Origin of the sequence: Actinoplanes sp. NPDC051411 (assembly GCF_040682075.1) — a bacterium.
Taxonomy (GTDB): Bacteria; Actinomycetota; Actinomycetes; order Mycobacteriales; family Micromonosporaceae; genus Actinoplanes.
On record NZ_JBFBAD010000046.1, the window covers coordinates 1 to 56,620 of the forward strand.

Below are 56,620 nucleotides of genomic sequence, written 5' to 3' on the forward strand. Positions count from 1 at the left end.
TCGTCATACGACGGCGCGGACTCGGCAGGCACGAATAGTCAACGCTTTCAGAGCCCTCCGCGGCACTGAAAGATCAACGACACCTATCCAGTTACCCGCCGGCATGGCCGCCCGCTCGAACTGGTCACTCACGAACACCGGCGAGAATCCGGCCGCGACCGCCGCCGCGGCGGCCCGGGCGTGGAGATAGCGGCGCCGGTGCGGGGTGAGATCGGCATAGAGGGCGTCCCTGATCAGGGCGTGCCGGAAGTCGTAGCGAACCCGGTCGGGCCGCGGCTGCACGAAGAACCGCTCGGTCAGTTCGCGCAGCCCGTCGTCGACCGCGGCCGGCCCCTCCCCGGTGATCGCGGTCAGCAGGTCGAGGTCGAACGAGCGCCCCAGCACCGACGCCACCCCGGCCAGGCTCCGCGCCTCCCGGCTGAGCTGTTCGGCCCGGCTGAGCACGGCGTCGGCCAGCGTGTCCGGCATGCCGCCGACCGCGGCCACGAACTCCTCGACGTGCAGCGGGATGCCGTCGCTGCGGGCGTAGACCTCCTCGGCGACCGTGCCGGGCAGCGCCGAGCCGGTGATCGCCGCGCTCAGCGCCGCGGTGTCCGCCCGGCTCAGCCGGCCGAGCCGCGCCTCCTCGGCCTGCCGCTGGGTGAGCAGCCGGGTGCGCCACGCCCGCATCGGCACGCGAGGATAGAGTTCGTCGCTGCGATAGGTGCCGACCACCAGCAGTTTCAGCGTCCCGGCCCGCCGGCCGAGCCGCCCGAGCACGTCGAGCGTGACGTCGTCGGCCCAGTGCAGGTCTTCCAGCGCGATCAGCGTCCGGTCCGCGCCGAGCGACTCCAGCAGATCTGAAACGTCGCCCACCAGAAGGCGCCGCTGCCGGTCGGAATCGCCGTCGTCGCCCCCGCCCGCGGCCAGCCGCGCGGCGATCCGCGAGCCGACCCCGGCGGTCCCGGGCTCCCGGCCCAACTCGCCCGCGAGATCCCCCAACAGGCCCGCCGCGATCTCCGCATCCCCCGGGGAGGCGGCCGCAGTGACCACCGTGAACCCCAACTCCCGCGCCCGGCGCACGACCTCCCCCAGCAGCCGGGTCTTGCCGATCCCCGCCTCACCGGCCAGGAACAGCAACTCGCCGCCGCCCTCCGCGGCCGCCGCGAGCCGGCGCGAGGCCAGCGCGAGCAGATCATCCCGGCCGACCAGCACCGGGCTGCTCAGCGCGACGTTCATGGCGCGACTTTAGGTCACCCGCGGACGCGTTCCTAGGTGCAATGACCGATGTCCGACTGCGGTTCTCCGGGCACGCTGCTCCATATCAGTCAATTCGACAGGAGCATTCCGATGGCCAAGTTCATGGACGTACACAGCGGATTCCACGGCGTCACCCCGGAACAACTGGCCGACGCTCACGAGGCCGACCTCAAAGTCGAGGGCGAGGAGGGCGTCCATTTCGAGCGCGCCTGGCTCGATCCCGAGTCGGGCAAGGCCTTCTGCCTGAGCACCGGCCCGAGCAAAGAAGCGGTCATGCGCATCCACGAACGCACCGGCCACCCCACGAGCGAGGTTTACGAATTGACCGCCGAAGTCTGAAAAATCAAATTCAGGCGGTCGTAGCGGGGTGGGGGGTTGCCGACCGTCGCTCACGCCGAGGGCCCGGCCGGGCCGAGCAGGGCGCTGGCGCGCCCAGAACGCCCACCCCGCCCGGGCGACCTGAGTGAGTGGTTGCGCCCAAACCCAGATCCGGGCGGGTTCTGGCGGGAACCCGCCCTCAGGACCGTTTCGCGCTGGCCGTTTCCCGCCGGCCGCCGATGTAGCGGACCAGGACTGCGCGCCGCCGACCGCGTCGGCCTCGGCCGCCCGTCCTTCGAGCGGGCAGTGCGCGTGGCAGTCGTCGCGGTAGCGTCCGGGGGATGCGGATCCTGCATCTGTCCGACACCCACATCACCGCCGCGCCCGGCCCGAACCGTGACGGCATCGACCCCCGCGAGTCGCTTCGCCAGATGCTGCACGACTGTGCCGAGCTGGCCGACCTCGACGCGGTCGTGGTCAGCGGCGATGTCGCCGATGACGGTTCGGCCGAGGCGTACGCCGACGCACTGGAGATGGTCGGCGCGTTCGCCCGCCGGCGGGGCATCCCGGCGATCTTCAGCACCGGCAACCACGACGAGCGGAAGCCGTTCGCGGCCGTTCTGGGCACCGGCCACACCGACCCGGAGCGCCGCTTCGAGTCGGCCGGCGGTGAATGCGCGGCGGCCACGACGGTCGCCGGCTATCGGATCGTCACGCTCGACTCGCTGGTGCCGGGTACGGCGTACGGCGAGATCAGCCCCGCCCAGTTGGAGTGGCTGCGCGACGTCCTGGCCGAACCCGTCCCGAACGGCACCGTCCTGGTCTTCCACCACCCTCCGGTCGTCCTCCCGGGCGTCGCGGTGCAACAGTCTCTGGGCCTGGTCAACGGCACCGATCTCGCCGGCGCGATCCGCGGGTCCGACGTGCGGCTGATCCTCTGCGGGCACTTTCACCTGCAGCTGTCCGGGATGCTGGACGGCGTGCCGGTGTGGGTCACTCCGGGCGTGGTCAACCGCATCGACCTGACCGCCGCGCCGGGAACCGAGCGGGCGGCCCGGGGTGCGTCGGCCTCCCTGATCGACCTCGGGGGACCCCATTCGCCGGTCTGCCACACCCTGCACGCCCGCGATCCGCACGCCGGCGAGACCGCCCACGAACTCGACGCCGCCCAGCTCGCTGCCGTCATGGCCGACCTCGGGCGACCGTAGGAGGGCGACCGTAGGAGGGCGACCCTAGGAAACGTCCGCCGCCGGGTCGGAGGAGATCAGCACGACGTTGCCGTCCGGGTCGTCGATCATCGCCGCGTACGGTCCGGTGGTCTTCCGGGGCGCCATGCGCCCGTGGTGGCCGGCGGCGGTCAGCCGGTTCCACTGCTCGTCGACGGCGGCGTCGTCGCCGACGAAGAACTCCAGGAACTGCTGGTAGCCGCGGTCCGGCCGCTCCCAGTCCGGGTCGGCGCCGGCGGCGAAGCCCTCCGCGAGGACGAGGCTGACACCGCTCTCCATGCGGAGGAGGGAGACGGGGCGGTCGGGGAACGGGTCGGGCATCGCGAGCCCGAGGAGGCGGTAGAACTCGACCGAGCGCTGGAGGTCGCGTACGTCGAGTCCGATCATGCCGAGCTGAAGTTCCATGGGTTTCTCCCTAACGAGGGTCACGGCCGAGCAGAAGCAGGATTTCGTCGAGCGCCGACGCGCCGGCCGGCACTGTGCGGGCGGGTGCGAAGGCGGCGCCTTCGTCGAGACGGAACGGGCCGTCCGGCACGGCCCGGGCCACCGGCAGGGCCGTGGCCACGACCTCGTCGGGCGGCGTGTACGGCACGCCGATGGTCTGCGCCACGTCCCACCCGTGCACGACGTAGTCGACCAGGTGGAACCCGATCGCGACCCGCCCGGGGAAGCTCGGCTGCCGGGGGATCTCGGGGAGGACGAACTCGCGGTCGAGCACTCCGGGTTCGGCGAAGGCCGAAAGGACCTCGGCGGTCGCGGCGAGGTAGGCGGCGACCGGGTGCTCGAAGGACGAGACCGGCTGCCAGACGTCCGGGTCGCCGCCCCGGCCGGCGGCCGCGGCGGCGAAGCCCCGGTGCTGCACGGTCATGTGCGCGAGCAGGGCACGGAGGTCCCACCGGGCGCAGGGTGTCGGCCGCGCCAGATCGGGCGGCGCGACCTGGGCGACCACGGCGACGCTGCCGCGGGTCGCGGCCTCGTCGGCCTCCAGCAGATTAATCGTACGCATTTGCATACGATCTACTGTCGCTTACGATATGTCAAGCCGTGAAAGGGTGAGAAGCGTGGGAGAGGACGAGCGGGCGGATCTCGCGGCCATGGTGATGCGGCTCGGCCGTCGTCTGATCGCGATGGAGGAGCCGATCCTGGCCCGGCACGAGATCTCGATGTGGGCCTATGTCGCGCTGAGCGCCCTGCGGGGCCGGCCGACGCGCACGCAGGCGGCGCTGGCCGCGGCCATCAACGCCGACAAGACCCGGCTGATCCCGGTGCTCGACGACCTGCAACGGCGGGGACTGATCGAGCGGGAGCCGGATCCGGCCGACCGCCGCGTACGTCTGCTGAGCCTGACCCCCGCCGGCCGCGGCCTGCAACGGGCCGTGCGGGCCGACATCCGCGCGGCGGAGGAGGCCCTGCTGGCCGACCTCCCGAAGGAGGATCGGGCGAGCTTCCTGACCGCGCTCGAGGCGCTGAGCCGGGCGCGATAGGAAGGCCGTGCGTCAGGTGCGGTAGACCTTGACCGTGCCGAGGCCGGTGTCCAGGCGCAGGCGCAGCGTCGGCACGTCCACCTCGGGCGGCAGGTTGCTCTCGGCGATCGTGCGGGTGCCGACCGCGGTGCGGCCCTCGACGATGACCCGCACGCCGCGCGGCACCCAGACCTTGATCGCGCCGACGACCGTGCGCGCGGAGAGCGTGACCTCATGGGCCGCGAGATCGGCGTTGCGCAGGTCGAGCTTCATCGGGCCGATCGCCACGCCGAGCGCGGTCGACGGCTGGATCCGCCAGCGGCCCCGCTTCTTGATCGCCCCGACCATGATCTCCAGGGGAGCCGGCTCGGGAGGAGGGGCCGTCGCCGCCGCGGTGACCGGGCGGCCGGCGGGAAGGTCGCTCACCAGCCGGTCGAGTTCGCCCTGTGTGCGAGCCGCATAGGCCGCCCCGACCCGTTCGGTGAACTCGGACAGCGTCAGCCGCCCCTCCCCGACCGCCACGTTGAGCCGGTCGGCGATCGTCTGCCGTTCGCCGTCGGAAGCCCGCACGGTCGAGCCGTCGGCGGCCGGCGCGGGCAGGGCGTCCGAAGGGTTAGTCATAGTATGACGATAGGCCTACCCGTCCACCCGCGGCTACCCCGCTGCCACCGCCTCCTGCAGGCCCCGCGCGGCCAGCCGGTCGGCCCGCTCGTTCTCCGGATGCCCGGCGTGGCCTTTCACCCAGTGCCACTGCACGTCGTGCTTGCTGACCGCGGCGTCGAGCCGCTGCCACAGATCGACGTTCTTGACCGGCTGCTTGGCCGCCGTCTGCCACCCGTTGGCCTTCCACCGGGGCAGCCACTTCGTGATGCCGTCGCGCACATAGATGCTGTCGGTGTAGAGCATCACCGTCATCGGCGTCCGGTTGAGCGACTCCAGCGCCGAGATCGGGGCCATCAGCTCCATCCGGTTGTTGGTGGTCGGGGCCGCCGTGCCACCGCACATGTCCTTCTCGCGGGTGCCGTAGCGCAGCACCGCACCCCATCCACCGGGCCCGGGGTTGGGCACGCAGGCCCCATCGGTGTAGATCTCGACGACCGTCATGGAGGCACCCTATAAGTGAGCGCCGCCATGCCCGGCCGGTCACCAGCGGACGCTCAGGAATCGCGACGTATGGTGGCCGGGTGATGGACGACGCGGTCGTGGTCGACGAGCTCGTCGTGCGCTATGGCGGCACGACCGCGGTCGACAAGGTCTCGCTGACCGTGCCGCGGGGCCGCGTGTTCGCCCTGCTGGGCAGCAACGGCGCCGGCAAGACGAGCCTGCTTCAGGTGTGCGAGGGGTTCCGGCGCGCCGACGGCGGCCGGGTGCGGGTGCTCGGGCTCGACCCGGTCGACGATCACGACGCGCTGATGCCGCGCCTCGGCATCATGCTGCAGAGCGGCGGTGTCTATCCCTGGGCGACCGCGGGCGAGATTCTCCGGCTGTTCGCCAGCTTCAGCGCCCGTCCTCTGAGCACCGAGATGCTGCTCGACCGGCTGGGCCTGCGCAAGTTCGAGCGCACCCGGTTCCGCCGTCTGTCGGGCGGCGAGCAGCAGCGGCTGTGCCTGGCGGTGGCCCTGGTCGGGCGGCCCGAGCTGGTCTTCCTCGACGAGCCGACCGCGGGCATGGACACCGAGGCCCGCCACACCACCTGGCACCTGATCGAGGAGTTGCGGGCCGACGGCGTCACCGTCCTGCTCACCACGCATCTGCTCGACGAGGCCGAGCGCTTGGCCGACGACGTGGTCATCATGCGTTCGGGCGTGGTCGCGGCCACCGGCACCCCGGCCGAGCTCACCGCCGCGGCCGGCATCGACCTGCTGGAGGTGCGCGCCCGGCCGGGCCTGCGGATGCCGAACCACGAGCTGAAGGTCACCGAGACGAGCCCGGGCGAATACTCGATCGCCGGTGCCCTCGACACGACCACGATCGCCGAGGTGCTGGCCTGGTTCGCCGCGGAGGACGCCCAGGTCACCGCCGTGAATACCCGCCGGCGCACGTTGGAAGACGTCTACCTGGCACTGACCATGCAGGGAACCAAGAGATGAGCACCTTCGCGCCGGCCCCGAGCCGCGCCCCGTTCAAGAGCATCCTCCGGCAGCAGATCAGGATGGAGGTCACGCTGACCGCCCGCCGCGGCGAGGCGGTCGTGCTGGCCATGGGCGTCCCGCTGCTGGTGCTGCTGGGCGCCGGCCTCACCCACGCCACCAACGTGCCGGGCGATGACCGGCTGGGCTTCATCGTTCCGGGCGTGCTCGCGCTGACCGTGATGTCGACCGCGTTCACCGGTCAGGCGATCACGACGGGCTATGAGCGGAGTTACGGCGTACTGAAACGGCTCGGCGCGTCCCCGCTCACCCGGCCCGGTCTGCTCCTCGCCAAGACGGCGGCCGTGCTCGGGCTGATCGTGCTGCAGTTGCTGGTGCTCGCGCTGGTCGGCGTGGCGGTCGGCTGGCGTCCGCACGTGGCCGATCTGCTTCCGGCGGTCGGCGTGACCGTGCTGGCGACCGCCGCCTACACCGGGCTGGCGCTGCTGCTGGCCAGCGTGCTGCGGCCCGAGACGACGACCGCGGCGGCCACCTTCATCTATGTGCTGATGCTCGCGGCGGGCGGCATCATGTTCGCCGCGCCCGATCTGGGGGCCGCGGGCTGGTTCCTGTTGCCGCTGGCCGCGCACGCCGAGGCGCTGCGCGACGCGCTGACCCGCGACACCGAGATCCCGCTGTCGATCTGGCTGAGCCTCACGCTGTGGGCGGCCGTCTTCCTCACCGCGGCGGCGAAGAAGTTCCGCTGGGAATAGCAAGGCCTGTCCACCGATCGGTGGACAACCACTGCCGTCCACACAGTCGTCCCGTTCCCGCCGTGAAACAAGCACGATCAATGGCATGACAGCCATTGAGGTGCAGGGCCTCCGCAAGGTTTACCGGGGGCACGAGGCGGTCGCGGGCATCGATCTCGCGGTCGCCCGTGGCGAGGTCTTCGCGCTGCTCGGCCCGAACGGCGCGGGCAAGACCACGACCGTGGAGATTCTGGAGGGGCACCGCCGCCGCAGCGGGGGCGAGGCCCGCGTGCTCGGCGAGGACCCGGGCACGGCCGGGCGGGCCTGGCGGGCGCGCATCGGCATCGTGCTGCAGGACGCCGACGACGCCGCCGACCTGACCGTGCGCGAGATGGTGCGGCACATCGCCGGCTTCTATCCCGGCCCCCGCCCGGCCGACGAGGTGATCGAGCTCGTGGGCCTGACCGGCAAGCAGCACAACAAGATCCGTTCGCTGTCGGGTGGCCAGCGGCGGCGGGTCGACGTCGCGCTCGGCATCGTGGGGCGGCCCGAGCTGCTCTTCCTCGACGAGCCGACCACCGGCTTCGACCCGCAGGCCCGGCGCCAGTTCTGGGACCTGATCCGGGATCTCGCCGCCGAGGGCACCACGATCGTCCTCACCACCCACTATCTGGAAGAGGCGGAGGCACTGGCCGACCGCCTGGCCGTGCTGGCCGGCGGCCGGATCGTCGCCGAGGGCACCCCGGCCACGCTGGGCGGGCGGGCCGCCGCCGGCGCCAAGGTCAGCTGGAAGGGCCACACCGAGCAGGTGTCCGACCCGACTCCGCTGCTGCATCGCCTGGTCGCCGAAAACGAGGACCTGAGCACGCTCACGATCACCCGCCCGACCCTCGAGGACATCTATCTCAACCTGATCGGAGCGAGCGAATGACCGCGCTGCCTTCCACCTTCGGCAACGGGATCCAAAGGGGCCGGGCCGAACTGCTGATGTTCGTCCGCGACCGCACCGCCCTGATCTTCACGTTCCTCTTCCCGGCGCTGCTCCTGCTGCTGTTCGGCACCATCTTCGGCAAGGACGACGACCAGGCCGGGGTCAGCGCGAGCCAGGTCTACGCGGCCAGCATGATCGCGTACGGGATCCTCAACACCGGGTTCATCACGATGGGCGCGGGGCTGGCGCTCGACCGGGAGGACGGCACGCTCAAGCGGCTCCGGGGCACACCGTTGACCGTCACCGCATATTTGATCGGGAAACTCGCGCTCGTGCTCTTCCTCAGCGTGGCCGAAGCCGTTGTGCTGATCGGCGTCGGGGCGCTGGTCTTCGACCTCAAACTTCCGGACGCGTCGCACTGGCTGACCTTCGCCTGGCTCTTCGTGCTGTCGGTGGTGGCGTGCTCGCTGATCGGCGTGGCGGTCAGCGCGATCGTCCGGCATGCCCGCACGGCCGGCGCGATCCTCAACGTGCCCGTGGTGGCGCTGCAGTTCATCTCCGGCGTCTTCATCCACCCGATCACCCAGCTGCCGACCTGGCTGATCAATGTCGCGTCGATCTTCCCGGTCAAGTGGATGAGCCAGGGCTTCCGCTACGTCTTCCTGCCCGACAGCATGAAGTCGCTGGAGGCGGCCGGCCAGTGGGAGCTCGGCCGCACCGCGATGGTGCTCGGCGCCTGGTGTGTGATCGGATTGGTGCTGTGCCTGGTGACCTTCCGCTGGAGCGAGAGCGACCGGTGAGCCAGGTGGAGGCCCATCGGCTCTACTGGCCGTACTGGGAGGTCTACTTCGCCGTCGTCGCGGTGGCCGTCGCCGCCGCGGTCCTCGCCGCCGACGGTCACGCGCTGTGGCGGCGCGAGCTGGCCGCGGCGGCGATCGCCAGCATGGCCCTGATCCACGTCACGGTCAGCCGGCGGCTCATCAGCAAGGACATCGAGGACCGGCGGAACGTCGTCGCCGCGGTCGGCACGCTGACCCTGTTCGTCGTCGCGGTCGCGGCGGCACCGTTCACGACCTGGCTGCTCTTCGCGCTGATCCCGCTGTTCTTCCAGCTGGTGCCGATGCGGCCGGCGATCGCGCTGGTGGTGCTGGTCAACCTGGTCACCCCGCTGGTCGACCTGATCGAGGAGCCCGGTCTCGTCCCGATGGACCTGGTCATCGGCACGATCTCGGCCGCGGCCGGCGTCTGGCTCGGTTTCTGGAACATCCGGGTGATCGAGCAGAGCATCGAGCGCGGCCGGCTCATCGAGGAGCTCGAGGCGAGCCGGGCCGAGGTCGCGCGGCTCTCCGCCTCGGCCGAGCGCGCTCGTCTCGCGGGCGAGATCCACGACACGCTGGCCCAGGGCTTCACCAGCATCATCACGCTGCTGCAGGCCGCCGATCCGCGGCTGCGGGACGAGCGGATCGCTCTCGCGGTCCGCACGGCTAAGGAAAACCTGGCCGAGGCCCGTGCGTTGGTCTCGGATCTCTCGCCGGCCGCGCTGGCGTCGGGGTCACTGCTTGATTCCGTACGCCGTGCCGCCGACCGTTTCCACGAGGAGTCGGCAGTGCCCGCGACCGTGCGCGTCACCGGTGCCGACCGCCCGCTGCCGACGTCGGTCGAGGTGGTGCTGCTGCGCGCGACCCAGGAGGCGCTGACCAACGTGCGCCGCCACGCCGGTGCCGGCTCGGTCCAGGTGCTCCTGGCCTACTCGGACAAGAAAGTGCTGCTGACCGTGCGCGACGACGGCCGTGGCTTCGCCGCCGACGCGGCCGACGGGTTCGGCCTCAACGGCATGCGGGCCCGCGCCGAACAGGTCAACGGCACCCTGACCGTCATCAGCAAGCCGGACGACGGCACGACGATCGAACTGGAGATCCCCGCATGATCCGGATCCTGCTGGTCGACGACCACCCGGTGGTGCGGATGGGGCTCCGCGGCATGCTCGACGCCGAACCCGACCTGACCGTGGTCGGCGAGGCGTCGTCGGGCGACGAGGGCCTCGCGCTGACGCTGGCCGAGAAGCCCGACATCGTGCTGATGGACCTGCGGATGCCGGGCGGCGACGGGGTGTCGGCGACCGAACGGATCCTGGCCGCCGCCCCGACGACCCGGGTGCTGGTGCTCACGACGTATGAGTCGGACCGCGACATCCTCCGGGCGATCGAGGCCGGGGCCGGGGGTTATCTGCTCAAGGACGCGACGCCGGCCGAACTGGCCGACGCGGTGCGCGCGGCCGCCCGGGGCGAGACGGTGCTCGCGCCGAGTGTCGCTTCCACGCTCGTACGGCAGGTGCGCTCGCCGGCCCCGCCGGCGCTGTCGGCCCGGGAGACCGAGGTTCTGAAACTGGTCGCGGGTGGGCTGACCAACGCCGACATCGGCAAGCGGTTGTTCATCGCCGAGGCGACCGTCAAGACGCACCTGCTGCGCGTCTTCAACAAGCTGGACGTGGCCGACCGCACCGCCGCGGTGACCACGGCGATGCGGCTCGGCCTGCTGTAGGCCCTACTTGTCGGTGAAGCGCCCGACGAACGCGAGCGCGGTGTTGCAGACCTCGAGCCAGCCGTGGTCGATGGTCAGCGAGTGGCCGCGGCCGGGGATCGAGGCGAACTCGGTCACCCCGCTGTTCTTCTGCTGGAGCTTGTAGGCCGCGTTGGAGATCGCCGGCGGCACGGTGTGGTCCCGCTCGCCCGAGATGAGCAGCAGCGGCCCCCGGTACGCGTTCTCGTGGTCGACCTTGACCTCGCTCCACGGGTTGAAGTTGGCCACCGCGGCCTGGAAGAGCGGCGCGCCCGGGGCCGGCACCGCGTACTCCTCGTAGAGCTTCCGCGCCTCGACCTCGTCGACCGCGTTGGCGAACGCGTAGTGGAACTGCTCGAAGGTCAGCGGGATCGCCTTGTGCCGGTTGGCCGGGTTGGACAGCACCGGCGACGCCGAGCGCAGGGCCGAGACCGGCAGCGGGAGTACGCCCTGGAACGGCGCCGCGTCGATCGCGACGGTCACATTGGACAGTCCGCGGCCGGCGACGATCATCGCGAGCAGGCCGCCGAACGAGTGGCCCACCACCGCCGGCTGCTTGTCGAGCAGGCCGATGACCTCGGCGTAGTGGTCGGCGACCTGGCCGACGGTCTTGCCGGCCATCACCTCCGGGTGGGCGGTGGCCTCCGCGACCGTCTCCGGGTCGTCGGGCCAGCCGGGCGAGAGGGGCGCGTAGCCGGCGCCCCGGAACACCTCGGCCCAGCGGTCCCAGCTGCTGGGCAGGAGCCACAGGCCGTGGATGAAGACGACCGGGGTGCGGCCGCTGGCGTTGATCTCGGCAATCTCGTCGCGAAGGTGCTGAGGGATGGTCGACATGCCGTGAAGCTATGAGATCTCCCGCCTCTTGTGAACCGGTCAAGTAGCCGTTTGCGAGTCAAGGGCACAGACGTTCCACAGCCGCGCCACAGGGCAGGCGCGCACTCTCGGTCGAACACGCCCGACTCGCCGTCGGCGCCACTTCGGGAGGTTCCTGACATGCCGCTGATCGAGACGCTCTCCGTCCGCGACGACACCGCGCAATGGCCGGTCTGGGGCACCGTCGCCCGGGTTGTCGTCACCGATCCGGCCGCGATCGACGAGGCCGCCGGGATTGCCCGGGCCGAGCTCGACGCGGTGGACGCCGCGTGCAGCCGCTTCCGCGACGACTCCGAACTCTCGGTCGCCGGCCGCTCCGGCGGCCGACCGGTCATCGTCAGCCCGTTGCTGGCCGACCTGATCTCGGCCGCGCTGATGGTCGCCGAGGTGACCGACGGCGACGTCGACCCGACGGTCGGGGCGGCGCTGTGCGCGCTCGGTTACGACCGCGACTTCGCCGCCATCACCGGCCGGGTGGTGGCGCCCGCGGTCCGCGTCTTTCCCGTGCCCGACTACCGGGCGGTGCGGCTGCGCGGGGAGGAACTGACCGTGCCCGACGGCGTACTCCTCGACCTCGGCGTCACCGCCAAGGCCGCGGCGGCCGACCGCGTCGCTTCGATGATCGCGTTGCGCCTGGGCGTGGGCGCGCTGGTCGCCCTGGGCGGTGACATCGCCACCGCGGGCCCGGCCCCGTCGGGCGACGGCTGGCCGGTGCTGGTTCAGGACCGCCCCGGCGACCCGGCCTGCACCGTGCGACTGCCGGCCGGTGCGGCCCTGGCGACGTCGAGCACGGTCGGCCGCACGTGGGGTCCGGAGCTGCACCACATCGTCGACCCGCGCACCGGCCGCCCGGCCGCCCGCATCTGGCGCACGGTGTCGGTCGCGTCCTCGTCGTGCCTGCAGGCCAACGCCCTGAGCACGGCCGCGATCGTCCGCGGCCGCGGCGCCTACGACCTGCTCGACGGCTTGCCGAGCCGCCTGGTCACCCCCAGCCTCGACGTGCAGCTGTTCGGCGGCTGGCCGGAGTGAACCGCCGGGTCCTCGCCCGGCGTCTGGTCTCCGAACCGAGGTGAGAGGGGCCCGGCGAGCCCGGGCCCCTCTCCGCGCGCGGCCTTCAGCGGAGGCCCGGCGCCCGCTTCATCGTGTCGAACAGGCCGGTCTGGTCGGTCACGCCGAGCACGCGCTGTCTCGACAAACGTCGAGACAGACATGACCAGTCGTGGGCGGCGCCGAGGTGAACGACGGGCAGCGCGGCGGCGAATACGTCAGGTACGGAGACGGATCTCGAAACAGCAGCCGCCGTCGACGTTGCGCGCGCTGACCCGGCCGCCCTGCGCCTCGACCAGCCCGCGCACGATCGCCAATCCGAGGCCGCCACCCTCCGTACGCTCCCGCGACCCTCGGAACGCCACGTCGAACACCCGCGGCAGATCGTCGGCCGGGATGCCGCCGCACGAGTCGGAGACGGTCAGCCACACCGCGTCGCGGTCGTGTCCCGCGGCCACCCGGACGGTCCCGCCGGCGCGCGTGTAGCGCACGGAGTTGACCAGCAGGTTGGCGATCACCCGGCCCAGTTCGGGCTCGCTCGCGGTCACCACCGGCCAGCCCTGTTCGGACGCGTCGATCCGGATGCCCTTGCTCGCGGCCAGCGGCTTCACCGAGGCGATCGCGTCCGACACCGCCTCGGCCAGCGGCACCTCGGTCAGGTGCAGGTGCAACGCGCCGGCGTGGATGCGGGACAGCTCGAACAGGTCGTCGACCAGCCCGCTCATCCGGTCGGTCTCGGCTCCGATGCGCCGGTGGTATTCGGCGACCGCCTCGGGATCGGCCACCACCCCGTCCTCCAAGGCCTCGGACATCGCGCGCAGGCCGGCCAGCGGCGTCCGCAGGTCGTGGGAGACCCAGGCGACCAGCTCGCGACGGTCCCGCTCGGCCTGCCGGGCCCACATCGCGGCCGCCGCCAGCCGTCGCCCGAACGTCACCCCGACCACCAGACTGACCAGTGCGGCCACCCCGACCGTGATCAGCACGACGGTCAGGTCGTGGTCGGAGAGGAACATCGCCTGCGCGACCGCGATCACCCCGGCCGCCACCACCGCCACGGTGATCGTGATCAACGCGACGATGTGCACGATGATCGACCGCCCGCGGAGCAGCCGCAGCACGCCGGCCCCGGCCAGACCGACCAGTGCGCCGGCGCCGAGCGACAGGAGGAGGATGCCGCGGAGGCTATGCATGGGGCTCATAGCGGTAGCCGACCCCCCACACGGTCAGCAGCCGTACCGGGTGGGCCGGGTCGGCCTCGATCTTCTCCCGCAGCCGCCGCACGTGCACGGTGACCGTCGACTGGTCGCCGAAGTCCCAGCCCCACACCTTCTGCAGGAGCTGTTCCCGTGACCACGCCTTGGCCGGGTGGCGGAGGAAGAATTCGAGCAGGTCGAACTCGCGTACGGTCAATTGCAGGAGCTTCCCGCCCAGCTCGGCCGCCCTCTTGCCGGTGTCGGCGACGAGCTCGCCGTCGGCGAGTTTGCCGCCGGCCGGCTCCGGCGCACTGCGCCGCAGCACCGACCGCACCCGCAGCACCAGCTCCCGCGGCGAGAACGGCTTGGTGACGTAGTCGTCGGCGCCGATCTGCAGGCCGAGCACCCGGTCGGACTCCTCGCCGAGCGCGGTCAGCATGATGATCGGCAGATGCGGCCGATCCTGCCGCAGCCGCCGGCACACCTCGAGCCCGTCGATGCCGCCCAGCATGAGATCGAGCACGATCAGGTCGGGCGGTTGCGTCTCGACGGCCCGGAGCGCGGCCGGCCCGTCGCTTTCCAGGCTCACCCGGAAGTCGTCCTGCTCCAGATAGCGCCGGACGACGTCACTGACCACGGGGTCGTCGTCGACCACCAGCACTCGATGTCCCACGCGACTGACGCTACCGGTCTTCTTGAAGATCGCTCGACAGACCGGTCTGATCCGGTCGGTCCCCTGCGGACGGGGCGGGCCGACCGCCGACGGTCCGGTCTATCCGTGCTGCTCAGTGGGCGTCTTAGGTCGATTTACGCCGAATTACGTGATCCGCCGGTAAGACACCGATAGGCCGGTTAGATTACGGAAGGCGCGGCCTCTGGACGGATCTTCACGTCTGGTTCCAGCGCAGGTCACGCCGGTGCCCCAACCGCCCTCAGGTGCGGTACCCGAACAGGCAAACCCGTCGCGAGGCGGGGGCGCAAAGCCAGGGGCCTCCCCGAACGGAGGCAGCCCAGCCGCCGAAGGAGTTAGGAAGAGAATGCGTTATCGACCAATTCAAGCGGCCTCGCGGGAGCGGGCGCCGCTAGCGCTGTGGGCACCGACCAGGGCCCGAACAGTGCTCGCAGCGGTAGCTGCCGCGGCCGCTGCCCTCGTCCCAGCCGTTTTCGTCGCGTCGCCGGCACTGGCGACCAACACCACCTCGGTCTCCGATCTCACGATCAGCACCGGAGCAGCGAACTGGGAGGGCGGGAAGGTCTCGTTCACCCTCACCTACACCGGCGCGTCGGCGGGCACCTACGCCATCTCGACCGGCGTCACCGGCATCGGTATCGGAAACGCCACCTCGGGCGGGGACTTCGATGCCACGCCCAGCCGGACCACGGTCACGTTCCCGGGAACGGCGACCGCCGGTGCCGTCAACACGACGACCGTGACGGTGACAACCATGGCGGACGTGTTCGCCGAGGGCGATGAGACCTTCAACCTCATCGCCACGGACGACCAGACCGTCCCGGGCGCGGGCACGCTGGACGCGGTCGGAACCATCTGGAACGTCGACACGAGCAACGCCTACACCTTGACCGGTCCGGGCATCGTTTCGGAGACGGCCACCACGACCGGCACCGGCACGTCCGCGGTGACGACGCAGGCCACGGCGACGGTCAGCGCCACGATGACCACAGCCCAGCCCCACGACGTGGTCATCCCGGTCCAGACGGTCGACGACACGGCAAGGTCCGACGTCGGTGTCAACCGCGACTACACGGCGCTGCCCACCGGCGCGGCCATCACCGTCCCGGCCGGCCAGCTCAGCGGCTCGATCTCCGTGAGCCTGTGGGACGACAACGTCAACGAGGACCCGGTCCAGAACTTCGACGTCGTGGGCGACCCCGTCGCACTGGGTGCCGTTGCGGCGATGGGTGGCGACTCGGTCACCGTCGGGATCCGGGACGACGACCCGATGCCGTCCGTCCACCTGGGTAACGCGGGTGGGGTGGTCGAGGGCGGCACGCTGGGCTTCCCGGTCATCCTCTCCAACCCGTCCGAGCGCAACGTCACGGTTCATCTCGCGACGTCGGACGGGGACGCGACCGACACGGCCAACCCGGCCTCGTCGCCCTCGGACTACACCTCGTTCGACAGCACGTTCACGATTCCCAACCTCGCCACCACCGCGACGAAGCTGATCCAGACGACCGCGGACCCCGGCCCGGGAACGGTCGAGGGGCCGGAGAACGTCAAGATGACGCTCAGCGCGCCGGTCGGGGCCTCGCTCGGCTCTCCGACGACGGCCACCGGGATCATCCGGGACGCCCAGGGTGCTCCGTCGATCACGGTGGACACGGTCGGCCAGCCGAACACTGTCGGCGGCCCGGGCTCGACCTCCTTCACCGAGGGCGACACCGACGAGGTCTCCACCTACATCAACGTCAACCTGAGCAGCTCGACGACCGTGCCGGTCAAGCTGAACTACAGCTTCGCCGACGGCACCGCGACCAACGGCGTCGACTACCGGGGAGCCCCCGGCAGCATCACCATCGCGGCCGGGGAGACGACCGCGGCCATTCCGGTGACGATCATCGGGGACAAGCTCTACGAGTACCCGGACGAGACGTTCAACGTGAACTTCACGAGCCCGAACAACTCGGTCGACGCGAGCAGCCTGCTCACCCCGCAGACGATCACCATCGCGGACTCCAGCGACACCCAGCCGACCTGGTCGGTCGGGGACGTCCTGCAGGACGAGGGCAACAGCGGCCAGACGATGGCGCGCGTTCCGATCACCCTGAGCGCGCTGTCCAACCAGGACAACACGTTCAACGTCACGCTGACCGACGGCACGGCGAACGAGGCCGGCATCAACACCGGTTCCACCGCGGGCGCCGACGACTACGACTCCCCGGCGAGCCGGGTCGTCACGATCCCGGCGGGTAGCCTCACCGGCTACCTGGACGTGCCGATCAACGGAGACACGGTCTACGAGCGGGACGAGACGATCACCGCCGGCGTCACCCGTACCGGCGGCAACATCTTGGACACGATTCCGGCCGGCATGCAGCACTCGTCGACGATCACCATCAAGAACGACGACGCGGCCCCGACGATGACCTTCAACGAGACCTCGGCCTCCGAGGGCACCTCGGTGCGGGTCAACGGCACCATCGTCGGTTCCTCGCAGCGCCCGTACACGGTCAAGTTCGCGGTGGCCGGCAGCGGCACCGCTCCGGACGCGGCGACGTCGGGCACCGACTTCGACAAGGTGACCATCGCGGACGTGCCCGTCACGCGCGGCCAGACCGGCGCGCTCGCCGGCAACCCGCTCGCGACGATCTTCTTCAATCCGGACAACATCGACGAGCCCACCGAGTCCCTCGCCGTGACGGCCAGCGAGAGCACCCCGTCGCCGATCGGGTTCGCCTCGTCGACCGGCACCTACAAGATCCTCGACGGTGCGGGCGACCTGCCGCCGGCGGCCTCGGTACACGACGAGACCATCAAGGAGGGCGAAGGCTCGGTTGACGTCCAGGTCGACCTGGCGTTCACCGGCGACACCAAGTCGACCACCCAGACCGTGACCGTCCCGTACTTCACTCAGGACGGCTCGGCCAAGGCCGGCCAGGACTACACCGAAACCAAGGGCACGCTCAGCTTCGCGCCCGGTGAGATGTCCAAGACGATCAACGTGCCGATCAAGAAGGACGGCGTCAAGGAGGGCAACGAGGACTTCTACGTGAAGCTCGGCACTCCCGGCCCGGCCGGCGCCGCGATCACCAAGGGTGCCGGCGACGTCATCATCCTGGCGAACGACGGCGGCAGTGGCACCACGCCTCCGCCGAGCAACCCGGGCGCTCCGAGCATCATGGCTCCGGCCTGGGTGACCGGTTCGATCGCCGTGCCGGTCACCGGCAAGGCGGACCCGGGTGCGACCGTCGACCTGTGGGGCGGCCCCTGGAGCCCGGCCATGCCGAAGCTCGTGAAGATCGACTCGGTCACGGCGGACTCCAGCGGCAACTACAAGTTCGCCCGCTGGATCGGCACCGGTTACCGGTTCCAGACCGCGGTCGGCGACAAGATGTCCGATGAGATCAAGGTCGGCATCGACCAGGCTCCGGTCTTCGTGGCGAGCTCGCCGTCGAAGGGCAAGCTGAGCCTGGCCATCCAGGGCAACCCGCGCGGCCCGAAGCAGGTCGTGATCGTTCAGGTCCTGTCCCACGGCAAGTGGGTCAACACCTGGCGCGGCACGACCGTCAGCAACAACCTCTGGAAGGCGACTGTCTCCGAGAAGTCGAAGTCCAGCTGGACGCTGCGGGCCTTCGTGCAGGGCGACATGAACGTGGGCGTCAACGGCGGCTACTCGGCCGCCAAGAAGATCACGATCAAGTAACCCACTGACCGAACAAAGGGAGGGGCGGCCATGTGCCGCCCCTCCCGCTTTGCCGGGGTACGCCGTGGATCAGTCCACTTCGGCCACGGCCTGGGCGAACTGGGCGGAGTAGAGCCGCGCGTACGCTCCGTCCGCCGCGATCAGGTCGTCGTGGGTGCCCTGTTCGACGATGCTGCCGTTCTCCATCACCAGGATCACGTCGGCGTCGCGGATGGTGGAGAGCCGGTGCGCGATGACGAAGCTGGTGCGGCCGCTTCGGAGCGTGTTCATCGCCCGTTGGATCAGCACCTCGGTGCGGGTGTCGACCGAGCTGGTGGCCTCGTCGAGGATCAGGATGCTCGGCTCGGCCAGGAACGCCCGGGCGATCGTGATCAGCTGCTTCTGGCCGGCCGAGACGTTCGAACCCTCCTCGTCGATCACCGTGTCGAAGCCGTCCGGCAGCGTCTTGCAGAACGCGTCGACGTGGGCCGCCTCGGCCGCCCGCTGCACCGCCTCGATGTCGTAGGAGTCGGCGCCGTACGCGATGTTCTCGGCGATCGTCCCGCCGAACAGCCACGTGTCCTGCAGCACCATCCCCATGTGCTCGCGCAGCTCCTCGCGCGGCATGGACGCGATGTCCACCCCGTCGAGGGTGATCCGCCCCGATGACACGTCGTAGAACCGCATCAGCAGGTTGACCAGCGTGGTCTTGCCGGCGCCGGTGGGTCCGACGATCGCCACGGTCTGGCCCGGTTCGGCGGTGAGGGACAGGCCTTCGATCAGCGGCTTGTCGGGCAGGTAGCGGAACGACACGTCCTCGAACGCGATCCGCCCGGCCACCCGGCCCAGGTCGACCGGTTCCGGGTCGGGGCTCTGCTCGGGCGCGTCGAGCAGCTGGAACACCCGCTCGGCCGAGGCGACCCCGGACTGGATCAGATTGGCCATCGACGCCACCTGGGTGAGCGGCTGGCTGAACTGGCGCGAGTATTGGATGAACGCCTGCACGTCGCCCAGCGTCAGCGCCCCCGAGGCCACCCGCAGGCCGCCGACGACCGCGACCAGCACGTAGTTGAGGTTGCCGATGAACATCATCGCCGGCTGGATCATGCCGGAGATGAACTGGGCCCGGAACGCCGAGGCGAACAGCTTCTCGTTGTGCTCGTCGAACGTCTCCATCGCCTCGTTCTGCCGCCCGAAGACGTGGACCAGCGAGTGCCCGGTGAACATCTCCTCGATGTGACCGTTGAGCTTGCCGGTGGTGGCCCACTGGGCGACGAAGTTCGGCTGGGCCCGCTTGCCGACCTGGGTGGTCACCAGGATCGAGATCGGCACCGTGACCAGGGCGATCAGGGCGAGCAGCCAGGAGATCCAGAACATGAAGACGAGCACGCCGATGATCGTCAGCAGCGCGGTCATCAGCTGGGAGAACGTCTGCTGGAGGGTCTGCGCGATGTTGTCGGTGTCGTTGGTCGCCCGGCTGAGCACCTCGCCGCGGGCCTGCTGGTCGAAGTAGGACAACGGCAGCCGGGCCAGCTTGGCCTCGACGCTGCCGCGCAGCCGGGACACCGTGTTCTGCACGACCGTGGCGATCAGCCGGCCCTGGAAGACCCCGAAGACCCAGGCGAAGACGTAGACCAGGGCGACCCAGGCGAGCAGGTGCGCCAGCCGGTCGAAGTCGATGCCGGCGCCGGGCGTGAACGCGACCGCGTTGAGCAGGTCGGCCCGGGTGCCCTGGCCGGCCGCCCGGAGCCCGGCGACCACCTGCTCCTTGCTCGTGCCCGGCGGGACGTGGATCTGCCGGCCGATCCAGCCGGCGAAGATGATGTCGGTGGCCTTGCCGAGCAGCTTGGGCCCGGTCACTGCCAGGCCGACGCTGCCGATGCCGAACAGCACGGCGACCGAGACCAGCGGCCACTGGGGTTTGAGCAGCTTGAGCAGCCGCACCGTGGACCCCTTGAAGTCCTGCAGTTTCTCGGTCGGGCGGCCGCCGCCCATCATCATGCGGGCGGCCGGTGGGCCGCCGACCGGCCGGTTCGGTGGCCCGCCGGCGGGCCGGTTGGGGGCGGTCACGCGGCGGCCTCCTGCTCGGTCAGCTGCGAGAGAACGATCTCGCGGTAGGTGGGGTTGGTGTCCATCAGCTCGGCGTGGGTGCCGGTGCCGGCGACCCGGCCGTCGTCCAGCACGATGATCCGGTCGGCGTCGCGGATGGTGCTGACCCGCTGGGCCACGATCACCACCGTGGCGTCGGCGATGTACGCCGTGAGCGCCGCCCGCAGCGCCGCGTCGGTGGCGTAGTCGAGGGCCGAGAACGAGTCGTCGAACAGGTAGATCTCCGGCTTGTGCACCAGTGCCCGGGCGATCGCCAGCCGCTGCCGCTGCCCGCCGGAGACGTTGGTGCCGCCCTGGGCGATCGGCGCGTCGAGACCGCCTTCCATCCGTTCGACGAAGTCGCGGGCCTGGGCGACCTCGAGCGCCCGCCAGAGGTCGTCGTCGGTCGCGTCCGGGTTGCCGTACCGGAGGTTGGTGGCGATCGTGCCGGTGAACAGGTAGGGCCGCTGGGGCACGAACCCGACGACCCGGGAGAGCTCGACCGGGTCGAGGTCCTTCACGTCGACCCCGTCGACCAGCACCTGGCCGCCGGTCGCGTCGAACAGCCGGGGGACCAGGTTGAGCAGGGTCGTCTTGCCGCTGCCCGTACTCCCGATGATCGCGGTGATCTCGCGTGGCCGCGCGGTGAGGTTGATGTCGTGGAGCACCGGCGCCTCGGCGCCGGGGTAGTGGAAGTCGACGTCGCGCAGTTCCAGATAGCCGTGCCGGCTGAGCGTGGTGACCGGGTTGGCCGCGACCCGCACGGACGACTCGGTGTCGAGGACCTCCTCGATGCGCTCGGAGCTGACCTCGGCCCGCGGGATCATGACGAACATGAAGGTCGCCATCATGATCGACATCAGGATCTGCAGGAGGTAGGTGAGGTACGCGGTGAGCGCCCCGATCTGCATGTGCCCGGCGTCGATGCGGTGGCCGCCGAACCAGAGCACGGCGATGCTGGAGACGTTCACGATCAGCATCACGCTGGGGAACATCAGTGCCATCAGCTTGCCGGTCTTCTTCGACACGTCGGTCAGCTCGTCGTTGGACCGGCCGTAGCGGACCTGCTCGCGCTCGTCGCGGACGAAGGCGCGGATGACCCGGATGCCGGTGATCTGCTCGCGCATGACCCGGTTGACCCGGTCGATGCGCTTCTGCATCGAGCGGAACAGCGGGCGCATGCGGCTCACGATCAGGCTGACCACGCCGATCAGCAGCGGCACGATGACCAGCAGCATGGCCGAGAGCGGCACGTCCTGGTGGAGGGCGAGCACCACGCCGCCGATGCACATGATCGGCGCCGAGACCATCAGCGTGAACGTGAGCAGCACCAGCATCTGGACCTGCTGCACGTCGTTGGTCACGCGGGTGATCAGCGTCGGGGCGCCGAACTGGCCGACCTCGCGGGCCGAGAAGCCCTGCACCGCGCGGAAGATCGAGGCCCGGACGTCGCGGCCGACCGCCATGGCCGTGCGGGCGCCGAAATAGACCGCGACGATCTGGGTCGCGATCTGCAGCACCGTGATGCCGAGCATGCCGGCGCCGATGCGTATGACGTAGCCGGTGTCGCCCTTGACCACGCCGTTGTCGATGATGTCGGCGTTGAGCGTGGGCAGGTAGAGCGTGGCCAGCGTCTGCAGGAACTGGAAGAACACGACCAGCCCGATCGTGGTGCGATAGGGCCGGAGGTGCGTGCGAAGCAGTCGAATCAGCACGTCGACTGAGCCCCCCGAGTGTCGTCTTGCCTGATGAGTAGTCCGTCGAGCAGGAGCGAGACCGCCTCCTGCGAGTCGAAGCCGTCCGGGTCGCCGAACGGGCCGAACGTGCGGGCGCCGCAATAGAGCAGGAGCAGGCGGGCCGTCGAGCCGGGGGAGCGGCGCAGGATCGCGGCGTCCGGCTGGATCAGCTCGGCCAGGGCGGCCTGCGTCCGTTCGCGGTCGTGGGCCATCTTGTGGAAGGGGGTCCCCTGGCCGCCCCCGGTCATGACCAGCTTGCGGACCGCGGTCATGAGCTGGGCGTGCTCGAGAAAGCGCCGCATGAGCAGGTCGGCGGCGATCGTCAGCCGCTCGCGCAGCGGCAGCGCCCGGTCGATCGCGGCGAACGCGTCGATCATCGGCTGCGGGTCGAGTGCCTGGAGCACCGACACCGTGACCAGCTTGTTCTTGTTTTCGAAGACACCGAAGATCGTGCCCTCGGCGACCCCGGCAGCCTCCGCGATCTGCCGCGTGCTGACATCGAGACCGTGCTCGTGCAGCAGCGGGATGGTCGCTTGGATGAGCGCGGCCCGGCGGTCGTCGGGGGCCATCGCCGGCACCCGTCTGCGCCTGTTCTCCACGATTCCGAACCCTAACTGAGTGAGCACTCACTCAGCCACTGACATTTGTCACGGATGTTTGCCTCAGGTGCCAACCGGTTGCGCCGATGTGGCAGCCCGTGCAGGAGCAGCCGACCGACATGGACGACCACGCCGCCGACTACTGGTCGCGTCAGATCCGCATCGGCACGTGGGTCGCGGTGCTGGTCACCTCGATCGGTGGCGTGCGGATCGCCCTGAACTGGCCGCCCGGCCGCCACTTCTGGCTCGTGCCGGTGGTCGCGGTCGTGCTGCTCCAGGCGGCCGCCCTGCGCCTGCCGTGGGCCAGCCTGGTACGCCGGCGCGGCGTACGCAAATGGCTTCTGCTCTGGTGGTTCGGTGAGCTGCCGGTCCTGCTGCTGTTCGGGATGAGCGACGCCCGCGGCCTGATGCTCTATCTGCCCGGGGCCGTCCTGCTGCTGCTCACCGCGGCCGCCCTCTGGTCGCCGTCGGTCGTGGTCGTGCTCGGCACGGCCTCGGTGCTCGGCTACTGCGTGCTCCTGCCGGTGCAGGCGGCGACCGACGTCATCACCACGATCGTGCTGGTCGCCATGATGATCTGCGTGGTCGGCCTGACCGCGGTCAACGCCCAGAGCCGGCGCCGGCTGGACCGCCGCCGGACCGTCGCCGAGCTGCGGACGGCGACCCTGCTCGAGGCCTCGGCCGACGCGGTGCTGGCGATCGGCGAGGGCGGCTACATCCGGTTCGTGAGCTCCTCGGTGCAGCAGCTGCTCGGCTACCGCGGGGAGCAGCTGCTCGGGACCCGCCTCGGCGAGTACGCCGACCACGACCGGATCGACGAGCTCCGGGCCTGGATGTACGAGGTCTGGGACCTCCCGCCGACGGAAACCCGGCGCACCGAGACCAAGCTGCTCGGCGCCGGCGGCGAATGGGTCTACGTCGACGTGATCGGCCGGACCCTCAAGGACGATCCGGAGATGCCGGCGGTCGTGATCAGCCTGCGGGACATCAGCGCCCGCCGCGCGCTCGAGGCCGAGCTCCAGCGCCAGGCCTTCACCGACCCGCTGACCGGCATGCCCAACCGCACCCTGTTCCGCGAGCGGCTCGAACAGGCGGTGCTCGATCTCACCCGATCGGGCGGCGAGGGTCGCCCGGTCACCCTGCTCCTGCTCGACCTCGACGACTTCAAGCTGGTCAACGACAACCTCGGCCACAGCGCGGGCGACGAGTTGCTCACCACGATCGCCGACCGGCTGCGGGCCCAGGTGCGCCCGGGCGACATGCTGGCCCGCCTCGGCGGGGACGAGTTCGCGATCCTCATGGAAGACCTGGCCGCGGCGGACGCGGCCGCGCTGGCCGCGCGGCTGCTCGCGGTCGTACGGGAACCGATCCGCCTGGCCAGCCGGGACGCGATGTGCACGCTCAGCCTCGGCATCGCCACCGCGACCGGGGGCGACGGCCTCACCGCCGAGCAACTGCTGGGCAACGTCGACCTGGCCATGTACGCCGCGAAGCGGGCCGGCCGCAACGCGTACCGGATCTTCGAGCCGACCATGACCATGTCGGTGCTGGAGGAGGCGCAGCAGCGGGCCGACCTCGAGCACGCGCTGGAGCACGAGGAGTTCCTGGTCCTCTACCAGCCGGTGGTCGAGATGCACACCCAGCGGCTGACCGGCGTCGAGGCGCTGGTGCGCTGGCAGCACCCGCGCGACGGCCTGCTCGGTCCCTACCACTTCATCGCGAACGCCGAGGCCAACGGCCTGATCGTCCCGCTCGGCCGCTGGGTGCTGCGGCAGGCCACCCAGCAGCTGGCGCGCTGGCGGGCCGAGTCGCCCGAGGCCGCGGCCGACCTGCGGATGAACGTCAACCTCTCGGCCCGTCAGTTCCAGGACGTGGGCCTGGTCGACGACGTGCGCGCGGCGATCGCCGACGCCGGCATCGACCCGGCCTCGCTGACCCTGGAGATCACCGAGTCGATGCTGATGGCCGACATCGAGAGCGCCAAACAGACCCTGCACTCGCTGCGCCGGCTCGGCGTGCGCCTGGCGATCGACGACTTCGGCACCGGCTACTCGTCGCTGAGCTACCTCAAGCAGCTGCCGGTCGACATCATCAAGATCGACAAGACGTTCGTCGACCAGGTCGACACCGACGCGGACGACGTGGCCCTGGTCGACGCCGTGGTCGGCCTCGGCCAGGCCCTGAAGATGCAGACCGTCGCCGAGGGCATCGAGACCGACGGCCAGTGGGCCATGCTCCGCCGCATCGGCATCGACCACGGTCAGGGCTACCTCTTCGGCCGCCCGGGGGCGCCCGAGGACATCAACGCCCTCATGCTCACCTCGGCCAGGTAAATACTTCGGGATCGCCACCCCTCGCCGAGACCGCGGCCGCCATCCGGCACGTGGCGACCGGAGCCCCCGCGGGTAAGGTCGTCGTGATCGTCACCCAGGGTTGAACCAAACCCGGTCTCCTGCCGTGTACCCCAAGGCAGGTACGCAGCGGTGGTAAAGGAACCCGAGTTGTCATTCTTCACGAAGCCGCGCCGTGTCGGTGGCGCGGTGCTCACCACGCTCGCCGCGTTGTTGGTCCTCTCGGCGCTCATCGTGCCTGATCAGATCACGCGGCTCCCACCCGGAAACCCCATCGGCAACGCCCTCCTCCGGATCCCGATCGAGGGGCTGGTGGCGGCCGCGATTCTGATCGTGCTGCCGCCCCGGCCGCGCAAGATCGTGGCCGGCGTGCTCGGCTTCGTCCTGGGATTACTGACCGTAATCAAGATCGTCGACTTGTGCTTCTACTCGGTGCTGGCGCGCGAGTTCGACCCGGTGCTCGACTGGCCGCTGATCGGCGACGGCTACAGCTTCCTGCAGGACTCGATCGGCAAGACCCGCTCCCTGCTGGTCGCCATCGGGGCGGTCGTCCTGATCGTCGCCATCCTCACCTTCATGACCCTCGCGGTCATACGGCTCAGCCGGCTGTTCGGCGCCCACAAGCGGGCCACCGGCCACACCGTGCTCGCGTTCGCCGCGGCCTGGGTGGTCTGCCTGGTCCTCGGCGTACAGGTCGTCGGCGGCGTGCCGGTGGCCGCCTCCAGCGCCGCCGCCCTGGCCCGCGACACCGCCCTCAAGCTGCCCCAGGACATCAAGGATCAGAAGGCGTTCGAACGCGAGGTGCAGGTCGACGCGTTCAAGAACACCCCAGGCGACCAGCTGCTGACCGGGCTCAAGGGCAAAGACGTGATCGTCGGCTTCGTCGAGAGCTACGGCCGCGACGCGCTGGAGAACCCCGAGTTCAACACCCAGGTGCTCGGCCAGCTCGCCGGCGACCAGGGCAAACTGGCCGAGAAGGGCTTCGCGGCGGAGAGCGGGTTCCTCACCTCGTCGACCGCGGGCGGCGGCAGCTGGCTCGCCCACTCGACGTTCCTGTCCGGCCTCTGGATCGACAACCAGCAGCGCTACCAAAACCTGGTCGGCGGCGACCGGTTCACGCTGACCCGGGCGTTCAAGAAGGCCGGCTACCGCACGGTCGGCGTCGAGCCGGGCGTCACCTACGCCTGGCCGGAAGGCAACTTCTACGGCTACGACCAGGTGTGGGACTCGCACACGCTGGGCTACCACGGCCCGTCGCTGAGCTGGTCGACGATGCCCGACCAGTTCGTCCTCAAGCAGTTCGAAAACCTGGAGTACGCCAAACGCCAGGGCCCGCTGCTCGCCGAGATCACGCTGACCTCGAGCCACACCCCGTGGGCGCCGCTGCCCCAGACCCTCGACTGGAACCAGATCGGCGACGGCTCGGTCTACGGCCCGATGGTCGCCGCGGCCGAGGGCCCGGGCAAGCTGTGGCAGCACAACCACGACATCAAGGAGGCGTACGCGAAGTCGATCGCGTACTCCGTCGACACCCTGATCTCGTTCATCCAGAAATACGGCGACGACAACCTGGTCATGGTCTTCCTCGGCGACCACCAGCCGGCCTCGGTCGTGGTCGGCCAGAACGCCAGCCACGACGTCCCGATCACCATCGTCGCCAAGGACAAGTCGGTCTTCGACAAGATCGCGAGCTGGGGCTGGACCCAGGGCCTGACCCCGGCCCCGAACGCCCCGGTCTGGCCGATGAACCAGTTCCGTGACCGTTTCCTGACCGCCTTCGGCTCCGACGAGGCGGCAAAATAGAGTCGTCCGGCCGCGCCGGCTCCGCCAGGGCCGACGCGGCCGGATTCTCACAGTCGCGGCGTGCCGGCCTGACTTCGACCACGCCCGACTTCGACCACGCCCGGCCTCACCGGCGGGCTCGCGCGGCGAAGAAGATCGGGATTGCGGAGTAGACCGGTTGCTGGCGCGCCAGCAGCGCGCCCGCCGGGGGCTCCTCGATGAGTTCGAGGGTGAAGCCGCAGGCCGGCAGCGCGTTGAGGTAGGTCGCGAGCGTCCGGTGGTGGTTCCCGGCCCGGCGGACCCCCTGAGGCTTGGGCGACCTCCAGAAACGTTCGCCGAGGTAGTCGGTGATGAGCCGGCCGGGCCGCCCCTCCGCGGTCCGGACGGTTTGCGCGCCGGGAGCCAGGAAGCACGGGTGGGCGAGCACGAACACGAACGATCCGCCGGGCCGCAGAACCCGGTGGACCGCGGTGAGCGCGGCGGTCAGATCGGGGATGTCCATCAGGCCGAGCTGGCACGTCACGAGGTCGAACGCCGCGTCCGGCAGCGTACGCAGCGTCGCGGCGTCCTCGACCAGATAGACGATTCCCAGGGGATCGTTCGCCTCGTGGCGGCGGGCGGCCTCGATCATCTCCGGGGCGAGGTCGGCGCCGGTGACCGAACGCGCTCCGGCCCGCGCCAATGCCCGGCTGGCTATCCCCTGGCCGCAGGCGACATCCAGGACGTCCGAGCCGTGCACGGCGGGCGACAGGCGGACGGTGGTCTCGGCGGCGAGCTGATGCGGGCCGCTGCCCGCCTGCAGCAGCTCGTCGTACCACCCGGCGATCCCGGACCACGTCGCCGACTCTGACTCGGTGCTCATCGTTCTCCCCGCCTCGGCCCTGCCCGCCCATCATGCTCGTGCACGGACCGTGGGCCGAACGGCGGTGACGTGCGGGCCCTGGTCTACGTCGACGCGTTCCCCCTGAGCGCCAACACCACTCCGTCGGCGGTCGTGACTGATCGGTCAATGGGCGGCGGTCCCGGTCGTCAGCCCGGTGGCGGGTTCGAGGTCCGGGGCCGCCGCCGGGCGTACCGGCCGGGAGAGGAGCAGGCCGACGGCCGCGGTGGCCAGGCTCAGGGCGGCGGCCAGGGCCCACGCCCAGCGGAAGTCGTCGCTGGAGCCGGCGCCGATCCGGCTGCCGACGATGGTGACCAGCAGGGCGACGCCGATCGAGGCCGAGATCTGGCGGGCCGAGTTGACCAGGGCCGAGCCGGTCGCCGCGCGCGGGCCGGGCAGCGACTGCACGCCGGCCGCGATCAGTGTGCCCATGGCCAGGCCGACGCCGATGCCGCCGAGAATCATGCTGGGCAGCAGGTCGCGTGGGTAGTCGGGCCGCACCGAGAGGAACACGACCCGCCACAGCATGCCGGCCGCGAACAGCAGCCCGCCGACGGTGACGAAGCGGCCGTGGCCGAAGCGGTGAACCGCCTTGGTGGTCAGCACGGTGACGATCGGGACCAGGGCCGGGCCGGGGACGAGCGCGAGCCCGGTGCGCAGCGCGCTCCAGTGCCAGACCTCCTGGCACCAGAGGACGTTCGAGAGCAGCATGATCGCGAACGCCACGTTGAACGTGAGGGTGCCCAGGCCGGCGACGCCGAAGCGGGGGAGCCGCAGCAGGTGCAGTTCGAGCAGCGGGCGCGGGTGCCGCAGGGAGCGGAACCCGAACCACGCGCCGGCCAGCACGGCCAGCGCGGCCAGGCCCAGCGTGCCGGGGGAGACCCAGCCCCAGTCCGGCGCCTCGACCAGCGCGCCGGACAGGGCGGCCACGGCGGCGGTGATCAGCACGGCGCCGAGCGCGTCGGGCAGTCGCCCGGACTCGCGGGCCGCCGGGTGGGGCAGCGAGAGGCCGCCGAAGATCAGCGTGAGCACGCCGATCGGCAGGTTGACCACGAAGACCCAGCGCCAGTCGGCCTGCACCAGCAGGCCACCGAGCACGGGCCCCGAGGCGGCGGCCAGGCCACCGACCGCGGCCCACGAGCGGGTCGCGGTGGTGCGGCGGTCGGCGGGGACGGCGGCGAGCAGCAGCGCCAGCGAGGTCGGCAGCTGGGCGGCGGCGCCGATCGCCTGCACGATGCGGGCGGCGACGAGCAGGCCCAGGTTGGGGGCGAGGGCGCAGCCGAGCGACGCCACGGTGAAGACGGCCACGCCGGCCAGGAAGATCGGGCGCTGCCCGATCCGGTCGCCGAGACGTCCGGCGACGACCAGGAGGGCGGCCAGCGTTATCGCGTACGCGTTGAGCACCCAGCTGAGGTCGCCCAGCGTGGCGTGGAAGTCGCGTCCGAGGGCGGGCAGGGCGACGTTGACGATCCAACAGATCGAGGTTGGTCATGAAGACCGCGAGGGTGACCACGACCGTCGACACGCGGCGGTTTGAAAATCGAACTGGACGGCTCACGCCCGTACGATAACGAGGTTGGTTGGAAAATCAAACCGTGCGTGGCACGCTGAGCGGGTGATAGACCCTGCCTCCCTGCCCGGCCGGCCGTGTGCCGTCGCCGCCGCTCTCGAGCTGGTCGGCGAGCGCTGGGCGCTGCTCGCGGTGCGCGAGATCTCGTTCGGCAACCACCGCTTCAACCAGATCGCCCGTAACACCGGCGCCCCGCGCGACCGCCTGGCGGCCCGGCTGAAGGCGCTGGTCGAGGCCGGAGTTCTGGTCCGGGAGGACGGCTATCACCTGACCCAGGCCGGTCGCGAGCTCAGCCCGGTGCTGTGGGCGCTGCTCGACTGGGGCTCCAAATGGGCGGTGGCGCAGCCGACGATCCGGCTGCGCCACCATCACGATCACGATCTCCGGCCGCGTTCCGTCTGCACGGAGTGCGGCGAGGAGGTCGGGCCCGGCGAGATCACCCCGGTCAGCACGGTCGAGGGGTGGGGCCTGGCCGGGCCCGGCGAAACGAGCTAGCTACCCCAGCGTCCAGCTCTGGTTGGCGGTACCGCCGCAGGTCCAGATCTGCAGCTGGTTGCCGTCGGTCGTGCTCCAGCCGGTGTCGTCGAGGCACTTGCCGGAGCCCGAGTTGACCAGGCTGTTGTTCGCCCCGACGGTCCAGGCCTGGGCCGCGGTGCCGTTGCAGTCGTACAGCTGCACCTTGGCGCCGTTGGCCGTGCCGGCGGCCGCCACGTCGAGGCACTTGCCGAGCGCCTGGAACGTGTTGCCGCTGTGCGCCCACACCTGCGCGTTGGTGCCGTTGCAGGTGTAGAGGTCGACCTTGGTGCCGTTGGCGCTGGACGCCCCGGCGACGTCGACGCACTTGCCGCCGTAACCGTGGATCGCGGTGCCGCCGGCCGGCGGGGGCGGCGGCGTGGTCGTGCCGCCGCCGGTGATCGCCTTGAACATGTTGAGGAACTGGTAGTTGCTCTGCGGGATGCCGCTCTGGCCCGAGTTGTCGCGGCCGAGCGCCCAGAACGTCAGCTCCTGGATGCCGTTGGCGGCGGCGAAGCTCTCCAGTTCCTGACCGTCCTGGATGGTGAACGTCTCGACGCCGCCGTCGTTGACGCCGATCATCGGGCAGTTGCCCTCCATCGCCCAGAGCTGGGCCGACGTCTTGGTCGTCCAGATCTGGCCGAGCTGGCTGTGCAGGGCGTTGGCGGCGCTGATCGCGGCCTGGCCCATGTCCATGGCCGGGCCGTAGTCCATGGTCATGATGTCGACCAGGTTGACGTTCAGGTTGTGGCTCTTGGCGTTCTGCAGGATGCCGACGCCGCGGGAGTCCAGGCCGGTCGGGTCGACCGGGAGCGTGTAGTCGACCTGGAGGTTCTTGCCCTGGGCCGCGTACTGGGTCTGGAGGTTGGCCAGGGCCTGGTTGCGCCGGTCGTTGGCGGCGGTGTTGTCGAGAGTGCTCTCCTCGATGTCGAGGTCGATGCGGGTGAGGTTGAACTGGTCGATGACCTTCTGGTACTGCGCCTGCATCGAGGCGACCGTGGTGCACGAGGCGAGCTCGGAGCCCGACGCGCCGCCGAACGAGGCGATCACGTCGCCGCCGGCCGCCCGCAGGCTGTTGATGGCGTTGTTCCAGCCGGCGTCGGTGACCGGGGTGTCACCGTTGATGCTCGCGTTGCAGGTGCCCTGGCTGATGATGAAGGCCAGCGTGTAGTACTTGTTGCCGGTCGCGTTGTACGCGTTCATCAGGCTGGACGGGTCGTTCCACATCTCGGCGTAGGGCGCGGCGTAGTGCGCGGGGAAGCCGGGCCCGGGGTTGGCGGCGGCCGAGGCCGGACCCGCGGTGGCGGTGAGGATCGCCGCGGCAGCCACCGGAACGGCGGCGAGCAGCGTCTTGATTCGGGACATGGGGGTATCCCTTTCTGTTATGGACCGACCGTGAGGGGCTGCACGTTCGAAGCGGAGCTGACCTTGGCGCCGCTGTTGTTGATGATGTGGTTGATCGTTCCGGTCCCGCCGAGCGAGACGTCGATCATGTCGTGGAAGGTCGTCCCGGTCGCCGGGACCTCGATGCCGCGGTCGGCGACCACGCCCGGGTTGGTGCTGAAGTAGCAGTAGACGCCGGTGCCCCAGGCCTGATGCGAGGTCACCGAGTTGGCGACCTTGTAGGAGGGGTAGCCGAGCTCCCCGCCGCCGGCCGACCAGCTCGCGTTGTTGGGCACGTCGTACGGCATCTCGGACTGATAGAAGTACGTCCGCCCGCCGTTGCCGTTCCACAGTGTCTGGTACTGCTGGTAGTGCTCGACGGCCAGGCCGTACATCGTCACGTTGTTGCCGTTGACCACCAGCCCGTTGGCCGCGGTGTTGGTGTTCCAGCCGAACGTGTTGTTGTTGCCGTGGTCGGCCCGCCAGATCCAGTTGTCGCTGCCGATCGTGTCGGAGCTGTTGACCACCAGCGACTGGCTCGCCTTGCCGGCCACGTCGCCGCCGACTCGGAAGAAGACGTCCTGCAGCGCGATCGGGTTGGACGCGTGCGACGCCGACGAACCGGCCGGGCCGACCTGCATCAGCGTCTGGCTGTTGGTCGTGCCGGCGCTGATCAGCAGGCCGGCGACGTCGATGCCGTCCACGTCGGCGGTGGTGATCGCGGTGACGCCGTTGTCCGGCATGAACGTCGCCAGGCCGAGGCCGAGCACGACCGTGTTGGCCCGGGTGATGTTGATCGGCGCGTTGAGGTGGTAGACGCCCGGGGTGACCAGCAAGTTCTTGCCGGCCGCGAGGGCGGCGTTGATGGTCGCCGCGGTGTCGCCCGCCTTGACCACGTAGAACTGGGTGATCGGGATCGAGGTGCCCGCGGTGCTGCCGCCGGTCCAGGACGGCCCGCTGGCGTTGGTGCGCAGCGCCGGGACCATCACGTTGTAGAGGCCGGTGCTGTCGGTGTAGAGGTACGGCTTCTCGCGGTTGACCGGCGAGGCTCCCGTGTTGGTGCGGCTGGGGAACGACGTGCCGGGCACGCCGCCGGTGTCACCGGTGAAGACCAGGTTCCAGTTCGAGCCGGCGAAGCTGCCCATCTGGGTGTCCTGGAACAGGTACTGCTGCTGCGTACCGGAGTTGATCTGCCCGGAGATGCGGGAGTCGCCGATGTAGCCGCCGGACGACCAGTTGCTCGAGTTGTTGCCCGAGGTGTAGTCGTCGAGCGTCATGTTGCCGTGCACGTCGACCCGGCGGAACGGGTCGGCCTGCGAGACGGCGTATTCGAGCGTCCCCGAGCTCGGGGTGTCGGAGAGGTTCTCGACGTCGCGCCAGAAGTTCTGGGTCGCGTTGCCGCCCGACCAGGCCGCGTCGACGTGGATGCCGGCGCCGGTCAGCGAGACGTCGTCGGGGGAGGCGCCGAGGCCGGCGACCTGGGTGTAGAACCCGACCGGCACGTCCACGTTGTAGCTGCCCGGGGTGAACAGCAGCGCATAGCGGTTGGTGCCGAACTGGTTGCTCTGCTGCGAGCTGTAGACCGAGCTGATCGTTGACTGGATCGACGACTGCGACATCGACGGCGTGAAGATCTTGACGTTCGGGCCGAGGTCGGGGTTGTTCGGGTTGGTGGGCGGGGGCGTCGTGGTCCCGCCGCCGCCGACCGGGTTGAGCGTCCACGACTGGGCGGCGGTGCTGTTGCAGGCGTACTGCTGCAGCTGGACGCCGTCGTTGACCGACGCCGCCGGCACGTCCAGGCAGAGGCCGCTGTAGTGGCTGACGAAGTGGTAGGCGCCGCTGCTCTCCTGCACCGGCTGCCACTCCTGGCTGCTCCAGCCGCCGTTCGACCACAGGTGGATCTTCGCGCCGGAGGCGGTCGAGGGACCGACCACATCGACCGCCGGCTGGGGCGCGTTGTTGTTGACGATCACGTAGTAGCCGGCGTCGGTCGCGGGCAGGAGCTCCCACTGCTGGGCCGTGCTGCCGTTGCACGCGTACTGCTGGACGGCGGTGCCGTTGGCGGTCGAGGCGGCCGCGGCGTCGAGGCACTTGCCGCTGTTACCGCTGACGAAGGTAAAGAAGGTTCCGGTCGGTGGCGCGGCGGAGGCGCTGGTCGCGCTCGCCACGCCGACCAGCCCGGCGGCCAGGAGGCTCGCTCCGCCTATCGCGAGGAGCCTTACGGACTGTTTCATTTGCCCTCTCCACTGCAACGAAGGGGTTTGTTTCTGAAACAACACGCCTGGCGACGTGGCCGGGTGGGTCGGCGTCGGTCGTCACGAAACCGCTGCTGAGCTGCGTAGATGCATATGAAACCACTCTGCAACGCGTGTTTTTGTAAGGAAAGCATTGTGTTTCATCGATGTCAAGAAATCGAGCGCTATGCTCGGCCGATGAAGGGCGCGACCGTACGCCAGCTGGCCGCTCAGCTGGGCCTGTCCCCGGCCACGGTGTCGCGCGCCCTCAACGGGCACAGCCACGTGGCCGAGGCGACGCGGCGGCGGGTGCTCGAAGCCTTCTCCCGGCCGACCCCGAAAAACGGCCTCGTCTTCGTCCGCTGCCCCTACGAGCTGACCGACTACTTCGGACCGATCGTGTCCTCGGTCGGCGAGACGCTGCGGCTGCACGGGCGGGAGATGCTGCTCGACACGGGCGGCGCGAGCTACCACGACGACGTGCTGCGCCGGCTGCCGTCCCGGGGTGAAATCGCCGGGGCCGTCCTGATCCTGCCGCCCGAGGAGACGAGCGAGATCGAGTCCCTGCGCGCGTCCGGCACGCCGTTCGTGGTGATCGATCCGCGCGTCCGCGTGCCGAAGGACGTCCTGTCGGTCTCGGCGGCCAACTTCTCCGGATCCCGGGACGCGGCCGCCCATCTGGCCGCGCTCGGGCATCGCCGGATCGGGGTGATCTCGGCCGGTCCGGTGCTGGCGGCCGGGGAGGCGCGGCTGGCCGGTCACGCGTCGGCGCTGGCCCAGGTGGGCGCGCTGGTCGAGCCGGAACTGGTCCGCTACGGCGAGCCGATCGCGGCGACCGGAAACAAGGAGGGCGGGGAACTGCTCGACCTCGATCCTCGGCCGACCGCGATCGTGTGCTTCAACGACAAGGTCGCGGTGGGCGTACTTCAGGCCGCGGCCGACCGCGGCCTGAAGGTGCCTCAGAATCTTTCGGTGGTCGGTTTCGACGACATCGACCTGAGCCGGGCGACCACGCCGCGGCTCACGACGGTGCGACAACCGTTGCAGGAGATGGGACGGATGGCCGTGACCGCCCTGATGCGGGTGCTCGACGGGCACGAGGCCGAGGCGTTGCACATCGAGCTGGCCACCGAACTGGTGGTCCGGGACAGCACCGGGCCCGCTACTTGAGGAACCGCTTCAGGGCGTCGATGCGCAGGGCCCAGATGCGCCGCGACAGGGCGGCGTCGGTCGCGAACGTCTCCGCCGCGTGATAGCTGCCCGGGTGGATGTGCAGTTCGGTCGGCACGCCGGCCTGCATGAGCCGCTGGGCGAACGCGATGTCCTCGTCGCGGAACATGTCGACCGTACCGACGTCGATGAAAGCCGGCGGCAGGCCGGCCAGATCTTCCGCCCGGGTCGGCGCCGCGTAGTGGTCGGCCGGTTGCCCGCCCAGGTACCACTCCCAGGCCTGGATGTTGCCGGCGCGGTCCCAGATGCCGATGTCGACGATCTCCTGGGTGGAAGCCGTGGTGTTGGTGTCGTCGATCATCGGATAGATCGGCATCATGAACTTCAGGGCCGGGCCGCCGCGGTCCCGGGCCATCAGAGCCACCGCGATCGCGAGGCCGCCGCCCGCACTGCCGCCGTAGACGCCGAGCTTTTCCGGGTCGATGTTCAACGAGGAGGCGTTGGCGGCCATCCAGCGAAGGCCCGCGTAACAGTCCTCGGCCGGAGCCGGGTGCGGGCTCTCGGGGGAGAGGCGGTATTCGACCGAGACGACGACCGCGCCGGCCTCATCGCAGATCTTGGTGGCGACCGGGTCTTCGCCCTCGACGCTGCCGAGGATCATGCCGCCGCCGTGGATGAAATAGATGCCCGGCAGGGTCCCGGTCTTGTCGAGTGGCCGGTAGATGCGGACCGAGATGTCCGGCTCACCGTCCGGGCCGGGAATCGTGCGGTCCTCCTTGGCGACGTTCGGGTTGTCCGGCACCTCGATGCCGGAGAGCATCGCCTCGACGGTCGCCCGCCGCTGCACGATGTCGGGGATGGAGTTGAAGCCACCCGGAAGTGCCTCCAGAAGCTGGTTGAGCGGGACGGCCACCTCGGGGTCGATCAATTCGCGACGGGACATGTCATTCCTTTCAGACGGCGAGGGCGAAGCCCTCGTAACCCTTGGCCGCGACCTCGTCGCACTTCTTGCGGTATTCGCCCACCCCGCCCGCGTACGGCATGAACACGCGCGGCTTACCGGGCACGTTGGCACCCATGTACCAGGAGTTGGCCTTCGGATAGAGCGTGTGACTGGCGATCTCGTTGACGTGGTCGACCCAGGCGTCCTGGGCCTCGGCGGTCGGCTCGATCGTGGTCAGGCCCTGCTCCCGCAGATGCCCGATCGCGTCGGCCACGAAGTCGACGTGCTGCTCGATCGAGACGACCATGTTGGACAGCACCGAGGGGCTGCCCGGACCCGTGATCATGAACAGGTTGGGGAAGCCGGCCGAGCCGATGCCGAGATACGTACGCGGCCCGGCCCGCCAGGTCTCCCGCAGCGAGAGCCCGTCCCGGCCGCGGATGTCGACGTTGGTCAGCGACCCGGTCATCGCGTCGAAGCCGGTCGCGTAGACGATCGCGTCGAACTCGTACTCCCGCTCCGACGTGCGGATGCCCTTCTCGGTCACCTCGACCAGCGGCGTGCGCTGCAGATTGACCAGGTGCACGTTCGCCCGGTTGTAGGTCTCGAAGTAGTTCGTGTCGAGGCACGGCCGCTTGGTGCCGAACGGGTACTCCGGGCAGAGATCGTCGGCGACCGCCTGGTCCTCGACGATTTCGTGGATCTTGCGGTGGATCCAGCGCTTGGCGGTGTCGTTGGCGTCCTGGCTGACCGCGAGGTCGGTGAAGCTCGACAGCAGGTTGACCAGGCTGCCGCTCTCCCAGGCCGCTTCGTAGACGGCGTCGCGCTCGGCGTCGGCGACCTCGAGCGCCGACCGGGTCGGGATCGGCACCGGCACCCCGGCCCCGGATTCCCGCTGCTCCTGTCGGAACTCGGGGTAGCGGGCCTTCATGTCGGTGACCTCGTGCGGCCGCAGCTTGCGGTTGCGGGCGGGCAGCGAATAGGACGGCGTGCGCTGGAAGACGGTCAGGTCGAGGGCCTGCTCGGCGATCACCGGGATCGACTGGACGCCGGACGACCCGGTGCCGATGATGCCGACCCGCTGCCCGGTGAAGTCGACGCCCTCGTGCGGCCAGTGAGCGGTGTGATAGGTCGCGCCCTTGAACGCGGCCAGGCCGGGGATCTCGGGCATCTTCGACGACGAGAGGCAGCCGGTCGCCATGATGAAGTAGCGGGCGGTGACGGCCTCGCCGTACTCGGTGCGGATCAGCCAGTCGCGGGCGTCGTCGTTCCAGGTCGCGGCCGTGACCCGGGTGCGGAAGACGATGTCCTTGCGCAGGTCGAACCGGTCGGCGACGTGGCGGGCGTACCTGAGGATCTCGGGCTGGGTGGGGTAGCGCTCCTTCCACTCGAACTGCTGCTCCAGATCGGACGAGAAGGAGTACGAGTAGGCCAGGCTCTCCACGTCGACCCGGGCGCCGGGGTAGCGGTTCCAGTACCAGGTGCCGCCGACGTCGGTGCCGGCCTCGAAGACGATCGCCTTGAGGCCCATCTCGCGCAGGCGGTGGAGCAGATACATGCCGGAGAAGCCGGCGCCGACGATGACGGCGTCGGCGGTCTGAATGTCGGAGTCGGACATGCTGCCTCCCAGAGGGGGTGGGTACAGCCGGTGAAGAGGGCACCGCTCACCGTGATCAGACTCACAACATAGAATGCATTCTGCATCGAGTCAATTGTTTCTAACCTGTGAAACCGCAGGTAGTGGCGGCGCCCGCGCCACACCGCCTCAAAGGCCGCGCCGCTCTACGCGCTCAGTGGTATGTCAGCTCTCCGGCCTCGATCGGGGCGCTGACCCGGTTCTCCGGCGGCGCGAGCGGGCACAGCCACTCGTCGTCATAGGCGCAGGACGGGTTGTAGAGGTAGTTGAAGTCGAGGCGTACCCGCGACCCGCCGAGCACCTGCAGCCCGCGCCCGTGGGTGCCCTTGACCGTGTCGGTCAGATAGCGCCCGCCGCCGTACGTCCCCCGGCCGCTGGTGCCGTCCCGCACCGGCAGGAACAGGCCGCCGCCGTACGCCTGGATCCACCAGAGCGACAGCTCGCCGTAGGGCGTGTCGAGCACCCCGACCCGCTCGTAGTGCACCACGCCGTCCGGCCCGCCGGTGTCGATGTCGATCTCGCCCGGTTCGGGCCGCAGATCGACCTCGCAGACCGCGCCGTCGTCGGGCTCGAAGTAGCGCAGCCCCGCGAACCCGGCCCGCTCCCCGGCCGGGATCGCCGACTGCGGGTGCGTGCCGAACAGCTCGTCCCGCCGGGCCCGGAAGTCTTTCAGGTCGGTGGCGTCCAGATACATCCGGGCGGTCGCGGCGCGGAAGTCGGTGAGCTCGAGTGCCTCCATACCCCCAGGCTAGTCACGCCGCAGCCGGAAGGCCGTCACCTTGATCACTCCCCGGCCGAGGTGAGGCCGGCCGAGGTGAGGCCGGTTGAGGTCAGGATCGCCCAGCTGTGCCCCGGCACGGTCATCGGGCCGGGCTGATCCTCGCCCGATTCGGCCACTCGGAGATCAGAAGCCTCGATCGGGAACTTGTATTCGTCGTCGCCGACGTTGAGCAGCGCGAGCACCCGCTGGCCGGACCCTTCGGCGCTCAGCGCGACCGCCGTGTTGGTCAGATGCGCCGGAGTCAGCGCGGCCGACGCCAGCCACGGGTGCCGCCGGCGGAAGCCGATCAGCCGCTCGTGCAGGCGGTACGTCGGCCAGCCGTAGGGCGCGAGGTCGGCCGGCGACGCCGGAAACCGCGGGCGGATCGCGTCGTCGCCGCCGGAACGGTCCTCCTTGACGCCGCGGAACGCCTGCTCGTCGCCGTAGTAGACGCTCGGGACGCCGCTGGCCAGGAACAGCACGACCAGCGCGTGGGCCAGATGCCGGGGATCGTCGAGCCGGCTCGCGATGCGCGTCACGTCGTGGTTGCCGACGAAGGTCATCGGAAGGCCGAACGACGCGTGCCGTTCGAGCGCCCACGCCAGCTCGAAGAAGTTGCCGTCGTTGATGCTGCTCCAGATCGCCTTCCACAGCTCGTACTGGGTGATCGCGTCGAGGCCGCTCGCCTCCTGATAGGCGGCATAGTCACCCTGGATCATCTCGCCGACGAACCAGGCGGCCGGGTGCCGCTGACGCACGCGGTCCAGGGCGGCCTTCCAGAAGGCCGGCCTCACCGCGTACGCCGCGTCCAGCCGCCACCCGTCGGCCCCTCGGTCGAGCCAGTGCTCCATCACCTGAACCGTGTAGTCGAGCACCTCCGGCCGCGAGTGGTCGAGCTCCGGCAGCTCGTCGTGCCCCTCGAAGACCGTCCCGCTGAACCAGGAGGCGGGCGCCTGAAAATCGCGGCCCACGTGGTTGAACACGCCGTCCAACAGGATCCGCAGCCCCCTCGAACGGGCCGCCGACACCAGCGCGTCGAAGTCGGCCTCGTCGCCCAGCCGCGGGTCGATCCGGAAGTGGTCGGTCGTGTCGTATCCGTGGGTCGACGACGCGAAGATCGGCCCCAGTTGCAGTCCGTTGGCGCCCAGCTCGACCGCGTAGTCCAGCCAGTCGCGGATCGCGGGCAGCCGGTGCCCCGGCCCGGCCGTCAACGCGCCGGTGAAGCCCAGCGGATAGACGTGCCACCACACGGCGTACGGGACCCACGAATCCACGCAGGTCAACCTACACTCACGGAGGGTCCTCCGATGAGGGCCAGCTCCTGTTCGGCGGTGAAGGGTTCCTCGGCCGGCCCGCCGCGGGCCACATCCCAGGCCAGCACGTCGGCGGCGGTCTCGGCGGGCGGCCGCGTCGTCAGGCCGGCCGCCACGGCCCGGGAGTTGTCGACCAGGTTGGCCGCGGCCCACTCCGGGTCGCCGATCCACAGTGGTACGCCCATCCACGGGTCGACCTTCGCGGCCAGCAGGTCGGGCGTCGAGACCCAGACCAGGTCGGCCGACGGGTCCATCGCCGACAGCAGCTCACCGAAGGGCATGGGCGTCGTGACGACGTTGAAGACGCCGGACGGTGACCGGGACATCAGGAAACGGGCCAGGTCGCGGACGTCGATGAACTGCATCGGATCGTCGGGGGCGCCCGGGGCCAGCACCCGCCCGCCCCGGGCCAGGCGCCGGGGCCAGTAGGGGAAACGCTCGGTCGGATCGTGCGGGCCGACGATCAGGCCCGGGCGGGCGATGACCGCGCGCGGCCCGAAGACCGACAGGACGACCTGTTCGCAGGCGGCCTTGCGGCCGCCGTACGAGTCGTCGTCCAGGACGGCCGCGCCCTCGGCCGCCGGAATCGACTGGTCGGCGTAGACCGAGACCGAGGAGACGAAGACGTAGCGGTCGACCGAGTCGCGGAGCGCCGAGACCGAGAGCGAGACGACGGCGGGTTCGTAGCCGGCACAGTCGATCACCGTGTCGAACTGGCGGCCGGCCAGCGGCGCCAGGGAGACAGTGCGGTCGCCGATCACGGTTTCGACGTCGGGGTAGAGCGAAGGGGCGGTCCGGCCGCGGTTGAACAGCGTGACCGAGTGACCGGCGGCCAGGGCTTCGTCGACGACGGCACGACCGACGAACCGGGTGCCACCCAATACCAGCAAGCGCATGCGGCAGGAGGTTACTCAACGAGGCGCGGCAGTTCCAGATCCATCTCCAGCCAGTCGGCCAGGTCGCGGATCTCGGCGACGACCTCGTCCAGGGGGAGCGGCCCGTCCTGGTGGATCGCCGCGACGCGCAGCACATCAGACTTCCGGTCGGCGGTGGCGTCGACCTTGCCGAGCAGGCGGTCGCCGATGAGGATCGGCAGCGCGTAGTAGCCCCAGCGCCGTTTCGCGGCCGGCTTGTACATCTCCAGCTGGTAGTCGAAGTCGAAGAGGTCGGTCATCCGCTTGCGGTCGAAGATCAGGCGGTCGAGCGGGGACAGCAGCGCGACCCGGGGCGTGAACGGGACGCCGAGCAGGTCGGGGTCGACGCGCCACTGACCGCGTACGCCCGAGATGGTGGCCGGCTCGCCGGCCTCACCGACGCCGCCCGGCTCGACCTGGGTGTCCTGTCCTTTGGAGCGGGCCACGCCGAGCGAGCTCAGCCGCCGCGCGTCGCGCCGCCGCCGGGCCTCCTCCACCGGCACGGCCGCAAGCGCGGGGTAGACCCGGGAGGCCAGGTCGAACAGCTTGTCCGGCCCGCGCCGTCCACTGACCGCGACCTCGCCCCGCGCCACCATGAAGTCGAGCAGCCGGACCACGTTGCGGTCGTTGTTCCAGCCCGACGACTCCCACGGAACGACACAGGTGTCCGGAATGTCGCGCGAGGACAGCGGCCCGTCCGCCGACAGACGGGCCAGGATGTCGCGCCGGCAGGCGTCGTTCTGCTCGACCCACGCGGCCTGGGAGGCGCGCCACGCCGGGCCGTCGGCCGGCCACGCGGCCATCGAGGCCTGATAGAGCGGAAGGTCGGACGCCGGCCGGATCATGCCGCCGAGCTCGATCAACTCGCGGCGCTCCAGCAGGGCGGCCAGCGACGCCGGCTCATAACCCGACCCGAGCCGGCTCCACAACACCAGATCGGCACTCGGCGCGACGGCCGCGGTCTGGTCGTACTGGAGAAGGGTGAGGTCGTGCACGACCTCGACCACCGACGACGGCCGGGGCAGCGAGAGCAACTGGGCGTTGACCGCGATCCGCCGGGCGTCGGCGAGAGTCAACTCAAGCATGCGCGCCGGTACGCGTCGCCCCGGCGAGGAAGTGATCGGCCGCATCCTCGTACCGGAAAAGAGCCCAGCCCGCCTCGGCCAGCGACCGGCGCAGATTGGTCTCGTTGAGCGGCTCGTCCGGCCGCACCGTGCGGCCGTGGCGGGCCGCCAGCGCCGCCCGGCCGGAGGGATGGAAGATGATCAGCCGGCCGCCGGGCCGGGTCACCCGGGCGAGTTCGGCCAGCCCGGCGCCCGGATCGGGCAGGTGCTGCACCAGGCCGGCCGCGAAGACCACGTCGGCCGTCGCGTCGGCGATCGGCAGCCGCCGCGCGTCGCCCAGCACCAGGTCCGCGCACCCGTCGCGGCCCGCGGCGTGCGCCTGGGCCAGCATGTCGGGGGTGATGTCGATCCCGATCACCCGTCCGCCCGGGCCGACCGCCGCGGACAGGGCGGGCAACGCGCGGCCGGTGCCGCAGCCGACATCGAGGGCGAGATCTCCGGGTGCCAGGCCGGCGGCCTCGACCGCTTTCCCGTACGCCGGCAGATCGTCCCCGAACTTGGCGTCCCACCCGGCGGCCCGGGCCCCGAAGAACGCCCGGCTCTCGGTCAGGTACCACCTCTCGGGGTCGGCGAGCCGCGGATGCACGTGGCGGATCACCGGCCACATCGGATCGTGGTGGTCGATCACCACCTGGGCCCGCCGCTCTCCCTCGCCGTCGCCCAGCCGGCCCCGCGGCCCGCTGCGCAGATAGACGATGACCTGGTCGGCCGCGGGTTCGAGCACGTTGAGCGCCGAGTCGAAGGAGCCGCCGGCGGGCCCGGTCAGCCCGAGCACCGCGTCGACGCTCCAGGCCCGGGCCGAGGGCGGGAACGCGGCGGCGAGCCGAGCGGCGAACGCCGCGGCCGCGCCGTGATCCCCTCCGTCGACGATCACGGTGAGCGGGGCCCGCGGCGCGAGCACCTCGGCTAGGAATGCGGTGACCTCGGCGATCCGTTCCGGCACGCCCTCAGCATGCCGCCGAGCTTGTGATCAGTGCAACGGTTCCGCAACTGCGAGGCCCTTGTGCGTGTTGCCCTCGCAGGTGCGGTCCTAGAGTGGTGGTTGTGACGACGTACCGCATCGGCGAGGCGGCCGAACTGCTCGGCGTGAGTGTCGACACCGTGCGGCGCTGGGTGGACGCCGGCCGGCTCACCGCCGGGCGCGACGAGCACGGGCACCGCAGCATCGCCGGTGCCGACCTGGCCGCGTTCGCCCGGGACACGTCCGAGGAGCCCGACCCGGGCATCCGCCGGTCGTCGGCCCGCAACCGGCTGCGGGGCATCGTCACCGCGATCACCCGCGACTCGGTGATGGCGCAGGTCGACATCCAGGCCGGGCCGTTCCGGGTGGTCTCGTTGATGAGCCGGGAGGCCGTCGACGAGCTGGGCCTGGAGGTCGGTTCGACGGCAACCGCTGTGATCAAGTCGACCACGGTGGTCGTGGAGCGAGGGGACGACAGATGAAGTTCCGATTCGTGGCGGTGGCTGCCCTGGCCGCCGTCCTGATGACCTCAGCGTGCGGCGACTCCTCTTCTTCCCAGCCCAGTGGGGCCGGAGCTTCCCAGCCCAGTGGGGCCGGAGCTTCCCAGCCCAGTGGGGCCGGAGCTTCCCAGGCCGGCGGGGCCGGGGCGAGCGGCGGCTCGGCCGGGGTGACCGGCAAGATCACGGTCCTCGCGGCGGCCTCGCTGACCGAGTCGTTCAACCAGATCGGCAAGGACTTCCAGGCGGCCAACCCGGGCGCGACGGTCACCTTCTCGTACGCCGGAAGCTCCCAGCTCGCCCAGCAGATCACCTCGGGGGCCCCGGCCGACGTCTTCGCCTCGGCCAGCCCGGCCACCATGAAGACCGTCACCGACGCCGGCGACAACAACGGCACCCCGACCGTCTTCGTCAAGAACCAGCTGGTCATCGCGGTGCCGAAGGGCGACCCCAAGGGCATCCGGGCGCTGGCCGACCTGACCAGGCCGGGCCTCAAGGTCGCGCTCTGCGCCAAGCAGGTGCCGTGCGGGGCGGCCGCGCACACCGCGCTCGACGCGTCCGGCGTCAAACTCACCCCGGTCACCGAGGAGCAGGACGTCAAGTCGGCGCTGGCCAAGGTGAAGCTGGGCGAGGTCGACGCGGCCCTGGTCTACCGCACCGACGCCCACTCCGACGCCACCGACGTTGACGGCATCGAGTTCCCCGAGTCGGCCAAGGCGATCAACAACTACCCGATCGTCGCGCTCAAGGACGCCCCGAACCCCTCGGGTGCGGCCGCGTTCGTCGCGTTCCTGCAGACCCCGGCCGAACTCAAGGTCCTCTCGGACGTCGGGTTCCAGCAGCCCTGAGCAAGCGACAGTTCTCCCGAGTCCCGCTGGCCCTGGCGATTCCCGCGATCGCCGGGCTGGCGTTCCTCGTGCTGCCCCTGGCCGGGCTGCTGGTGCGGGCGCCCTGGTCGACGCTGCCGTCGCGGCTCGCCGACCCGGCCATCGTGGCCGCGCTCCGGCTCTCGCTCGTCACGGCGACGCTGGCCACCGGCGTGAGCCTGGTCCTCGGCGTACCGCTGGCCTGGGTGCTGGCCCGCACCGACCTGCCCGGCCGGCGGTTCGTGCGGGCGCTGGTCACCGTCCCGCTGGTGCTGCCGCCGGTGGTCGGTGGCGTGGCACTGCTGCTGGTCTTCGGCCGCAAGGGCCTGCTCGGTGCCTGGCTCGACGCGCACTTCGGCATCACGCTGCCGTTCACCACCGCGGGCGTCGTCGTCGCGGAGGCGTTCGTGGCGATGCCGTTCCTGGTGATCAGCGTGGAGGGCGCGCTGCGGGGTGCCGACGCCCGCTACGAGGAGGCCGCGGCGACGCTCGGCGCGAGCCGCTGGACGGCCTTCCGCCGGGTGACGTTGCCGCTGGTCACGCCCGGCATCGCGGCCGGGGCGGTGCTGTGCTGGGCCCGGGCGCTGGGCGAGTTCGGCGCGACGATCACGTTCGCCGGCAACTTCCCGGGCCGCACCCAGACGATGCCGCTCGCGGTCTATCTCGCGCTCGAGCAGGACCTCGACGCGGCGATCGTGCTCAGCCTGGTGCTGCTCGTCGTCTCGGTGGTCGTGCTGGCCTCCCTGCGCGACCGGTGGATCACCCCATGAGCCTTCAGTCGCGCCTCGTCGTGCGCCGCCAGGACTTCACCCTCGACATCTCCCTGTCCGCCGACCCGGGCGAGGTGGTCGCGCTCCTCGGCCCGAACGGCGCCGGCAAGACGACCGCCCTGCGCGCGCTGGCCGGCCTGATCGGCCTCGACGACGGGCACATCACCCTCGACGGCGTCGATCTCGGCCGGCTGCCGACCGAGAAACGCCGCATCGGCGTCGTCTTCCAGGACTACCTGCTCTTTCCGCACCTGTCGGCCCTCGACAACGTCGCCTTCGGACCCCGCTGCCGCCGCGTTCCGCGACGGCTGGCGCGGGAACAGGCTTCCGAGTTGCTCACCCGGGTGGGTCTCGCCGATCACGTACGCAAGAAGCCGCGCCAGTTGTCGGGCGGCCAGGCCCAGCGGGTCGCCCTGGCGCGGGCACTCGCGGCCGAGCCGAGGCTGCTGCTGCTCGACGAGCCGCTGGCCGCCCTCGACGCCCGCACCCGCCTGGAGACCCGGGCCCAGCTGCGCGGCCACCTCGCCTCGTTCCCCGGCGCGACCATCCTGGTCACCCACGACCCGCTCGACGCGCTGATGCTGGCCGACCGCCTCGTGGTGGTCGAGGACGGCCGCGTCGTCCAGACCGGCGACGCCGCCACGATCACCGCCCAGCCCCGCACCGACTACGTGGCCCGGCTGGTCGGCCTCAACCTGTACCGCGGCCGGGCCGACGGCACCGCGGTGGTCGTGGCCGACGACTTCACCCTGGTCACCGCCACCCCGCAGCAGGGCGACGTGTTCGTGGCCTTCCGCCCGGCCGCGGTCGCCCTGTTCCCGACCCGCCCGTCGGGCAGCCCCCGCAACACGTGGCCGGCCACCGTCTCCACGGTCTCCCGCCACGGCGACGCCCTGCGCATCGAACTCTCCGGCCCGATCCAGGTCGCCGCCGACGTCACCCCGGCCGCCGCGGTCCAGCTCGACCTGGCTCCGGGCCGCGAGATCTGGGCCGCGCTCAAGGCGACCGAGGCAACCGCCTACCCGGCCTGACCACGGTTCATCGAGCCGGCGATGCGGGCGCTCGGCGAGAAATGCGCCTGACCTGGGGTACGGCGGGCGCGCCGCGCCTCATGCGGGAGTCACTGGCCGAATGAGCCGAGGTGCTCGATCTCGTCGGTCAACAGGCGGGTGACCCGGTCGTGGCGGTCGCGGCCGATTCCGCGGGACGGGGCCTCGGCGAGCATCAGCACGTAGAGGTGCAGGCGGTAGAGGGCGAGCCGGATGCGGGCCGACCGGTCGAAGTGGGTGAGGCCGTAGCCGCGCAGAAACGGGTGGCCGGGCGTGTCCTCGATGCGGCGGAACAGGGCCGGAGAGACCAGGTCGAGCAGCGGGTCGCCGTAGAGGTAACGCTCGCCGTCGACCAGGCCGGTCAGCTCGCCCGACGGGCCGGCGAGCACGTTGCCGTCCCACAGGTCGAAGTGGAGCAGGGCGGGCCGGGTCACCTCGGCCAGCACGCTCGCGTGCCGCTCGACCACGCCGTCGAGCGGCGGAAGCGGTACGCCCCAGGCCGCCGCGTCAGCCCGCAACGCGGCCACCATCGCGACGAAAGCGGTCGGCCAGTCGGGCCCGCAGGCGCGCTCGCCGGCTGCCTCGGAAGCGGGGGCGCGGTGTGAGCGGGGACCGGGCGGTGCGGCGGGCGCGGATTCGGGGTGGGAGCGGGGGCGGGGCGGTGCGGTGGGCGCGGGTTCGGGGTGTGAGCGGGGGCGGGGCGGTGCGGCGGGCGCGGATTCGGGGTGTGAGCGGGGGCGGGGCGGTGCGGTGGGCGCGGGTTCGGGGTGTGAGCGGGGGCGGGGCGGTGCGGCGGGCGCGGATTCGGGGTGTGAGCGGGGGCCGGGTGGCACGGCCGGGTCGGAGACGTAGCCGAAGTGCGGGCCGGTGACGCGGTGAACGGACGCGACGACGGCGCCCAGCTGCGAGCGGGCCCGGGGCGAGTCGGCTGAGGTCAGGGGGCGTCCGGGCAGGAGCGTGGTCACGATCCAGTCGTCGGAGGCGGCCAGCACCGACGGCACCGGCGCGCGGTCGGCGACCAGACGGAAGTACTCCGCCTCGCGACGGAGCAGGCCACGCTCGTACGAGAGCAGGCGAGCCGTCGGCGGCGGCCCGACCTTGACCACCACCTGGCGGCCGTCGGGGAGCGTAGCTCGCCAGACGGCCGCGAATCCGCCGCCGCTCAGCTCGGCCGCGTCGACAACCGGCGAGCCGAGAATGTCCTGAATGTCGGCTGGGGACAGGGCGCGCTGCGTGGGGCTGCGCATCGGCTAGATGGTCAGCGGGGAGAGGCGCAGCGCGTGGTCGCCGAAGGTGCGATAGCGGCGCAGCGCCAGGAACAGCCAGCCCAGGCTCAGCACGCCCAGGATGATGAAGGCGGCCAGGCCGGCGAACGTGTCCCACGCCGTGTGCAGCACGACCGCGCCGGCGAAGGTGGCCAGCAGCTCCAGGAAACGCTTGCCGGTCGGGGTCGCGATGAACGCCCACAGCGCGCCCGCGGTCAGGCCGGTCCACGCGGTGTGCCCGGCCGGGGAGGTGAGCCCGCGCAGGAACAACGTCTGCTCGACCGCGCCGATGTTGCCCTGCGACTGGATCAGCGCGGTGAACGCGTAACCCATCGTTTCGAGCGCCGCGAAGCCCATGCCCGAGGCGACCCCGATGATCAGGCCGTCGGAGGGGAGCCGGCGCTCGTGGCGGGCCAGAATCGTGAAGAGCAGCGCGATCGGGACGATCAGCTTCGCCGCCTCCTCGATCACCGCGACCAGCACGAGCGGCAGCATGCCCAGGTCGCGGAGCGAGTTGTATTCGAGCGTGCCGGCCACGACGATGCCGATCACGCCGCCGAAGAACGCCGACACCGCCAGCGCCGACGACGGCACCTGCCAGCGGCCGGTGCGGGCCTGGGCGAAGGTCAGGAAGGCCAGCGGGATGACGGTGGCGCCGAGCAGGATGAGGGCCGGCACGAAGTTCGGGTTCTGCGTGTGGACCAGGGTCCGCAGGACCACGACGTAGAGGATCAACCCGATGATCAGGACACCGAGCCAGGCCCAGCGACGGGAGTGATCGCGCATGTCGGGGATCCTCCCATCGCCGGAGCCATTGCTCAATGTGCGGCTACCATCACCCGTTCGTCGGCGGCGAACTCCTCGGCCGGCATCCGGTGGGGGCGCACGACGAGCCAGAGCACCAGGTTGGCCGCGACGGTGCCGGCCAGCACGACGGCGGCCATCGCACCGGCGCCGGAGCCGAGAACGCCGACCAGCGGGGCCGATACCGCCCCGACTCCGAACTGGACCGCGCCGAGCAGCGCCGCCGCGGTGCCGGCCGCCTCGCCGTGCCGCGAGAGGGCGAGCGCGGGCGCGTTCGGCATGGCCAGGCCGACCGCGGTCAGCACCAGCCAGAGCGGCACCAGCACGCCGATCAGCCCGCCGATGCCGGTCGCCGCGAAGAAGACCAGGGCCAGCGCGAACACCAGCGTGCCGATCAGGGAACCGGCGAGGATGCGCTGCGGCGCCCAGCGCCGCAGCAGGCGGAGATTCAGCTGGGTGGCTCCGATCAGGCCGATGGCGCCTGCGGCGAAGACGTACGCGAACTCCTGCTCGCTGAGCCCGAACTGGTTCTCCATCACGAAGCTCGACCCGCTCACATAGGCCAGCAGGGCGGCCAGCGCCAAGCCGTTGACCAGGATCAAACCCACGTATGCCCGGTCGGTGAACAGCCGCCCGTAGTCGCGGACCGTGCCGGACACGCCGCCGTTGCGCCGCCGTGACCGGGGCAGCGTCTCGGGCAGGAACAACGCCGTCCCCGTCATGATGAGCACCCCGATCAGCGTGAGCACCACGAAGACGCCGCGCCACGAGGTCCAGGTGAGCATCGCGCCACCGATGGTCGGGGCGAGGATCGGCGACACCCCGATGACCAGCATCAACCGGGAGAGGATGCGGGCCGCGGCCATGCCCTCGAACAGGTCACGGACGACCGCCATGGCGACCACCGAGGCGGCCGCCGCGCCCAGCCCCTGGAGCACCCGGAGCGTGCCGAGCACGGCCAGGTTGGGGGCGACCACGCAGAACACCGAGGCGAGCACGTGCACGCCGATGCCGATCAGCAGGGGCAGCCGGCGGCCGAACGCGTCGGAGAGCGGGCCGATCAGCAGCTGCCCGAGCCCCAGCCCGACCAGCGTGCCGGTCAGGGTCAGCTGAACGGCCGCGGCCGACGTGTGCAGCTCACCGGTGATCGTGGGCAGCGACGGAAGGTACATATCGATGGTCAGCGGGCCGAGGGCGGCGAGCAACCCGAGCACCAGCACCAGCCCGAGGCGGCGCCGGGCGGTCAGGAACCCGCCGGAAAGTTGATCGGTCACACCCGCGACAAGTCGGTTGCCGCGGGTGTTCTTCCCGATGATCAGGCGTTCGTTGCGGTGCTCACACCCGGTGCTGTTCTCGACCGGATGCCGGGAATCGGCTTGCTTATTTCTCCACGAACTTCTTGAGTGCCGCTACGTACGCGCGGTCGCTGATGCTCGTGTAGAGGTTGTGGTCGCTGCCCAGCAGCACGACCGTCGGGCACGAACGGTCGTCGCCGGTGATCTTCTTCGTGAACAGCTGCTTGCGCGTCGCCGTCTCGAAGAGCGTGAGCTGGTAGGTGCCGACCTTGAGCGGCAGCGAGTCGGGCTTCGGGTCGTCGAACTTGCAGGTCTTGACCTTGGCGCCGCTGCTGACCAGGTCGACGCAGGCGGTCAGCTGCACCTTGGTCGGGTGGAAATAGACGTTCCAGGCGTCGGTGCGGCTCTTCGCCGAGGAATAGCCCACGTCATAGACCGACGCCGGGATCCGGCTGTCCATGTCCTTGCGGTCCTTGAGCATGATCGCGATCGGGTGCGGCGCCTTGCCCTGGTACTTCGGCGACTGCGGAAAGTACATCTCCTGGTCGCAGACGTTGTCGAGGTCGTTGATGTCCTTGACCCCGTCGGGGCTGGCCTGCGGTCCGGCCAGCGCGCCCGAGCTGTCGTCGTCGTCGAGGCCGGGGATGGTCGGCTCGTCGGTCGGGAACCGCGGGAAGGTCGGCTGGTAGGCCGGGTCGGCGCTGCTCGACGAGTCGTCCGAGCGGAGCACGCTGACGCCGACCGCACCGATGCAGCCGAGCAGCACGACCGCGAACACCGCGATCGCGGCGATCAGGCCGCCGGAGACGCCGCCCTTCTTCGGCGGTTGGGGCCAGCCCATGCCGGGCGCCGGCGGAGGGAACCCGCCGGGCGGGACCGGGCCCTGGTAAGAGGTGGGGAACGGGCCGGCCGCCGGAGCGCCCGGCGCCTGCCAGGGGTTGAGGGGCGGCACGATCGGCGGCGGCCCGCCCGGCATCCCACCCGCCGGCGGCACCGTCGGTGCGCCACCCGGTGACGGCGGCCCGGCCGGCGCGCCGCTGGACGGCGACGACGCGGGCGGCGACGGCCACGCGGGAGCACCACCGGCCGGCGGCGGAGTGGTCGGCGGCCCGGCCGACGCGCCGCTCGCGGGGAACGGGGTGGTCGGTGGCTCGGCGGACGCGCCGCTCGCGGGGAACGGGGTGGTCGGTGGCTCGGCGGACGCGCCGCTCGCGGGGAACGGGGTGGTCGGTGGCTCGGCGGACGCGCTTCCCGGCGGCGGCGCGAACGGCGATGGCCCGGCCGGCGACGCCAGCGGGATCGCGGCCGTCGGATCGGCGGCCGGCGTTTCCGCGGTGGCAGGCGCGGCGGTCGGGTCGGCCGGCGGCGCGACGGCCTCGGTGGCCGGCGGCGCGACGGCCTCGGTGGCCGGCGGCGCGACAGCCTCGGTGGCCGATGGCGCGGCGCTCTCGGAGCCGGGTGGCGTGGCATCCGCCGAAGCCGGCGGCCGGGCGGCGGCGCCGGAAGAGTGGGCAGCGTCGGAGGGGGTGGGCTCCGACTGCGGCGTGGGTTCGTTCGGCATGGAAGGCGGTTCCCCCGGTTACGAGCGCGATTCGTGAACCGGCACTGTATCCAACGATCGCTATGCGCGGTGACCCGATTTGCCGCCCGCGAACCGGGTCACCGCGCTGCCCCTCAGAAGGCGGTCATAGTGATCCCGGCGCTGGTCGGCGCCGCGTCGTGCACCAGCGATTCCTGGTTCTGCACATCGTCGAAGGCGAACGCGTACGCCTTACCGTCGGCCATGTTCTCGTGGATGGCTTTCGCGTAAACGTTGGGTGTGCTGTTGCGGTAGAAGTCGGCCGCCGTCCCGCCCGGCTGGGTGTCGAGGACGCCGAGTGTGCCCCTCTGCAGCGCGGCGCACAGTGTCCGCGCGATCGGCCCGACCACCTGGTCGTTGGGCGCCGCGAGAGCACCGTCACAGCCCCACACGTCGGCGGTCGACGGCTTGTTGAAGGTCGCGACCGTAGCCCCGGTCGAATCGGTGAAGGAGAGAACGTCTCCGGCGGGGTGACCGGCAAAGCGAACCGACGGCTGGTCAGCGAACGGCACTACCGTGACCGGTGCCGCCCACGCCGACGAGATGTACGAGTCGTAGTACGTAGGGCTCATCAGGCCCGCGTCCGCGGCCTTGCCCGGGGAGAGGATCCGCAGCACGGTCCCGTCCGAACCGGTCACGACCGAGCGCGCGAAGTCACCCGCCCCCTTCACCTCGTCGATGATCTTCTGCCGCCCGCCGGTGACCGGCGCCCCGGTGGAGGAAGTGCCGGCGGATGAGGTGACGCTCACCTCCTGCGGCACCGCGAACATGTCGACCTGCGTGCTGTTGAGGAAGATCCCGCCGTCGTTGAGCGTGAACTCGCTCCAGTCGAACAGGATGTTCTGGTTGGGGTCGCCGGCCGCCCAGGGCGCCGGCTGCACCAGTCCGTCGGTCGTCAGCTTGAACACCAGCTTCTGGCCGAACGACTCGTAGATCCGGCCGGACATGTTCCGTGGGATCTGGATCGTCGTGCCGGCGCCCGAGGACGGCCCGGGGATCGACACGTCGGGCGCCGGCACGGGCGTCGCCGCGCCGCCGGTCCACGCGGTGAACTGGCCGGAAGCGTTCGCGTACCCGAGTTTGCCGGTCGTCAGGTCCGTACCCAGCACGTACAGGAAGACGGCGTCGCCGCGGCCGGTGTGGTTGGTGACGGTGAACGGCAGCGGCGATTCGTCGGCCGAGGCCGGCAACGCGAACCAGGCGGCCGTCGCCGCGGCGAGAACGGCCAGAGCGGTCAGGATCTTCGTTTGCTTACGGCGCATCGTCGAACTGCCTCCAACAATTTGGGGATGTCCCCCATCGTTCGAAGCGGTAGGACGATGCGCCCAGCCAAAGCCGATCTTTAAGGTCCGTTTAAGGTTGAACTGCCCGAATTTCCAGGAGCAACTACCCGCGGCGCCACTTCTGGTTGGCGCCTCCGGTGCAGGTCCAGGTCTCCAGCGGGGCGCCGCTGTTCCCGTTCCAGCCGGTGATGTCCAGACACTTGTCGGCCTGCGGGTTCACCAGGTCACCGGCCGCCGAGAGGACCCATTGCTGGGCCGCGTTGCCCGAGCAGGTGGCGATCTGCACGACCGCGCCGTCGGCGGTCGAGCCCCAGGCCACGTCCATGCACTTGTTGTTCGAGGTCTGCAGGGTCCCGTTCACGAACGACCATTTCTGGGCGCCGGTGCCGTTGCAGTCCCACATCTGCAGGGGGACGCCGTCCGAGAAGTTGGAGTTCGGCACGTCCACGCACTTGCCGTTCCAATTGCTGACCAGGGAAGAGGTGGACCCTCCGCCGGAGGTCGTCAGTGACAGGCCGTAGGCCGACAGGATCGGGTTGACCGGCTGGAACCACATCGTGCCGCCGGAGGTGCAGTTGCCGGTGCCGCCCGAGGTGACGCCCTGGGCCTGGTTGCCGGAGATCCAGGAGCCGCCGGAGTCGCCCGGCTCGGCGCACGCGTCGCTGCGGGAGAGCCCGGAGACCGAGCCCTGGCTGTAGACGATCGTCTCGTCGCGGCCCAGGATGGTGCCGCAGTGCCAGCCCGAGGTGCGGCCGGAACGGCACACCGAGCTGCCGATCGCGGCGTCCTGCGAGCCGGCGACCAGCACGTTCCCGCCCGAGTAGCTGTTGACCCAGGGCTGCGGGGTCCAGTTGCCGTTGGTCTGGATCCAGGAGTAGTCGTGGCCCGGGAAGACCGACGCCGCGAAGGTGCCCTGGGCCACGTTGTTGTAGCCGAGGGTGGGGCTGCCGGCGCCGCCGCAGTGCCCGGCGCTGACGAAGCCGCCCGCCACCGCGAAGCCGATCGAGCAGAGCGTGTTCCCGTTGATCACATATTGATCGCCGCCCCGGATGTCGTACATCGGGCGGGGCTGCTCGGCCATCGTCCGCACGGTCACCGCGCCGGCCCCGCTGGCCCGGGCGAACGCCGCCGCCTGGGCGGATGCGCCGGGTGCGGCGAGCACGACGACCCGGTTCCCGGGCACGTCGACATACCAACCCCGGACCTTGGCCTGCGCCGCGTGCGAAGAGTTGCGGTCCAATTTCGTACGCGCGGTGGCAAGGTCCCCGGCGTCGCGGGCGACGATGCGGGCGTCGGCGCCTGCGGCGCGTACGGTTGCCTCGGCCTGCTGGTCGGTGACCGCAACCGTCAGTCTCGTCGCCCCGTCCGGAATCCACGCGCCGGCGAAGGCGGAGCCGAGCCGGGCCTGCAGTGTTTTCTCGACCGTCGGGGCCGCCGCCTCGGTGCGCAGCCGCGCCGCGATCTGGGCGTCGTCGAGTCCGAGGTCGCGGTGCATCGCGGCGAGCATTCCGGGCGCGATGTCGAACGCGGCATTCGTCGGTTTTTGGGCATGGGCGGCCGTGGGGATGAACGTGGTCGCCGTGAGGATCGCCAAGGCGATCGCCAGGGGTCGTCGCATGGGGGTTCCTTCCTGGGGAAACCGGGGGTCGACCAGGGAAGGAGAGCGCTCTCTAGATCGGAGTTTGTCTATGCCTGACAACGCTGTCAAGAAACCTTCCGGAAACCTGCCCGAGCAGACTGGGTGGGGAGGGCCTCTCGGCCTCGCCGACCCGGGTCCCGACGTGCAAGGCTGAACGGCGATGACCGGACGACTGACGATGACCGGACGACTGATGAGGTGTGACGGGGCATGGGAATGATCAAGGTGGTCGGGCTCGTGCTGCATCCGCGGCGCGACTGTGGCGCCGCGATCAACGCGATCGTGGCGTGGGCGCAGCGGCACGACGTGACCGTGCTCGGCCTGCACGACGAGATCAGTCGCATCGACTGCCAGGCCGAGGCGGTCACCAGCGAGGAGATGGTCGAGCGGGCGGGCCTGCTGGTCAGCCTGGGCGGCGACGGCACGATGCTGCGCACGATGCGGCTGGTCGAGGGCCGCAAGACGATCGTGCTCGGGGTCAACGTGGGCCGGCTCGGCTTCCTGGCCGAGGTCGACCTGCCCGACCTGGCCGACGCGCTCTCCGCGATCGACGAGCACCGGTTCACCGTCGAGGCGCGCACCGCGGTCCGCACCACGCTGCCCGACGGCAAGGACGTGTCGGCGTTCAACGACATCGCGCTGGTGCGGGTGCCCGGCGACGGCCTGGCCGCGGTCGGCATCACGGTCGAGGACAAAAACTTCGTCAACTACGCGGCCGACGCGGTGATCGTGTCGACGCCGACCGGCAGCACGGCCTACTCGTTCTCGGCCGGCGGCCCGATCGTCTCGCCCAACGTCGAGGGCCTGATCGTGACCGCCTCGGCCGCACACTCCTCGTTCAACCGCCCGCTGATGCTGGCCCTGCAGGAAAAGCTCCAGCTCGACGTGCTGCCGCCGAGCGGCCGGCTGGCGATCGAGGTCGACGGCATCATCGAAGGCTACGCCGACGCCGGTGACTGCCTGGTGATCGAGCCGATCCCGGCCGCCGCCCAGGTGATCCGCCTCGGCACCACCTCGTTCTACGAGCGGGCCCGGCGCAAGCTGCGGGTCGAGGGCAGCGCCCAGGTCGGCCTGCCCGACGGCGGCAACTCCCGGGTCGTCGACAACTTCGAGGAGCAGCGCTACGAGATCCTGCTCGGCGGCGAGACCGCCGGCACCCTCGACTACCGTCGCCGCGGCGGCTACATCGAGCTGCTCGACACCGAGATCGAGCAGAGCGTCTCCGGCCGCGGCCTGGCCGGCAAGCTCGCCGCCGCCGCGTTCGAGGACGCCCGCGCCCGGGCCATCCCGGTCAAGGTCACCTGTCCCTTCGTCACCGGGTACCTCCAACGCCACCCGGAATACACCGACCTGCTAGCAGACGGGGAATGACACATGGGCCATCCCGCCATCCTGACCGTCGATGACGACCCGTCGGTCTCCCGCGCCATCGCGCGCGACCTGCGCCGGCGGTACGGCGAGCAGTACCGCATCGTCCGCGCCTCCTCGGCCGCCGAGGCCCTCGACGCGCTCAAGGAGCTGAAGCTGCGCGGTGGCCGGGTCGCCGTCATGCTCGCCGACTACCGCATGCCCCAGATGAACGGCATCGAGTTCCTCGAACAGGGCATGGACCTGTTCCCCAACGCCCGGCGCGCGCTGCTCACGGCGTACGCCGACACCGACGCCGCGATCCAGGCGATCAACCTGGTCGACGTCGACCACTACCTCCTCAAGCCGTGGGATCCCCCCGAGGAGAAGCTCTACCCGGTGCTCGACGCCCTGCTCGACGCCTGGCAGGCGACCGGCGACCGCGAGGTCGCGGACATCCGCGTCGTCGGCCACCGGTGGAACGAGCAGTCGTACGAGCTCCGCGACTTCCTGGCCCGCAACCTCGTGCCCTACAAGTGGCTCGGCGCCGACGAGCCCGAGGGGCGCCGGCTGCTCGAGGCGGCCGGGGTCGGCCCCGAGGCGGTGCCGCTGGTCGTCACCGCCGACGGCCGCGCCATGGCCCAGCCGAGCACGACCGAGGTCGCCGAGGCGGCCGGCCTGTCCACCATCCCGGGCCGCGACTTCTACGACCTGATCATCGTGGGCGGTGGCCCGGCCGGGCTCGGCGCCGCGGTCTACGGCGCCTCCGAGGGCCTCAAGACGCTTCTGGTCGAACGGCAGGCGGTCGGCGGGCAGGCCGGGCAGAGCTCGCGGATCGAAAACTATCTGGGCTTCCCGGACGGCATCTCGGGCGCCCAGCTCACCGACCGGGCCCGCCGCCAGGCCGGCAAGTTCGACGCCGAGGTGCTCAACACCCGCGAGGTGACCGGTCTGCGGCTCGACGGGTCGGCGCGCACCCTGACGTTCGCCGACGGCGGCGAGATCTCGGCCCACTCGATAGTGCTGGCCACCGGCGTCGCCTACCGTCCGCTCGTGGCCGACGGCATCGCCCGGCTCACCGGCTCCGGCGTCTACTACGGCTCCGCCTCGACCGAGGGCCCGGCCTGCGCGGGCGCCGACGTCTACATCGTCGGCGGCGCCAACTCGGCCGGCCAGGCGGCGCTCTTCTTCTCGCGGTACGCCAAGAAGGTCACGCTGCTGGTCCGCGGCGAGTCACTCGAGTCGAGCATGTCCTACTACCTGATCCAGCAGCTCAACCGCACCGACAGCATCGAGGTGCGTACCGGCTGCGAGGTGATCGCGGCCCACGGGGAAGGCCACCTCCAGGCCATCACCATCTGCGAGAGCAAAGGCACCATGGAGACGACGGTCGAGTGCGGCGCGCTCTTCGTCTTCATCGGCGCCGAACCGCGTACGGACTGGCTGGGCGCGGCGGTGGCCCGCGACACCAAGGGCTTCGTCTACACCGGGCCCGATCTGTTGACGAACGGCACCCGTCCGGCGGGATGGGATCGGGACCGCGATCCGTTCTACCTGGAGTGCAGTGTTCCCGGCATCTTCGCCGCCGGCGACGTCCGGGCCAACTCGGTCAAACGGGTGGCCTCGGCGGTCGGCGAGGGCGCGATGGCCGTCACGCTGGTCCATCGTTACCTGGAGGCGCAGTGACATGACCGACACCGAAGAGGTCCGGTTGGCTCCCTGCGAACCCGGTCAGCTCACGCCGGCCGAGCTTCGCACCCTGTTCCTGTTCGAGAAGCTGAGCGACGAGCAGCTCACCTGGCTGTCGCGGCACGGCTGCACGATGCGCATGCCGGCCGGCGGCCTGGTGGTGCGCGAGGGTGACCCGGCCGAGCAGTTCTTCGTGCTGCTCAGCGGCACGATCTCGCTGTTCCGCATGGTCGGGCAGGACGAGGTGCAGTTCAACCGCACCGAGCAGCGCGGCGTCTACATGGGCGCCACCCAGGCCTACCTGCGCGACGACGGCGTGCCCCGCACCTACATGGCGTCGATGCGGGCGCTCGACGACTCCGAGTTCTTCGTGCTCTCGGCGGCCGACTTTGGCTGGCTGATGCGCGAGTGGTTCCCGATGGCGATCCACCTGCTCGAGGGCCTGGCCCTCGGCATGCGCGGCCAGCAGGCGGCGGTCAGCGAGCGGCAGCGCCTGGCCGCGCTCGGCGCGCTCTCGGCCGGCCTGATGCACGAGCTCAACAACCC

The 56,620-nt window shown here is 70.7% G+C and carries 51 protein-coding genes and 1 riboswitch (1 of these 52 cut by a window edge); of the genes, 23 read left to right on the forward strand and 28 right to left on the reverse strand.

The window, feature by feature from the left end; translation table 11 throughout:
• Positions 1-3: 3 nt before the first annotated feature.
• Positions 4-1,218 carry an AAA family ATPase gene (locus tag AB0M88_RS24855; protein ID WP_364106077.1) on the reverse strand — a complete coding sequence of 405 codons (1,215 nt, stop codon included), beginning with the start codon at positions 1,216-1,218 and terminating at the stop codon, positions 4-6.
• 111 nt (positions 1,219-1,329) lie between these two features.
• On the opposite strand from AB0M88_RS24855, the gene AB0M88_RS24860 reads away from it, so the two are divergent.
• Both AB0M88_RS24860 and AB0M88_RS24865 read left to right on the forward strand, forming a co-directional pair.
• Positions 1,330-1,578 carry an SCO4226 family nickel-binding protein gene (locus tag AB0M88_RS24860; RefSeq protein WP_364106079.1) on the forward strand — a complete coding sequence of 83 codons (249 nt, stop codon included), beginning with the start codon at positions 1,330-1,332 and terminating at the stop codon, positions 1,576-1,578.
• Between the two features lie 320 nt (positions 1,579-1,898).
• Complete coding sequence (locus AB0M88_RS24865) at positions 1,899-2,765, forward strand: metallophosphoesterase (RefSeq protein WP_364106081.1); 867 nt, start codon at positions 1,899-1,901, stop codon at positions 2,763-2,765.
• Positions 2,766-2,789: 24 nt separating this feature from the next.
• Here AB0M88_RS24865 and AB0M88_RS24870 read toward each other — a convergent pair whose 3' ends face one another.
• Both AB0M88_RS24870 and AB0M88_RS24875 read right to left on the reverse strand, forming a co-directional pair.
• The gene (locus tag AB0M88_RS24870) at positions 2,790-3,188 is read right to left on the reverse strand and encodes a VOC family protein (RefSeq protein ID WP_364106083.1); all 399 of its coding nucleotides are present in this window, start codon (positions 3,186-3,188) and stop codon (positions 2,790-2,792) included.
• 10 nt (positions 3,189-3,198) lie between these two features.
• The gene (locus tag AB0M88_RS24875) at positions 3,199-3,789 is read right to left on the reverse strand and encodes a TIGR03086 family metal-binding protein (protein ID WP_364106085.1); all 591 of its coding nucleotides are present in this window, start codon (positions 3,787-3,789) and stop codon (positions 3,199-3,201) included.
• 55 nt (positions 3,790-3,844) lie between these two features.
• Here AB0M88_RS24875 and AB0M88_RS24880 point away from each other — a divergent pair, with 55 nt between their 5' ends.
• Entirely contained in the window at positions 3,845-4,267 is a 423-nt protein-coding gene (locus AB0M88_RS24880; protein WP_364106087.1) for a MarR family transcriptional regulator, read from the forward strand.
• A gap of 12 nt (positions 4,268-4,279) precedes the next feature.
• On the opposite strand, the gene AB0M88_RS24885 is transcribed toward AB0M88_RS24880, so the two are convergent.
• Both AB0M88_RS24885 and rnhA read right to left on the reverse strand, forming a co-directional pair.
• Positions 4,280-4,867, reverse strand: coding sequence for a DUF1707 domain-containing protein (locus AB0M88_RS24885; RefSeq protein ID WP_364106089.1), 588 nt, complete (start codon positions 4,865-4,867; stop codon positions 4,280-4,282).
• A 33-nt stretch (positions 4,868-4,900) separates the two neighbouring features.
• On the reverse strand, positions 4,901-5,350 hold the full coding sequence (gene rnhA, locus AB0M88_RS24890) for a ribonuclease HI (RefSeq protein WP_364106091.1): 450 nt from the start codon (positions 5,348-5,350) through the stop codon (positions 4,901-4,903).
• 83 nt (positions 5,351-5,433) lie between these two features.
• On the opposite strand from rnhA, the gene AB0M88_RS24895 reads away from it, so the two are divergent.
• The 6 genes from AB0M88_RS24895 to AB0M88_RS24920 all read left to right on the forward strand — a co-directional run bounded on the left by AB0M88_RS24895 (position 5,434) and on the right by AB0M88_RS24920 (position 10,539).
• Positions 5,434-6,336: an ABC transporter ATP-binding protein gene (locus AB0M88_RS24895; protein WP_364106207.1), complete on the forward strand. Its 903-nt coding sequence runs from the start codon at positions 5,434-5,436 to the stop codon at positions 6,334-6,336.
• Positions 6,333-7,088, forward strand: coding sequence for an ABC transporter permease (locus AB0M88_RS24900; protein WP_364106093.1), 756 nt, complete (start codon positions 6,333-6,335; stop codon positions 7,086-7,088). Before AB0M88_RS24895 ends, AB0M88_RS24900 begins: the two co-directional genes overlap by 4 nt.
• Positions 7,089-7,164: 76 nt before the next feature.
• Positions 7,165-7,998: an ABC transporter ATP-binding protein gene (locus AB0M88_RS24905; protein WP_364106208.1), complete on the forward strand. Its 834-nt coding sequence runs from the start codon at positions 7,165-7,167 to the stop codon at positions 7,996-7,998.
• Positions 7,995-8,798, forward strand: coding sequence for an ABC transporter permease (locus tag AB0M88_RS24910; RefSeq protein WP_364106095.1), 804 nt, complete (start codon positions 7,995-7,997; stop codon positions 8,796-8,798). Before AB0M88_RS24905 ends, AB0M88_RS24910 begins: the two co-directional genes overlap by 4 nt.
• The gene (locus AB0M88_RS24915; RefSeq protein ID WP_364106097.1) at positions 8,795-9,925 is read left to right on the forward strand and encodes a sensor histidine kinase; all 1,131 of its coding nucleotides are present in this window, start codon (positions 8,795-8,797) and stop codon (positions 9,923-9,925) included. Before AB0M88_RS24910 ends, AB0M88_RS24915 begins: the two co-directional genes overlap by 4 nt.
• Positions 9,922-10,539 carry a response regulator transcription factor gene (locus AB0M88_RS24920; protein WP_364106099.1) on the forward strand — a complete coding sequence of 206 codons (618 nt, stop codon included), beginning with the start codon at positions 9,922-9,924 and terminating at the stop codon, positions 10,537-10,539. The genes AB0M88_RS24915 and AB0M88_RS24920 overlap by 4 nt, the downstream gene beginning before the upstream one ends.
• Before the next feature lie 3 nt (positions 10,540-10,542).
• Here AB0M88_RS24920 and AB0M88_RS24925 read toward each other — a convergent pair whose 3' ends face one another.
• Positions 10,543-11,391 carry an alpha/beta fold hydrolase gene (locus AB0M88_RS24925; RefSeq protein ID WP_364106101.1) on the reverse strand — a complete coding sequence of 283 codons (849 nt, stop codon included), beginning with the start codon at positions 11,389-11,391 and terminating at the stop codon, positions 10,543-10,545.
• 159 nt (positions 11,392-11,550) lie between these two features.
• On the opposite strand from AB0M88_RS24925, the gene AB0M88_RS24930 reads away from it, so the two are divergent.
• Positions 11,551-12,459, forward strand: coding sequence for an FAD:protein FMN transferase (locus AB0M88_RS24930; protein ID WP_364106103.1), 909 nt, complete (start codon positions 11,551-11,553; stop codon positions 12,457-12,459).
• 236 nt (positions 12,460-12,695) lie between these two features.
• Here the strand turns inward: AB0M88_RS24930 and AB0M88_RS24935 are convergent, their stop codons facing one another.
• Both AB0M88_RS24935 and AB0M88_RS24940 read right to left on the reverse strand, forming a co-directional pair.
• Complete coding sequence (locus AB0M88_RS24935; protein WP_364106210.1) at positions 12,696-13,667, reverse strand: HAMP domain-containing sensor histidine kinase; 972 nt, start codon at positions 13,665-13,667, stop codon at positions 12,696-12,698.
• Positions 13,660-14,343, reverse strand: coding sequence for a response regulator transcription factor (locus tag AB0M88_RS24940; protein ID WP_364106105.1), 684 nt, complete (start codon positions 14,341-14,343; stop codon positions 13,660-13,662). Before AB0M88_RS24940 ends, AB0M88_RS24935 begins: the two co-directional genes overlap by 8 nt.
• 269 nt (positions 14,344-14,612) lie before the next feature.
• A riboswitch (cyclic di-GMP riboswitch) is annotated at positions 14,613-14,692 on the forward strand.
• Positions 14,693-14,785: 93 nt separating this feature from the next.
• Here AB0M88_RS24940 and AB0M88_RS24945 point away from each other — a divergent pair.
• Positions 14,786-18,055 (forward strand): Calx-beta domain-containing protein, encoded by a 3,270-nt coding sequence (locus AB0M88_RS24945; protein WP_364106107.1) that lies wholly within the window; start codon positions 14,786-14,788, stop codon positions 18,053-18,055.
• Positions 18,056-18,124: 69 nt separating this feature from the next.
• On the opposite strand, the gene AB0M88_RS24950 is transcribed toward AB0M88_RS24945, so the two are convergent.
• The 3 genes from AB0M88_RS24950 to AB0M88_RS24960 all read right to left on the reverse strand — a co-directional run bounded on the left by AB0M88_RS24950 (position 18,125) and on the right by AB0M88_RS24960 (position 22,457).
• A complete protein-coding gene (locus tag AB0M88_RS24950; RefSeq protein WP_364106212.1) occupies positions 18,125-20,035 on the reverse strand; it encodes an ABC transporter ATP-binding protein in 1,911 nt (636 codons plus the stop codon).
• 65 nt (positions 20,036-20,100) lie between these two features.
• On the reverse strand, positions 20,101-21,837 hold the full coding sequence (locus AB0M88_RS24955) for an ABC transporter ATP-binding protein (protein WP_364106109.1): 1,737 nt from the start codon (positions 21,835-21,837) through the stop codon (positions 20,101-20,103).
• Positions 21,831-22,457: a helix-turn-helix domain-containing protein gene (locus tag AB0M88_RS24960; RefSeq protein ID WP_364106110.1), complete on the reverse strand. Its 627-nt coding sequence runs from the start codon at positions 22,455-22,457 to the stop codon at positions 21,831-21,833. The genes AB0M88_RS24955 and AB0M88_RS24960 overlap by 7 nt, the downstream gene beginning before the upstream one ends.
• An 86-nt stretch (positions 22,458-22,543) precedes the next feature.
• Between AB0M88_RS24960 and AB0M88_RS24965 the strand changes: the two genes are divergently transcribed.
• Positions 22,544-24,790 carry an EAL domain-containing protein gene (locus AB0M88_RS24965; RefSeq protein WP_364106112.1) on the forward strand — a complete coding sequence of 749 codons (2,247 nt, stop codon included), beginning with the start codon at positions 22,544-22,546 and terminating at the stop codon, positions 24,788-24,790.
• Between the two features lie 168 nt (positions 24,791-24,958).
• Positions 24,959-26,611 (forward strand): sulfatase-like hydrolase/transferase, encoded by a 1,653-nt coding sequence (locus tag AB0M88_RS24970; protein ID WP_364106113.1) that lies wholly within the window; start codon positions 24,959-24,961, stop codon positions 26,609-26,611.
• Positions 26,612-26,717: 106 nt separating this feature from the next.
• Here AB0M88_RS24970 and AB0M88_RS24975 read toward each other — a convergent pair whose 3' ends face one another.
• A complete protein-coding gene (locus AB0M88_RS24975; protein WP_364106115.1) occupies positions 26,718-27,452 on the reverse strand; it encodes a class I SAM-dependent methyltransferase in 735 nt (244 codons plus the stop codon).
• Between the two features lie 144 nt (positions 27,453-27,596).
• On the reverse strand, positions 27,597-28,949 hold the full coding sequence (locus AB0M88_RS24980; protein WP_364106214.1) for an MFS transporter: 1,353 nt from the start codon (positions 28,947-28,949) through the stop codon (positions 27,597-27,599).
• 136 nt (positions 28,950-29,085) lie between these two features.
• Here AB0M88_RS24980 and AB0M88_RS24985 point away from each other — a divergent pair, with 136 nt between their 5' ends.
• A complete protein-coding gene (locus tag AB0M88_RS24985; protein ID WP_364106117.1) occupies positions 29,086-29,535 on the forward strand; it encodes a helix-turn-helix domain-containing protein in 450 nt (149 codons plus the stop codon).
• On the opposite strand, the gene AB0M88_RS24990 is transcribed toward AB0M88_RS24985, so the two are convergent.
• Together AB0M88_RS24990 and AB0M88_RS24995 are read right to left on the reverse strand one after the other, a co-directional pair.
• Positions 29,536-30,918 carry a ricin-type beta-trefoil lectin domain protein gene (locus AB0M88_RS24990; RefSeq protein WP_364106119.1) on the reverse strand — a complete coding sequence of 461 codons (1,383 nt, stop codon included), beginning with the start codon at positions 30,916-30,918 and terminating at the stop codon, positions 29,536-29,538.
• Positions 30,919-30,935: 17 nt separating this feature from the next.
• Positions 30,936-33,170: an RICIN domain-containing protein gene (locus AB0M88_RS24995; RefSeq protein WP_364106121.1), complete on the reverse strand. Its 2,235-nt coding sequence runs from the start codon at positions 33,168-33,170 to the stop codon at positions 30,936-30,938.
• Positions 33,171-33,368: 198 nt separating this feature from the next.
• Between AB0M88_RS24995 and AB0M88_RS25000 the strand changes: the two genes are divergently transcribed.
• Positions 33,369-34,340 carry a LacI family DNA-binding transcriptional regulator gene (locus tag AB0M88_RS25000; protein WP_364106123.1) on the forward strand — a complete coding sequence of 324 codons (972 nt, stop codon included), beginning with the start codon at positions 33,369-33,371 and terminating at the stop codon, positions 34,338-34,340.
• Here AB0M88_RS25000 and AB0M88_RS25005 read toward each other — a convergent pair.
• The 7 genes from AB0M88_RS25005 to AB0M88_RS25035 form a co-directional block, all read right to left on the reverse strand.
• Positions 34,333-35,283, reverse strand: a complete 951-nt coding sequence (locus AB0M88_RS25005) for an alpha/beta hydrolase (protein WP_364106125.1) — start codon at positions 35,281-35,283, stop codon at positions 34,333-34,335. The two genes, AB0M88_RS25000 and AB0M88_RS25005, sit on opposite strands and share 8 nt — an antisense overlap.
• Positions 35,284-35,293: 10 nt before the next feature.
• On the reverse strand, positions 35,294-36,901 hold the full coding sequence (locus tag AB0M88_RS25010) for an NAD(P)/FAD-dependent oxidoreductase (protein ID WP_364106127.1): 1,608 nt from the start codon (positions 36,899-36,901) through the stop codon (positions 35,294-35,296).
• 172 nt (positions 36,902-37,073) lie between these two features.
• Entirely contained in the window at positions 37,074-37,658 is a 585-nt protein-coding gene (locus AB0M88_RS25015; RefSeq protein WP_364106129.1) for a DUF1684 domain-containing protein, read from the reverse strand.
• A gap of 44 nt (positions 37,659-37,702) precedes the next feature.
• The gene (locus AB0M88_RS25020) at positions 37,703-38,953 is read right to left on the reverse strand and encodes an alpha-amylase family glycosyl hydrolase (RefSeq protein ID WP_364106131.1); all 1,251 of its coding nucleotides are present in this window, start codon (positions 38,951-38,953) and stop codon (positions 37,703-37,705) included.
• A gap of 5 nt (positions 38,954-38,958) precedes the next feature.
• Positions 38,959-39,888 carry an NAD-dependent epimerase/dehydratase family protein gene (locus AB0M88_RS25025; RefSeq protein ID WP_364106133.1) on the reverse strand — a complete coding sequence of 310 codons (930 nt, stop codon included), beginning with the start codon at positions 39,886-39,888 and terminating at the stop codon, positions 38,959-38,961.
• 11 nt (positions 39,889-39,899) lie between these two features.
• On the reverse strand, positions 39,900-40,991 hold the full coding sequence (locus AB0M88_RS25030; RefSeq protein WP_364106135.1) for a crosslink repair DNA glycosylase YcaQ family protein: 1,092 nt from the start codon (positions 40,989-40,991) through the stop codon (positions 39,900-39,902).
• Complete coding sequence (locus AB0M88_RS25035; protein ID WP_364106137.1) at positions 40,984-41,973, reverse strand: methyltransferase domain-containing protein; 990 nt, start codon at positions 41,971-41,973, stop codon at positions 40,984-40,986. The genes AB0M88_RS25030 and AB0M88_RS25035 overlap by 8 nt, the downstream gene beginning before the upstream one ends.
• Before the next feature lie 101 nt (positions 41,974-42,074).
• Here AB0M88_RS25035 and AB0M88_RS25040 point away from each other — a divergent pair, with 101 nt between their 5' ends.
• The 4 genes from AB0M88_RS25040 to AB0M88_RS25055 are packed head-to-tail and all read left to right on the forward strand — an operon-like array spanning position 42,075 to position 45,155.
• Positions 42,075-42,473 (forward strand): TOBE domain-containing protein, encoded by a 399-nt coding sequence (locus AB0M88_RS25040; protein WP_364106139.1) that lies wholly within the window; start codon positions 42,075-42,077, stop codon positions 42,471-42,473.
• The gene (gene modA / locus AB0M88_RS25045; protein WP_364106140.1) at positions 42,470-43,336 is read left to right on the forward strand and encodes a molybdate ABC transporter substrate-binding protein; all 867 of its coding nucleotides are present in this window, start codon (positions 42,470-42,472) and stop codon (positions 43,334-43,336) included. The genes AB0M88_RS25040 and modA overlap by 4 nt, the downstream gene beginning before the upstream one ends.
• Positions 43,333-44,124, forward strand: a complete 792-nt coding sequence (locus tag AB0M88_RS25050) for an ABC transporter permease (RefSeq protein WP_364106216.1) — start codon at positions 43,333-43,335, stop codon at positions 44,122-44,124. The genes modA and AB0M88_RS25050 overlap by 4 nt, the downstream gene beginning before the upstream one ends.
• Positions 44,121-45,155 carry an ABC transporter ATP-binding protein gene (locus AB0M88_RS25055; protein ID WP_364106142.1) on the forward strand — a complete coding sequence of 345 codons (1,035 nt, stop codon included), beginning with the start codon at positions 44,121-44,123 and terminating at the stop codon, positions 45,153-45,155. The genes AB0M88_RS25050 and AB0M88_RS25055 overlap by 4 nt, the downstream gene beginning before the upstream one ends.
• A gap of 89 nt (positions 45,156-45,244) precedes the next feature.
• Here the strand turns inward: AB0M88_RS25055 and AB0M88_RS25060 are convergent, their stop codons facing one another.
• From AB0M88_RS25060 to AB0M88_RS25075, 4 genes are all read right to left on the reverse strand, one after another.
• On the reverse strand, positions 45,245-46,420 hold the full coding sequence (locus tag AB0M88_RS25060; protein WP_364106144.1) for a phosphotransferase: 1,176 nt from the start codon (positions 46,418-46,420) through the stop codon (positions 45,245-45,247).
• Between the two features lie 3 nt (positions 46,421-46,423).
• Positions 46,424-47,224 carry a PrsW family intramembrane metalloprotease gene (locus AB0M88_RS25065; RefSeq protein WP_364106146.1) on the reverse strand — a complete coding sequence of 267 codons (801 nt, stop codon included), beginning with the start codon at positions 47,222-47,224 and terminating at the stop codon, positions 46,424-46,426.
• Positions 47,225-47,256: 32 nt separating this feature from the next.
• Positions 47,257-48,516, reverse strand: coding sequence for a multidrug effflux MFS transporter (locus AB0M88_RS25070; RefSeq protein ID WP_364106148.1), 1,260 nt, complete (start codon positions 48,514-48,516; stop codon positions 47,257-47,259).
• 106 nt (positions 48,517-48,622) lie between these two features.
• Positions 48,623-49,378 carry a hypothetical protein gene (locus tag AB0M88_RS25075; RefSeq protein WP_364106150.1) on the reverse strand — a complete coding sequence of 252 codons (756 nt, stop codon included), beginning with the start codon at positions 49,376-49,378 and terminating at the stop codon, positions 48,623-48,625.
• Between the two features lie 52 nt (positions 49,379-49,430).
• On the opposite strand from AB0M88_RS25075, the gene AB0M88_RS25080 reads away from it, so the two are divergent.
• Positions 49,431-50,135 (forward strand): hypothetical protein, encoded by a 705-nt coding sequence (locus AB0M88_RS25080; RefSeq protein WP_364106152.1) that lies wholly within the window; start codon positions 49,431-49,433, stop codon positions 50,133-50,135.
• Between the two features lie 76 nt (positions 50,136-50,211).
• Here the strand turns inward: AB0M88_RS25080 and AB0M88_RS25085 are convergent, their stop codons facing one another.
• On the reverse strand, positions 50,212-51,378 hold the full coding sequence (locus AB0M88_RS25085) for a beta-1,3-glucanase family protein (protein ID WP_364106154.1): 1,167 nt from the start codon (positions 51,376-51,378) through the stop codon (positions 50,212-50,214).
• A 124-nt stretch (positions 51,379-51,502) separates the two neighbouring features.
• Entirely contained in the window at positions 51,503-53,017 is a 1,515-nt protein-coding gene (locus AB0M88_RS25090) for a ricin-type beta-trefoil lectin domain protein (protein WP_364106156.1), read from the reverse strand.
• A 231-nt stretch (positions 53,018-53,248) separates the two neighbouring features.
• On the opposite strand from AB0M88_RS25090, the gene AB0M88_RS25095 reads away from it, so the two are divergent.
• The 3 genes in view from AB0M88_RS25095 to AB0M88_RS25105 are tightly spaced (at most 3 nt apart) and all read left to right on the forward strand, a layout consistent with a single transcriptional unit that may run on beyond the window.
• Complete coding sequence (locus AB0M88_RS25095; protein WP_364106158.1) at positions 53,249-54,409, forward strand: N-acetyltransferase; 1,161 nt, start codon at positions 53,249-53,251, stop codon at positions 54,407-54,409.
• 3 nt (positions 54,410-54,412) lie between these two features.
• Positions 54,413-56,071, forward strand: coding sequence for an FAD-dependent oxidoreductase (locus tag AB0M88_RS25100; RefSeq protein WP_364106160.1), 1,659 nt, complete (start codon positions 54,413-54,415; stop codon positions 56,069-56,071).
• 1 nt (position 56,072) lies between these two features.
• Positions 56,073-56,620, forward strand: partial view of an ATP-binding protein gene (locus AB0M88_RS25105; protein ID WP_364106162.1) — the start only. The gene runs 919 nt beyond the window's last position; 548 of the gene's 1,467 nt are visible here — the first part of the coding sequence; it begins with the start codon at positions 56,073-56,075; its stop codon lies beyond the right edge, outside the window.

Bases quoted from the DNA above. Each gene is read 5' to 3' on its own strand.
- AB0M88_RS24935 (WP_364106210.1), bottom strand. From the start codon at position 13,667: ATGCATAGCCTCCGCGGCATCCTCCTCCTGTCGCTCGGCGCCGGCGCA.
- rnhA (WP_364106091.1), bottom strand. From the start codon at position 5,350: ATGACGGTCGTCGAGATCTACACCGATGGGGCCTGCGTGCCCAACCCC.
- AB0M88_RS25030 (WP_364106135.1), bottom strand. From the start codon at position 40,991: ATGCTTGAGTTGACTCTCGCCGACGCCCGGCGGATCGCGGTCAACGCC.
- AB0M88_RS25015 (WP_364106129.1), bottom strand. From the start codon at position 37,658: ATGGAGGCACTCGAGCTCACCGACTTCCGCGCCGCGACCGCCCGGATG.
- modA (WP_364106140.1), top strand. From the start codon at position 42,470: ATGAAGTTCCGATTCGTGGCGGTGGCTGCCCTGGCCGCCGTCCTGATG.
- AB0M88_RS25100 (WP_364106160.1), top strand. From the start codon at position 54,413: ATGGGCCATCCCGCCATCCTGACCGTCGATGACGACCCGTCGGTCTCC.
- AB0M88_RS25000 (WP_364106123.1), top strand. From the start codon at position 33,369: ATGAAGGGCGCGACCGTACGCCAGCTGGCCGCTCAGCTGGGCCTGTCC.
- AB0M88_RS24975 (WP_364106115.1), bottom strand. From the start codon at position 27,452: ATGAGCACCGAGTCAGAGTCGGCGACGTGGTCCGGGATCGCCGGGTGG.
- AB0M88_RS25010 (WP_364106127.1), bottom strand. From the start codon at position 36,901: ATGTCCGACTCCGACATTCAGACCGCCGACGCCGTCATCGTCGGCGCC.
- AB0M88_RS24910 (WP_364106095.1), top strand. From the start codon at position 7,995: ATGACCGCGCTGCCTTCCACCTTCGGCAACGGGATCCAAAGGGGCCGG.
- AB0M88_RS24860 (WP_364106079.1), top strand. From the start codon at position 1,330: ATGGCCAAGTTCATGGACGTACACAGCGGATTCCACGGCGTCACCCCG.
- AB0M88_RS24995 (WP_364106121.1), bottom strand. From the start codon at position 33,170: ATGAAACAGTCCGTAAGGCTCCTCGCGATAGGCGGAGCGAGCCTCCTG.
- AB0M88_RS24895 (WP_364106207.1), top strand. From the start codon at position 5,434: ATGGACGACGCGGTCGTGGTCGACGAGCTCGTCGTGCGCTATGGCGGC.
- AB0M88_RS24930 (WP_364106103.1), top strand. From the start codon at position 11,551: ATGCCGCTGATCGAGACGCTCTCCGTCCGCGACGACACCGCGCAATGG.
- AB0M88_RS24865 (WP_364106081.1), top strand. From the start codon at position 1,899: ATGCGGATCCTGCATCTGTCCGACACCCACATCACCGCCGCGCCCGGC.
- AB0M88_RS24965 (WP_364106112.1), top strand. From the start codon at position 22,544: ATGTGGCAGCCCGTGCAGGAGCAGCCGACCGACATGGACGACCACGCC.
- AB0M88_RS24870 (WP_364106083.1), bottom strand. From the start codon at position 3,188: ATGGAACTTCAGCTCGGCATGATCGGACTCGACGTACGCGACCTCCAG.
- AB0M88_RS25060 (WP_364106144.1), bottom strand. From the start codon at position 46,420: ATGCGCAGCCCCACGCAGCGCGCCCTGTCCCCAGCCGACATTCAGGAC.
- AB0M88_RS25085 (WP_364106154.1), bottom strand. From the start codon at position 51,378: ATGCGCCGTAAGCAAACGAAGATCCTGACCGCTCTGGCCGTTCTCGCC.
- AB0M88_RS24900 (WP_364106093.1), top strand. From the start codon at position 6,333: ATGAGCACCTTCGCGCCGGCCCCGAGCCGCGCCCCGTTCAAGAGCATC.
- AB0M88_RS25005 (WP_364106125.1), bottom strand. From the start codon at position 35,283: ATGTCCCGTCGCGAATTGATCGACCCCGAGGTGGCCGTCCCGCTCAAC.
- AB0M88_RS25075 (WP_364106150.1), bottom strand. From the start codon at position 49,378: ATGGGCTGGCCCCAACCGCCGAAGAAGGGCGGCGTCTCCGGCGGCCTG.
- AB0M88_RS25065 (WP_364106146.1), bottom strand. From the start codon at position 47,224: ATGCGCGATCACTCCCGTCGCTGGGCCTGGCTCGGTGTCCTGATCATC.
- AB0M88_RS24875 (WP_364106085.1), bottom strand. From the start codon at position 3,789: ATGCGTACGATTAATCTGCTGGAGGCCGACGAGGCCGCGACCCGCGGC.
- AB0M88_RS24920 (WP_364106099.1), top strand. From the start codon at position 9,922: ATGATCCGGATCCTGCTGGTCGACGACCACCCGGTGGTGCGGATGGGG.
- AB0M88_RS24990 (WP_364106119.1), bottom strand. From the start codon at position 30,918: ATGTCCCGAATCAAGACGCTGCTCGCCGCCGTTCCGGTGGCTGCCGCG.
- AB0M88_RS25025 (WP_364106133.1), bottom strand. From the start codon at position 39,888: ATGCGCTTGCTGGTATTGGGTGGCACCCGGTTCGTCGGTCGTGCCGTC.
- AB0M88_RS25090 (WP_364106156.1), bottom strand. From the start codon at position 53,017: ATGCGACGACCCCTGGCGATCGCCTTGGCGATCCTCACGGCGACCACG.
- AB0M88_RS24885 (WP_364106089.1), bottom strand. From the start codon at position 4,867: ATGACTAACCCTTCGGACGCCCTGCCCGCGCCGGCCGCCGACGGCTCG.
- AB0M88_RS25095 (WP_364106158.1), top strand. From the start codon at position 53,249: ATGGGAATGATCAAGGTGGTCGGGCTCGTGCTGCATCCGCGGCGCGAC.
- AB0M88_RS24925 (WP_364106101.1), bottom strand. From the start codon at position 11,391: ATGTCGACCATCCCTCAGCACCTTCGCGACGAGATTGCCGAGATCAAC.
- AB0M88_RS25055 (WP_364106142.1), top strand. From the start codon at position 44,121: ATGAGCCTTCAGTCGCGCCTCGTCGTGCGCCGCCAGGACTTCACCCTC.
- AB0M88_RS24950 (WP_364106212.1), bottom strand. From the start codon at position 20,035: ATGATGATGGGCGGCGGCCGCCCGACCGAGAAACTGCAGGACTTCAAG.
- AB0M88_RS24855 (WP_364106077.1), bottom strand. From the start codon at position 1,218: ATGAACGTCGCGCTGAGCAGCCCGGTGCTGGTCGGCCGGGATGATCTG.